We start from the raw sequence: 55,602 nt of genomic DNA on the forward strand, positions 1-55,602 counted from the left end.
GGCAAGCACTCCCTCCGGGGCGACTTCACCGATCAAGCCCCACTCGAGTGCCTCATGGGCATCCACGGTTCTCCCACCCAGCAGAAGCTGTGCCGCCCGCCGCGGTCCCACGGCCCGGGGCAATAGATAGGAGACTCCGCAGTCCGGGCTTAGTCCGACCCCTGCATACGCGCCTACGAAGGATGCCTCCGGGGAAGCAATCACGAAGTCTGCATTGAGCACCAGGCCCAGGCCTGCTCCGGCGGCCGGACCGTGTACAGCCGCGATGCTGATCAGTCGAGACCGTGCCAGCAGGAGCAGGCCCTCGTGCATCGTGCCGGCCAGCAGGGACACGAATTCAGCACGGTCCGGAGCCTGGGCCATCGCGGCGACGTCTCCGCCGGCGCAGAAGAACCGGCCGCGCCCGGCCAGCACCACCACGTTGCAGCTTTGATCGGCTTCCGCCAGTTGCAGCGCCCGGCTGAACTCATCCGCAAGGCGTTGGTTCAGAGCGTTGGCCGCATCCGGCCGGTTCAAGGTGATCCTGGCGATTCCGTCCGCGGCCGCATACTCCAAGGCTTCAAAGCTGGAGGTCATCGCGGGGCCATTCTAATCGCGCCGTCAAGGCGGATTGTTTCGCCGTTGAGCATCGGGTTCTCCACGATGTGTGCCACCAGTGCCGCATACTCCTCAGGAAGACCCAGCCGTGACGGGTGCGGAGTCTGCGCCTCCAGCGAAGAAATTGTCTCCTCCGGCAAAGCCTCGAACATCGGCGTGCGGAAGAGGCCCGGGGCAATGGTCACCACTCGGATCCGGTACTGTGCCAAGTCCCGCGCCACCGGCAGTGTCATTCCGGCCACTCCGGCTTTGGACGCCGAGTAGGCTGCCTGGCCGACCTGCCCGTCAAACGCAGCGACCGACGCGGTGCACACCATCACCCCGCGTTCCTCCCCCGGCTCCGGCTGCCCTGCCATCCGTGCCGCCGCCAGCCTCATGACGTTGAAGGTGCCGATCAGGTTCACCTCTATGGTGCGCCGGAAGTCACTCAGCGGAAACGGGCCGTTCCGTCCGGTCACCCGCGCGCCAATGGAAATGCCCGCACAGTTGACCACAATCCGCAGCGGACCCAACTCCGAAGCGGCGTCGACGGCGGCCTGCACAGAGTCTTCGTCCGTCACGTCGGTGGGCACGAATCGGACCTTGCCACCTAGCCCGGCCGCAACCTGCGCGCCCTGCGAGGACGCCAGGTCCGCGATGACAACGGAAGCCCCGTTTTCCGTCAACCGCCGCACCGTGGCCAAGCCCAGCCCTGACGCACCGCCGGTGACCAGCGCCGCACTCTCGGCAATATTCATTGCAGTATCTTCCTTAATCTCAAGTGAACCAACCAGTGTTCCGCCGCGAGGTTCGACGGCGCTTCTGCGCGGCATCCTTCGGGCCGCCCGACGGCCGCCGACCTGAGGGTCAGCGGGCGGGTGCGGGCTCGGGATGTATCAACGCGGCCAGACGGGTGGTGATGATGTGCTCGGCCTCCGCGACAATCTCGCCTACGACCTCGGCGCAGCTGCCCACGGAGTGGATCAGGCCCTGGGTCTGCCCGGCCCACCACAGCCCGTCTTCCATGTCCCCGTTCTTCAGCACGGCTTCGCGACCGCGGGCGCCGGAGGCCAGGTGGGCGATGTCCTGGAACGTGGTCTCCGGACGGGCGGAAATCTCCAGGATTTCCTCAGATATCGAGTTCCGTGCCACCCGGGCAGAGTTGCGGAACTTGCGGAAAATCATCCGGGTATCACGCTCGGTGTTCGCCACGATCTGATTCTTCACGTTCCGGTGCACCGGCGCCTCGTGCGTGGCCACAAACCGCGTGCCCATGTTCACCGCCACAGCCCCCAGCGACAGCGCCGCCGCGAGTCCGGCTCCGTCGGCGAACCCACCGGAAGCAATAACCGGGATGTCCAGCACGCGCACAGCGGCGGGAATCAGGATCAGGCTCGTGATGTCCTCCTCGCCCGGATGGCCTGCGCACTCGAACCCGTCTATGCTCACAGCGTCCACGCCCAGGGCCTGGGCCTTGAGGGCATGCCGCACGGCCACGGCTTTGTGCACCACTTTCACGCCGGCGGCTTTGAATGCCGGCATGTGCGCTTCCGGGCTGCCGCCGGCGGTTTCGACAACCGGGATCCGGTTCTCGATGATCACTTGGCGATATTCCTCGTACGGCACCGGACGGATCGTTGGCAGGATAGTCAGGTTGACCCCGAACGGCTTATCCGTCAGCTCCCTGCACGCCTTGATCTCCGCATCCAATGCCTCCGGCGTCGGCTGCGTCAGGGCGGAGAGGAACCCGAGGGCCCCGGCATTGGCCACCCCGGCAATCAACGGCGACGTACCGACGCCTGTCATGCCGCCGCACACCACCGGATGCTCAACCCCGAACATCTCCGTAAACACATTCGACAACATCAGAATTCCGCCTTTCGTTTAGACGTCACGGATCAGGTGGGGGAACTTAGCCCCGACGCCGCCGTCGACCACAATGTTCTGCCCTGTCAGGTACGCGCTCGCATCGGAGACCAAGAATGCCAGCACCGCCGCAATTTCCTCCGGTTCTCCGAACCGGCCCAGCGGCACATTTTCCGCCTGCCGGCCCACGAACTCTCCGTCGCTAAACAGCCCGGCTCGAGTGCGCGGCGTCATAATGACCCCCGGAGCCACAGAGTTGACTCGGATGTTGTCCGCGGCCAGCTCTACGGCTGCCGAACGCACGAGTGACATCAGCGCGGCCTTCGCCGCACCGTAGGCCGAATGCCCCTGCGCTCCGGCCACGCCCGACGCTGAAGAAACAAACGCAAATGCGCCTCCGCCCGAAGCCTTCAGCAATGGCGACGCAGCCTCCAGCACGTAGACCGCCTGGCGGTAGTTCAGCGCGAACTGCGTGTCCAAAACGTCGTCCGAGGAATCCAGCACCGGATGCCAGGCCGCCATGCCCACCACATCCACCACAGCGTGCAGTACTTCCAGGTCCGCAAACGCTTGGCGCACTGCGGCCCGGTCAGTTACATCCACCCCGGCCCAGGATCCGCCGACCTCCTTTGCTGCCGCCTCCGCCAATGCCAGATCCCGGTCCAGGCAAAGCACTGTTGCCCCTACCGAGGCCAGCGCCCGCACCGCCTCCAAGCCCATCCCTTGGCCAGCGCCAACAACAGCCACTACATGGCCCGCCAGCGACAGCCTCTCTGCATAACCCGCCATCAGACACCTTTCCCTGCACCTCGGTCATTCCGGATGCCACTTTTCATATGAATGATAACAATAATACGATTACTGTAAAGTAGTACTTGATATGAAGGAGCAGGACGGTCCTTTCGTCCTCGGCGTTTTCCGCTACCAAGCACGAGAGAAACTGGGAACATGAATACACAGGCCCCGGCACACATTCAGCAGGTTCGGGTAGCCGAGACGGTTGCAGCGGAACTTCGAAGCCGCATCCTCCGCGGTGACTTCGCCGATGGAATGCTTCCCAAGCAAGAACAACTCAGGGACGCGTATGGCATCAGCCATCCATCCCTCCGCGAGGCACTGCGCATCCTCGAGACGGAAGGCCTCGTGTCCGTCAAGCGCGGCAACGTTGGGGGCGCAGTGGTTCAACGTCCGAGCGAGGGCCAGTTCGCCTATTCGATGGGCCTCGCCCTTGAGTCGGCGGAGACCAGCATGCAGGCTTTGGCTGCGTCGGTGGCGCTCCTTGAGCCGCTGTGCGTACGAATGTGCGCTGAACATCCCGAGCGGTCCACACTGATCGTACCGAAGCTGCGTGAAGTCCTGGCGACAGCGTCCGAGGCCATCGATGGCCCCTCCTTCACCCGGTTGGCGCGCGGTTTCCACCAGGCCGTCGTCGACCTGTGCGGCAATCGTCCGATCCAACTCATCGTCGGCGGCATGGTCAAGCTTTGGACCGTCCAGGAAGAGAACTGGGCGGACCTGATCAATGCCAAAGGCGCGTACCCGAACGAAGAGATACGCAGAAAGGGCTCAACCGAGGTGCACGAACACCTGATTGACCTGATTGAGGCAGGACTCGCGGACGAAGCAGAACGGACTTTTCGAGAGCATGTCGAGTCAACGCACAAGGTGGTGCTCGCGAAGGTCAAGGGCCGCAGCATTGATGCGTCTTCCCCCCGCGCCAGGCACTCCCTCCTCAACACGTAAGACTCGGACGGTACGTCCGTTACATAATCTGCACACGCAGCTCCAAGGGGTCGAATTCCGCGCCCGCAGGGTATACGTCGTCAAACAGGGCCACTGCCTCCTCGCGGAGCTGGGTGCTCGCGATGGTCCGCAGCGTTCCATCCACCGCTTCGCGCTTCTCGATGCACAAGTCAACAAGGGGGACGCACAAACCGGGGCGGGTTTCCACCGTCAGCAGACCGATTCGGCCGTTGATGGCGATCGCCGGACTTGCGAGGGTCACATCAATTAGTCCGGCGTGTCCAATGAACTGCGCGGAGCCACCGCAAGTGACTCGTCCGTCACCAGCGGGAAGAAAAGCAGCACCGACAATGGGGAAATACAGCCGGCCGTCTGCGAGTTGCCCGGCGCCACCCCTTATCGTTTCCCTTCCCCGTGCGACACGCTGCACATAGCGGCGAAAGCTTCCCCGTATCGCCCACACCAGACCGGTCTGCTCGACCGTGTGCGTTTCACTCATCGCACTTCGACCCGTCCGGGCTTGCACGCATCAACACAGCAGCAGGTACGATCCGCGACATGATTCACTCTTCCAAGGTGAGCGCGCGAACCGGGCATCCGCTCACCGCACTGCGCACCGCTTCCAGGTCGGCCGAGCCGATAGGGGTGTTCTCGTCTAGTTCGAGTTCCCCATCGTCATTAAGGACGAAGTGATTAGGTGCAAGCCCCTCACAGATTCCGAGACTGACGCACTTGTCACGATCGACGATGACCTTCATGGGTGGATCCTTCCTTGTCGAGGTCGCACCGCAGCATTGGCCGGCAAGGCCATCATGGGGTGTGACGAGGATGCTTTTTTGAGGGGCGCGCTATATATAAATAATAAGAATATTTGAATGCAATCACGGATAGCGGGGAGCTGCCCTTCCGTACTGCCCGGTCCCGATCATGGCGTACCCAGCTCCGCGAACGACTTCAACGCAACGGTGCGGTCGGCAAGGCTCGCGCGGTCCGCGGACACCGTCACGCCGATCAGGCGCTTGCCCTGCGCATAGTCACGGGTGTTGTTGATCGCGTCGACGGCGGCGACAGTATCGCCCCGCAGGTAGATGACGCTGAACTTCCCGGAGGCAGGGTCGCCGCGAACCACCGTCGCGTCGTACCCCGCGAGAATGCCTGCGGTCTGCAGCTTGTCGTCGTATTGGTGCGACCAGAACCACGGCACCGCGTTGTACTCCTGGGGCGCGCCCGTGATCACCCCTGCGACCACCTTCGCCTGGTCGTTCGCGTTCTGCACTGACTCGAGCCGCAACCGATCGTCCGGCGTGAAGCGCGACGGGAACGAGGCGCAGTCTCCGATCGCGAATACGTCCGGCAGACTCGTGCGGCACAACCGGTCCACAAGGACCCCGTTGCCGACCTCCGCACCGGCAAGCGCGAGCGCCTCGATGTTCGGGATCAAACCAATCCCCACCAGGACGATGTCCGCCTCGAGCATGAGCCCGGAGGTCAGGACGACGCCGGTAGCGTGCCCGTCCATGCCGACGATCTCGGAGATCCCGTCACAGAGGATGATCTCGACACCCGCACGCTCGTGCTGGGCCCGAACATATTCAGCTACTTCATTGCCGGTCACCCTGGCGAGAAGGCGGTCGAGGGCCTCGACCACGGTCACCTCAAGGCCGAGGGTACGCAGCGATGCGGCGCTCTCCAGGCCGATGTACCCGCCACCGATCACGACTGCCTTGCGTGCGCCGGCCAGAGCGCGCTTGAGCTTGTCGGCGTCGTCGAGTTTGCGCACCACCATAACGCCTTCGAGATCGGCACCGGGCACCCGGAGCCGGCGTGCCTCCCCGCCGGCCGCCCACACCATCATTCGATACCCGATCGTGCGTCCATCATCGAGGCATACGGTGTGCGCGGCGGCATCGACCGACTCCACCCGCCTGCCGAGGATCCGGTGAATCCCCGAACCCGCCCACCAGTCATCCGTGCGGAAGGAGAGGTCCTCGACGGGGATGCCGGACGAAAGGTATCCCTTCGTCAGAGGCGGGCGCTCGTACGGTGCGGCAGATTCGTCGCCGACGAGGCCGACGCTGCCAGCGTATCCGGCGGCGTTCAGCAAAACTGCGGTCTGAACGCCGGCATGGCCGCCGCCCACGATCAATACATCGAAGGAGGTCATTGTTCTCCTGCCCTAGGATCTTGCCGACAGCTGCGTCGGCCATTCACGAGTCTCCATGTCATCACAATCTCTATAATGATGTCAATGAATCGTTCAGTCTGGGCATTGACCGTCTCAGCCGACCCCTGTGACGAGCGAGACTGTCCCTCAGGGAGCCGGCGCGTCATCCGGCTATGCTATAAATGTTTATAAGTTCGGGCCCGCAGCATGCCTGGTTTGTGGCCCTCGACGAAAGGTCGACGATGATGGACGAACACCTACAGCTGTTGCTTGACCGATCGGAGATCGAGCGCGTGGTCTACGACTATGCCACTGGCCTCGACACTAAAGACTGGGCTCTCTGGCGATCGATCTTCACCGACGAGGTGGAGGTGAAGTTCCGCCCCGCGGCCGATGCAGAGTTCACGGGCCTCGGGCAGGAGTGGCTCACAATGACCGCCGAAGAGTGGATCGAAGGCCGACGCATTCTGTTCACAGGTCTCGCGACAACCCAGCATCAGATGTCCAATCCGCGGATCACAATCGAAGGCGATGCTGCGACCTGCACTATGTACATGCAGGCAATCCATTTCATGCCGGGTCGGCCGGATGCTGAATACACCCTCGGCGGCTACTACATAGATGACCTGGTGCGGACCGCCGGAGGCTGGAAGCTCTCACGGGTGAATCTCAACGTCACATGGGAGCGAGGCGACACCACCATGCTCGAACGCGGCCGGTCCTTGGGTCAACAGCTCGCTGCGGTCGGGAGCTGAGCAACCATGACCGAACTTGCAGACTACGACGACAAGATCCTTGATCCGGACTGGTATAAGACGCGCGAAGACCTCGACGTACTCGAGCGGTTCAGCACCGAAGACCCTGTGCACTGGACGCACGCGCCCAGCTACGGGCGCGACTTCTGGTTCATCACCGGCTACGAGAATGTCCGGGACTACCTGCTCGACCACAAGAACTTCAGCTCTCGCTGGGATGGGCGGATCCCGAAGACTCCCAAGCGCTATACCCCCGAGGAGCGCCACGAGATGGGCTTCGACGTCAGTATGGCGCGCAACGATCCGCCCACCCATGATCTTTACCGCAAGCCGGTGAACAAGCACTTCAGCGTTCCGGCGGTCCGCAGGATGAAGGGCGGCATCGACCGCATCGTCGACGAGCTTCTCGACGACGTCGCCGAACGCGGCGAGTGCGATCTGGTTGATGACATCGCCTCGGAGCTGCCGGCACGAGTGATTCTGCGGATGCTCGGCGTGCCCGAAGAGGACTGGGACCACCTGCAGCGGTCGGCCTGGCGCTGGCTGTCACCCGGTGATCCGAGCCTGACGATCGACGGTGACCTGTACGTAACCTCGCGCACGGGCCACAACGAGCTCCTCGACTACTGCGAGCAGCTCGCGATGGAACGCCGCCAGAACCCTCGCGACGACTTCGCGAGCGTACTCACCCAGGTGACGGTCGACGGCGACCCCCTGAGCGTGCACGAGCTGCGCAGCTACTTCACGGTCATGATCGGCGGCGGTCTTGACACCACTCGGAACACGACCGCCGTCGGGATGTACGCCTTCCTGACCAACCCTGAGCAGGCGCAGCTGCTGCGCGAGGACCCCAGCCTCCTGCCGTCCGCAGTGGAAGAGGTCATGCGCTGGGTCACTCCGTCACGCACGCGCTTCCGCGTCGCAGCGCGAGACTTCGAGTTCCGCGGCCGCGACATCCGTGCCGGAGACTGGGTGATCGGCTCGGCGACGTCAGCCAACCGAGACAAGCGGATCTTCACCAACCCTGACCGCTTCGACATCCGCCGGAACCCGAATCCCCATCTCGGCTTCGGCGAAGGAATCCACCAGTGCCTGGGACGAAACCTGGTGCGCCTCGAACTCGCCGCGATCTTCCAGAAAACCGTTGAAAGGTTCCCGGACATGGAACCGGTCGGTCAGCCGGTATGGCTTCCCGATTACAGCTCGGTCGGGTTCTTGCGGATGCCGGTGCGCTACTCGCCCACATTTATCCCCGCCGGCGCACGTTGAGAGGCTGAGAATGTCGCACACACGACTTATGTCGGACGAAGAACTGCCTGCGGTCTTCGAGGCTGTATCAAACTGGGGTCGGTGGGGCGCCGACGACGAGCGCGGCACCGTCAACCTCATCACCCAAGAGGTGACCGCCCGCGCGGCGGCGGAGATCAGGGAAGGCGCCGTCGTCGGCTTCGGGTCGATCGACCTGTCGGGTTCCCTCGCATCCGCCGAACCACAGACGCGGCACGTGATGCTCAAGGACGGCGAGGACGTGGGCGCCGGCTACGCCTCCGCGACCGACTTCGTCGGGATCGACTACCACGGAGTCCACACCAGCCACTTCGACGCGCTGTGCCACGTCTTCTACGATGGGCGCATGTACAACGATCGGCCGGCGGGGCTCGTGCGCTCCACCGGCGCGGAGGCGAACACGATCGAAGCCTTCCGCGACGGCATCGCCACCCGGGGTGTGCTGCTCGACATCCCGTCCCTCCGTGGTACCGCCTTCGTCGAACCGCTCTCCCCCATTGTGCCGGAAGAGCTCGACGCCGCCCTCGCCGCCCAGGGCACCGACATCCGTGAAGGGGACGCCCTGTTCATCTACGTGGGCCGCTCCGCTCACCGCGCAGCGGTCGCCGGCGAATTCGTGGACGGCGCCCTTCAGGTCGCTGGCCTCGACGCTTCCTGCCTGCCGTGGCTGCACGCGAAGGGCATCGCTGTGCTCGGTTCGGACGGCGCGAACGACGCGCTACCGCGCAGGGGCGGAGCGGAACGGGTTCCGGTGCACGTCGGCGCGATCGTCTATATGGGGATGCCGCTGCTCGACAACGCCGCGCTCGATGCACTCGCCGACGCCTGTCGCGAGCGGTCGCGCTGGAACTTCTTCACCGCGATCACGCCGCTGGCCATCAGCGGCGGCACGGGGTCGCCCGTGAACCCGTTGGCGATCTTCTGAACTCGGCTGGCTGAACCTGGCCTCGTGAGGGAGGCGAGGCTGCCGGCTGGAAATGGGCGCAACACCTTTTACAAGGGTCTGCACGACGGAATCGTCGTCGAGTTCATCGAAGGACACTCTCGCACCCGCGCACCGCTGGGTCGCATAGACGGAAACCAGCAGACTCACCAGATGAGATCCGCTTTGACGGGAAGGCAGTCATCGTGACGGGCGCGGGTTGTGGCATGGGCCGCGACCCATGCACTCCTGTTTGCCTCGCGCGGCTGCGCGCTCGCGGCCGCCGGCATCGTGGCACAGCACGGGGAGGCCGTCCAAGCCATCGAAGTCTCCGCTTGTGCTTCCAGCCCGGGCTACTTTAACGGAACACTGTCCGGGATGTTTTCAACGAGGGATTCCTCTGCACGTGTCCGGCTGCGCAGACGATGCGCCAGTACGCTGATCACGACCGTCCCGACCATGCTCGCGACGGCGGCGAGCGGCGCAATCCATTGGGGGCCGAGGGCCTGCAGCACCCCCGCGCTGACCGCGGTGCCGATCGCGCCACCGGCCTGCAGGAGGGCGGCATAGAGCGCGAACGCCGTCGCAGGGTTCGCCGGATGGAGCCGTCCCATCTCGACTTGGGCAGCGGGAAAAGTCGCATTCTGCGCAAGGCTCCACAAAACCACCACGATCGCGGCGATCAGGAACGTCGACGCCAGCGAGAACAGCGGCGTCGTGAGGGTGATCGCAGTGAACCCGCAGATCGCGACGGGGTAACCCCCGAAGCGGTCGATCAGCCTCCCTGCGAACAGGGCGGCGGCTACGCCTGCAAGCCCGTAGATCACAAGCAGGAGGGGAACACCGATATCGGTGATCCCGGCTGAGCCCTTCAAGACGGGCGCGAAGAAGGTGGTGATCGAGTACTGGCACCAGGCGAAGAGCAGTGCGACGAGCCCGAGCGCGAGCACGGCAGGCCGGCGGAATGGCGCGAACTGCTCAGCCAATGTCGCCTTCGCCGACTTCGGCGTTGGCGGGATGAAGAACAGCCCGATGAGGCCGACGATCCCCAGCGAGGCGAGGAACAGGAAGGCGCCCGCGTAGCCGAGCCAGATTCCCAGCAGCGAGCCTAGCGGCACCCCGGTGGCGACGGAAAGGAGAATTCCCGCAGACAACAGTCCCAGGGCCCGTCCCTGATTCCCGGGCGGCGAGATCGCAATGGCGATCGCAGCCGCCTGCGGCGGGATGGCCGCTGCGGCAACCGCGACGATCATCCGTGACACCATGAACGCCGTTACGTCTGGTGCGAGTCCCGACAGGACAGTGCCGCCGATGAAAAGCAAGAGCCCGCCGGCCATGATCGTCCGGCGCCCAAACCGCGACAGGACGATCGGAAGGAGCGGGCCGATCACCGCATACGTGAGGGCGAACACCGTCAGCCCGAGCCCGGCGATCGCCTCGCTCGTGTTCAAGCCCTCGGCGATCGCAGGAACGATCCCGGCCATGATTAGTGCGTTCGTCCCGACCGCAAACACGGCGAGGAGGACGAAGATCATTCGCCAGTTCATGCGGCCACCTCCGTACCGCTCACATCAGGAGAGCAACGAGATCGCCGAGCCTTTAGGTTTCCCCAGCAGATGCCCGCCGCCAACACGGCGGGCGAGGCGAGCGGCCGGAACTGCTCGCGCAGCGAGGGTCGACCCACGGGGACCGCCACACGCACGGTGGTGAGGCCGAGGAGCGTGACCACTGCGGGAACTGATCTCAGCAGGGAAGCGACTCGGCAACCGAAGGCCTCTCTTAGCAGGCCGTCCCTCAGCCGGGAAACCCGGGGTCGTTCCCTGTGCGATTGCTCGGCTGTCGCGGTTTCGGCCGTCATTGATCCAAACTCCTTATCGGGTGCCCTGCGATGGTTCCGACCGACGGCATCATAAGATTCAATGATTATAATCCTAGCACTTTTACCGATGTCGTGAACGGCGTCTACCCGCACCTCCCTGTGCCGATGACGGGGTTCCAGGCAGCACCTCCGGGCGAGGGGCTCCTCGACGGCGGCGTCGGTGTCCCCAGAGCGACGATCATGACCATGATTTTTATTTTTATAAGAATTGACAGTATTGGGTGAGCGCAGCTAACGTGGTGTCCGATTCCGTCGGCTTAAGCCCGGGTCATGCCGTGCTGTACGTGGTCTTGAATGTAGCCAGGCTTGACGGGAGCGGTGCTTCCGCCCAATGGTGGCACCTCGATGCAGTGGTAGGAAATGGAGAAAGAATGCGGCTATTCACAGGATCGGCTGTCGTCACAGGAGCGGGAAGCGGTATCGGGCGCTCAATCGCCCATGCGCTCGCCACCCGCGGCCTTGGCGTCGTAGTGGCTGACGTCGAACTCGCCGCGGCTGAGGCGGTGAGCAGCGAGATCGCTGCAGCCGGAGGCCGTGCTATCCCGAACCAGGTAGACGTGCGCGACTTGGCCGCCATGGAAGCCATGGCAGATCGCGCGGAAGCCGAGTTTGGCCCCACAAGCGTGCTGGTCAACAACGCCGGCGTGACGCTTCGCCCGTTCCGAGCCTCATGGGACACGAACTATGACGACTTTCGCTGGATGTTCGACATCAACTGGTGGGGCGTGGTCCACGGCCACGCCGCATTCGTACCGCGGATGCTCGCCGGCTCTGGTGACCGGCACATCGTGAACACCGCCTCGACAGCCGCAATTCATCCTTTTGCGGGGCACTCCTCATACTCCGCGTCGAAGGCAGCAGTGGATGGATTCACCATTGCGGTGCGCGCAGAACTCGAGGCTGCCGCCGAAGGGTTCGGCGCGAGCGTCTTGTTCCCGGGCCCGATCAAGACTCGGATCACCTCGAGCGCGCGGCTTCGTCCGACGGCCGAGGCGGAGGCGTCGACGTCGGTTAAGCCGTGGTCCGACTACACCGGGGACACACGGCGCAGCCAGCTCGTCGAAACCGCACACGTCGATGGTGAACTCCCCCACCGGGCGAGCAACCCGGCCGAGGTAATCGACGCCGATGCGGTCGGAGGAATCGTCCTCAACGGAATCGACCGCAACCAGCCGTACATTCTGACGCATCCGCCTCACGAGGACCGCATCACGATGCGCCGCGACCAACTGCTCTCCGCAGAACCACGCTGAGGCGGCATCCGGCGCTCTGGTGGGCGCCCCTCCGAAATAAACCGTTCTCGTCTGGCGCTCAGAGGGCCAGGGCGCGGTCCTCCAACAACGGTTCGCGAACGTACGAGCGGCCCTCGCGGTCCATGCTGCCGGCCATAAAGCCGGTGCCCGCATGCTTCTCCTCGTCGTCACCGTCGAGCCGGGTGCGCGTCTGGCCGAACACGTGCTGCGGCACCGCGAACCGCCCGCGGACGAGCAGTATCACCCACGCGATGTACTCTTCCCTGTCGCCGCGGAACACGCCATGCTCGTCCGGGGCATCCTCCAGTCCGCGGCGAATCGAAGGCTCGGGGCGACCGGGAAGGGACGCTTCGGGTCCGCAACAACGGCGGGATGGACATCGCGCCCGCAATCGTGCATTGGTCGATGACCTTCTCACCAGTCAGGACCGGCCGATTGGCGATCACAAGCCCGACCTCAAATGACGTCCCGACCATATCCGTAGCGATGACGTTGGTGTGACCGCTGGCGGCTGCGTTGGATGCTGTCGCCGCGAGGCCGCCAACAAGACCGGATCCGATGGATGGTGGCCAGCGACGACACCCTGCCGGCGGGAACAGCGGCCCGGTCCCGGCCGTATGTCGGGCCCATTGGAGCGATCATGGTCAGCAGACTGCGCCCCGGAGGGACACGAATCCTGGATTCGAACGCGACGCCTCGCGCCGGTCGTACGCCGGCAGGGAGACTTGTTCCCTTTGGCGTCGGCGCAAAAATAACGCGCCCGCGCACGAACGTGTGCGCGGGCGCGCCCGGAGCTCTCAGCGGATCGGCGCCAGTGCCTTTGCCGCCCGCTGCGGATCGGCGTAGAGCCGCAGCCTGCTGATCCGCGTTCCGTCGATGGTGAAGACGCCGACGTAGTCCTGCTCGTAGAGCGCCCCGGTCTCACCGATGATGCTCCGGCCCGAGAACTCGACCACCACCCGGTTCTCCCTCGGGTCAGTGGTCACACTGTGAATCGTGAACTGCAAATCGCGGCGGTTGGAGATCATCTTGCGGTAGTCCGCAGCGATCGCCGCAGCCCCCGCGAATTCCGCCGGACTAACGGGAGAATGGTACGGCAACTCGTACAGGGCGTCCGGGGCGAACAGCGCTTCGAACGCGTCGAAATCACCCGCCTCCAAAGTGCGGTGAAAACCGAGAGCCGCTTCGATCTGTTCGCCCGCCTGGGCCGGTGCGCCGATCACCATGCGACCGGCAGGTCGTATACGCCGAACACGAAACCGTCCCGCTGGAACCCGATATCGCTTTCGCAGCCGGCCAAGCGCAGCGTCGGAATGCGACGCAGGATCGTCTCGAACACGACCTCCAGTTCCGCGCGCGCCAGATTCTGACCCAGGCAGGAGTGGATGCCACCACCAAGCGCCAAGTGCTGGCTGTTGTCGCGGTCGATGTCGAAGACGTCCGGGTTGTCCCATGCGCGCGGGTCACGGTGCGAGGGCGACATGAGCGGGATGATCCCCGCACCAGCAGGGACCTTTACTCCGCCGAGGTCGAGCTCCGTGGTGGTGATCCGGGCCACCGAACCGTCGTTGATGGCCTGGAGGCGGAGCATCTCGGTGATCGCGTCGGGAATCCGATCCGTGTTCTCGCGGAGGAACTCCGCCTGGGCTGGGTCCCGGAACAGCTGCAGGAAGCCGAGCGAGATGGTGTGTGCGGTGGTCTCGTGTCCACCCACGACCAAGACATAGGTGTGGGCGACCGCCTGCTCGCGGTTGATCTCACCAGCCTGCAGCTTGTCGGTCAGCACCTGGAGCACGCCCCCGCCCGGATTCTTGATCGACTCGTCGACGAGGTGCTCACAGACCCCAAAGAGCTCCTTCGTCGCGGCCGCGAAGTCCTCCGCCGACGAACCCGCACGCGTGATGACCGTGGCCAGCCGCTCGAAATCATTGTGAAACGCGTAGTCGATCCCGAGGGTTCGGCAGATCACTGTGGAGGGGATGACCAGGCTGAACTCCTTGTGGAAGTTGACCGGTTTCCCGAACGTCATCAACCGATCGACCGCTTCGTCGACGATCTTCTGGATGTCTTCCCGCTGTTCGTTGATCTTCTTCATCGTGAACCAAGGCGCCAGCATCTTGCGGAACCTGCCGTGCAACGGTGGGTCCATGTGGTTCATGATCAGGTCGTTACGGCGGAAGCTCATGCCGCGGCGGACCTGCGGGAACTCTTCTTGGCTTGGATCCCGTGACACCGTTGGGTTCTCGAAGACCTCTCGGGCCTCCTTCTGGCGCGTCACGACCCACGCGGTCTTGCCGTTCTGGAGCGTGACCTGCTTCGCGGGGGTTTCCTCCCGCCATTGTGCGTAGGCCGGTGGCGGTGCCAGCGGATCATCACGCAGCTGCGGGAATGCAGGAGGGGCTTCGGTTGACTGCTCAGTCGCGATCGTCATTTCTTCACCTTCACCGTTGAACGAGACAAGTGGCGCGGCCTGACGTGCCACTTGTATTGCAATCATTATATAATTGGAATCCAGCAATGATAGCTTGCCGGGTGAAAACCGCAATCGCCCAGCATTCCCAGCAGGGCCCAACCAGCCGTTCCCTTGCTTCAGCGTTTGACGATGGCGATGCAGGTAGTGCAAACTCCAGTGCATGATCCGTCATTGCTCACTCTGGAAATTCACGGACGCCGCGCCTGTGGGCCTCATCGACGAGGTGACAGACGCGTTCTACGCGGCCGCGGACGAGATCCCGTCAATTCGCGCGTGTCAGGTCGGCGGGAACATCGGGTACCTGCCGACGAACTACGACTTCGCGCTCACGATCGACTTTGACGACGTCGACGGCTACCGCGAGTACGTCGCCCACGATCGCCACATGCAGCTCTTCAAGGACTATCTCGAGCCCTATCTGGAGTCCCGCGGGGCGGTTCAGTTCGAACTCCGCGCCTGATCGAGGCGGTCGCGGCTCCGCGCCTGATCGAGGCGGTCGCGGCGCCGCGGGACCCTACGCCGGCTGCGTCGCGTGCCGGTACAGCGCAAAAGTGTTGCTGAGGAACCCGCCGTCGACGACGATGCTCTGCCCGGTGACGTAGCCGGCGTCGCCCGAGGCGAGGAAGCTGACGATGCTTGCAATGTCTGCCGGCCCCGCGAGACGGCCGAGTGGGATGAACGCAGCCTTCTGCGGCTCCTCCCCGTCTTGGATGGGGCGGTTCGTCCCCTCGGTTTGGACACTGCCGGGCGCCACGCCGTTGACGCGGATGCCGTCCGGGGCGAACTCGATCGCCGCCTGCTGGATGAGCATCGCGGCAGCGGCCTTGGATGCCGCGTACGATCCGACCCCCACCGCGGGAACGAGCGCCGACATCGAGGTGATGTTCACGATGGCGCCTGTGCCATCCGCGGCGAGCTGGCGGTGGAACGCCTGCATGCACAGCAGGTTGCCCCGGACATTGATGGCGAACACCCGGTCGAACTCCTCGACCGAGATCTCGAGCAGCGGCGACCAGGGGTAGATGCCCGCACTGTTGACGAGCACGCTGAGCTCGGGCACCTTCCCCGCGGCATCCTTCACGGACTGCGGGTCGCTCACATCCAACCGTAGGGCCGTGCCGCCGAGCTTCGCTGCCGCGGCCTTCGCCAGCCCTTCGTCATAGTCCGTCACGTAGACGTGGTAGCCGTCGTCGGTCAGCCGCTTCGCGATGCCGTAGCCGATCCCCTGCCCGGCGCCGGTGACGAGTGCATAACGTGTCATCTGAAAGTCTCCCTAATCGTTGCGCTGTCTGATCTATCATTTATAGTATTATTAGAATCGAAAGTATAGAGGAATGGGGCGCCAAGCGTCTCCTGCGACAGACTCGATCGCGACCCCGGCACCGACACGAAGGAGTGGATGGAAATGGGCGACGACAGCTCGAACGGCGCCTACCGCGCACTCATCACAGGTGCGAGCCCGGGTGGGATAGGCGCGGCGGTCACGGCAAGGCTCGTCGAAGGCGCGCTGGACCGAGGCCTGGAACCGCGGATCACGATCACCGCAACCAAGCTCGTAGATGAGCTTGATGCGTTCGCCGACTCGCAGCGTGACCGGGGCGCGAGGATCCTGGTGCTCACAGGCGATCTGCAGACCACGACCTTTCCGGTCGAGGTCGCCGAGAAGGCGATCGAGTTCGCCGGCGGCCTCGACACCCTCGTCTCGAACGCCGGCAACACCTACTTGGGGCGCCTCGTCGATCAGACGACCATCGAGGAGTGGGACTCTGTGATGAATGTCCACGCCCGCGCGGCATGGCTGCTGGCATCGACCGCTTATCCGGCGCTACGCGCATCCCGAGGCTCGTTCATCGCGACCACCTCGACGAGCGGGATCAGCCCGCACCCAGGCCTGGGAGCGTACTCGCCCGCGAAAGCCGCGCTCATACGTCTCGTCGAGACGCTCGCACTCGAGTGGGGACCGGTGGGGATCCGCGCGAACGCCGTCGCTCCCGGCCCGATCGTCACCCCCATCAGCCGGAAGTCGCGGCCGGGGGTCAGTGATGCTGAGGTCCGAGAGATGCTCGCCACCCGTGCGCGAGTGATGCCCCTCCGCGCGCTCGGCGAGCCCGAAGACATCGCCGAGGCCGTGGCGTTTCTCGATAGCCCCGCCGCCAGGTTCATTACGGGTCAGAATCTCGCCGTTGACGGCGGGCTGTCCCTGACCGCGAATCTTCGTGTGCCAATGCGCCACCAGCTAACGGTGGAGTGAGACGCACGTCGAGTAAGACCAACCCCAACACCCACAGGAAAGATGAGGATGCACATGACCGATACCGCTGTACTCACCGACACCACTGAACTTGAGGCGATCCGTCATCTCAAGGCCCGCTACTTCCGAACTCTTGACACCAAGGACTGGGACGGTTTCAAGGCCGTCTTCACCGAGGACGCAGCCATCGGACCGCTCGACAACGGCTTCACCCCCGACCTTCTGGCGCTGCGTTCGGCGACCGATCGTCAGCCGCTCGCTGCGTCTGGTCTCGATGCGTTCGTGCAGCGAGTCGCCACGAACATCGGCCCGCTCATCTCGACCCACCACGGCCACCAGCCGGAGATCGAACTCACCGGCGACGGCGAGGCGACCGGCATCTGGGCGATGGAAGACGTACTCGTCTGGCCCGCTGACGGCTATCGTCTGCGCGGCACGGGACATTACTGGGAGACCTACCGCAAGGTCGACGGCGATTGGAAGATCGCGTCGATCAAACTGACGCGGCTCTACGTGTTCGTGGAGCGGATCGATCCGCTGGGCTGACCATCCACTACCAAGACTCACAGTTACGTGGGGCTGATCGCTCGGGTTCTTTGTCGATCCTGGGCGGTCAGCCCCTTTTTATGTCCGCGTCGTGCCGCCGCATGTTTGGGCGGTACCATCGCCCGCCAGCGCCCGACCACCCAATTACCACTCAGTGACGGCGTTGACGGACGCGCAGATCTCGCAATTCCCGGTCTTGGAACTTTTACTTTCAATCCTTATAACTGTAATATAAAAAGAGGAGTGGAAGTCAACGTTTCCCATAGGATCAGGAGCACCTTCAATGAAGCGACAGCTGCACCTCAACACCTTCATTAACGCCGTTGGGCACCATGAGGCCGCGTGGCGCCGCGCCGAGGCGGTGCCCAACTGGAACCTGGATATCGAGCACTACAAGAATCTCGCGCGCATCGCTGAGCGCGGCACGCTCGACTCGATCTTCTTCGCCGACATCCAAGGGCTCATCTCGAGCCCGAGCCGCCGGCCGGGCGAGATGCTCGACCCCGTGGTCAAGCTGACCGCCCTCGCCGAGGCCACCGAACGCATCGGACTGATCGCGACGGCATCCACCACGTTCGATGACCCCTTCAACCTGGCGCGGCGGTTCTCCTCCATCGATATCATCAGCGGCGGCCGAGTCGGCTGGAACGTGGTGACATCAATCGCGAAGGAGATCGGGCCCAACTTCGGCGTCACCGAGTTCCCGACGCCGGAGGAGCGGTATGAGCGCGCCGGCGAGTTCGTCGACGTCGTGCTGAAGCTCTGGGACAGCTGGGAACCGGACGCACTCATCGTGGACAAGGCGCGCGGCATATATGCCGACGAGGACAAGGTGCATCGGATCGGCCACGTCGGCAAGTACTATTCGGTGCAGGGCCCGGCCCTTCTCCCCCCGACGCCGCAGGGCCGTCCGATCATTGTCCAGGCCGGCTCCTCCGGTCCGGGCATCGCCTTCGCGGCGAAGTACGCCGAGGCGGTGTTCACCGCGCAGGGGACCGTCAATGAGGGCCGGGCTTTCTATGCCAACCTAAAGTCGCAGGCGACCGCCCTGGGGCGCAACCCCGAGCACCTGCACGTTCTTCCCGGCATCGTGACGGTCATCGGGGGGACCGAAGCGGAGGCGCAGGCAAAGGCACAGGCGCTCGACGAGCTGATCGTCCTCGACTACGCCCATGTCCACTTGGCCGAGCAGACGGGGGTCCCGGTCGAGGAGCTCGACCTCGACAAGCCGCTTCCGGCCCACATCCGCCGCCCCGAGGAGATCGTCGACGGTCGCAGCCGCTACGAGATCAGCATCGGCATGGCGCGACGGGAGAACCTGACGGTCCGTCAACTTTTGATCCGGCTCAACGGCAGCCGCGGTCACCAGAAGCTCATAGGGACCCCCGAGCAGGTGGCGGACGTCATCGAGATGTGGTTCACGACCGGCGCCTCCGATGGCTTCAACATCATGCCCGCAACTTTCCCCGACGGACTGGAGGACTTCGTCGACCACGTCGTCCCCATCCTGCGGCGCCGTGGTCTGTTCCGCGATGCATACGAGGCCACGACGTTGCGCGGGCACTACGGCCTTCCGCAATCAGCGCCGGCGCTCCAACTCGCCTAGGCTCAGACGGCCCGCACACCGAGCAGACGAAGCCATCGCCGGTAGGTACCGAATGAGGTGCTGAAATTCACGTTTTCCGGGACGACCGCTGCAGCGGATCCATCCAATGATGTAGAGGCAGGGATCAATGAAGATCGAACGGGCAGACCACAACGCGCCCCACACTGAAGGCCCGCGGTTCCCGCAGTTACGAAACGACCCCATGAAGCCGCCGTCCGCTTACGAGCAGTGGCGCGAGCAGGCGGGAGTCGTTCCGGCGGCACTACACAGCAACCAGCGTGCGTGGGTGGTGCTGAGGCACGACGCCGTACGGGAGGCCTTGGAACACCCCGGAATCTCCGTTGACGCACAGCACCCGCACTACCCGAAGGTGCGCAAGGGTGTGACCTCGCGCTCCAATGACACCATGCTGCGCCACATGGACGCTCCGATGCACGGCAAGTTCCGCCGGATGATGGCCGGTCAGTTCACCCTCAAACGCGTCAATGAGCTGCGCCCCGAGCTGCAGCGGATCGTTTCGGAGGCAATCGACGGCATCATGGCCGCCGGCGAACCCGTCGACCTCCACAAGGAGGTCAGCCTCGTGATCCCGACCAAGGTGATCTGCGCGCTCCTCGGAGTCGACTACTCCTACAGCGCCGACATACAGCGCCTATCGGCCGTCACGACGTCGGCATCAGCGAGCGCGGAAGAACTGGCTGCGGCCGCGGGCGAAATGTACACGCTGCTGGACGCCATCATCACCGAACAGGTCAACGAGCCGCGTGACGGCCTGATCGGCAAGCTCATCAGGGACCACATGGGCACGGGCGAGATCGAACACCGGCAGGTCCTCGGACAGTCGTTCATGATCATTGTCGCCGGCCACGAGACAACGGCAAACACCATCTCGATGGGAATGCTCCAACTCTTCGAACAGCCGGACATCCGCAAGCGCGTGACGAAGGACCTGTCCCTTATCCCAGGGATGGTCGAGGACATGATCCGTATGCACTCGCTCGTGGACGGCACTCTCTCCCGCGTCGCGAAGGAGGACATGGTCATCGGCGGGCAGGAGGTCAAGGACGGTGATGGCGTGGTCGTAAACATCAGCGCGCCGAACTTCGACCCACGATACTGGGAGAACCCCTACAAGCTGAATATCGACCGCAACGACCGCAACCATGTCAGCTTTGGCGCAGGGGCACACTCGTGCCTGGGCCAGAACCTCGCGCGTGCCGAGCTCTACTTGGTGTTCGAGCAGCTGTTGACCCGCATCCCCACAATGCGCGTCGCCGACGTGCACGACGCCGTACAGATGCAGAACGACGGCTTCATCTACGGCGTGCGCCGACTCATGGTCGAGTGGTGAGCCCTGCCTTCCGCAAGATTGCGACACACGTCGACACGCCCATCTCAGTGCCTGCGGGGGGGTCTCACGGAGATCCGCAGGCGGCTCGAGAACGTAGGCTGGGCGCCGGACGCGGGAACCGCGACGAGTACTACGACATGAGGACGCGGCGTCTCAAGGGCCTCGTCGATACTGGCTGGACGGCTTCGGCTGGCGGCGGACACTTCATCCCTTGGGAGGTGCCCAATGTCTGGGTCGGCGACCTGCGCACAACCTTCCGCGGGCGGACCTGACAGCGCGCTTCGGGACTATCTCAACAAAATGGCTTCTGCCCGCCGGCAACGTGCCGCCGGGACATGGCAACGCGCAGCAACAGTTCACGGAAAGGTAGAGGCGCATATGGATCGGATGAACGGCAAAGTAGCCATCGTTACGGGAGGTGCCCGCGGTCTCGGCGGCGCGGCGGCATCCGCCTTGGCCGCCGAGGGCGCGCGCGTCGTGGTGGCCGACGTCCTCGACGACGCCGGCCGCGCGAAAGTCGACGAGATCACCGCGATCGGCGGAACGGCGCGCTTCGCCCATCTCGACGTGCGCGACGAGGACGCGTGGAAGCGCATGGTCGAGGACACCGTCGAGGGCTACGGCTGCATCGATGTGCTCGTGAACAACGCGGGGATCACGCTCCCGCGGACGATCGAGGAGGCGACTCTTGAGGAGTTCAGGCACGTGATGGACATCAACCTATATGGCGCGTTCGCCGGCATGCAGGCGGTCCTGCCGGCGCTGATCGCGCGCGGGTCCGGCGCGATCGTCAACGTGTCATCGAACTCGACCGACATGATCGTGCCGACGACCACCTACTACGCGGCGAGCAAGGCCGCGCTGGCTAACCTGACCAAAACTACCGCGGTGCACGTGGGGCTCAAGGGCTACGGCATCCGGGCGAACTCGATCCACCCGGGTCCCCACGCCACCGACATGCTCGCCGACCCCGAGGTCGCGGAACTGCCGCACATCAAGATGATGCGTGACACGGTCCCGCTCGGACGGTTCGGCCGCCCCGACGACTTCGCCCAACTCGTCGTCTTCCTCGCCTCCGACGAGAGCAGCTACATCACGGCATCGGAGTTCTTCATCGACGGGGGCCTGACACGCGTGTCCTATCCGGGCGTGCGCGGGTAGCCCCTAGCGGCAACGCCCCCGTCTTATACAGCAAAGCAGAGAAGGAACCACACAATGACCCGGCACGCGTTCGCCCCCGATCAAACCATCCGCGTCGGAATCATCGGCGCCTCCGGACCGGGGTGGGGACGCATCGCGCACCTTCCCGCGATCGCCACCATCCCCGGCCTGGAGGCGGCCGCGGTCAGCACGACCCGCCTTGAATCCGCACGGGCGACGGCCAAGGAGTTCGGCATTCCCGAGGCGTACGACAACCCGGACGACCTCATCGGCTCGGATTCGGTGGACCTCGTCATCCTCGCCGTGCGCGTCGAGCACCACTACGGGCTGCTGCGGAAGATCCTCCAGGCCGGCAAACCCGTGTACAGCGAATGGCCGTCGGGATCGAACCTGCAGCAGACGCGAGAGCTGCGCGACGGCTTCGCCGCGGCCGGCGTGTACGCGGCGCCGGGCCTCCAGGCCCGTTCCACCCCCGCTATCCGCTATGTCCGTGACCTGGTCCGCGACTGCTACGTCGGCCGCGTGCTCTCCTCCACGCTCGTGGGCACAGGAACGCCCTGGGGCGATGTGGTGGACCCGCGCAACGCCTACCTCCAGGACGACGCGCTCGGCGGGACCATGATGACGATCCCGTTCGGCCACACGATCGACGGGGTGTGCAGCGTCCTCGGGGAGTTCGCCTCCATCGCCGCCATGACCGCGATCCAACAGCCTGCGGTCCGCCTCGATGGCACCGGCGAAACCGTGGAGAAGACGACGCCGGACCAGTTGCTCGTCTCCGGACAGCTCGCGGACGGGGCCATGCTCTCGGCCCACTACCGCGGCGGCAAAACCGCCGGAACGGCGCTGCACTGGGAGATCAACGGCACGGAGGGCACCCTCGTCGTAACCGCCCCGAACGGCAGCATGCAACTGAGCCCACTCACCATCCAGGGTGCCACGGCGGGAGGGAACGGACTGCGGGAGATCGACGTCCCCGCCTCCTACGTCAACGCCGATCCCTCGCTGCCCCACGCGGCCGCCACTGTCGCCGAGACGCTGCTGCTCGTCCAGCACGACCTTCGGCACGGAACGCGCCTCGCCCCCACCTTCGACGACGCGGTCACCCGCAAGGAGATGCTGGACGCGCTGCGGCGCGCGGCGGACACGGGCACCACGCAGCACCTTGCCTGACGCCGGCGTCCCCAGCGGATCGCTCGACGCATGCCTCGCGATCTTCGCCGCGTGCGGGATCACCCGGATGGGCGCGTTCTACCGAGATTCGGACCTGCCGGCCGTGCGGGCTGTTCCGCGACCTCGTCTCGCGCAGCCGGGCCTGCGGCGTCACCCCGTACCTCGAAGCCGTGTCATACTTCGGCCTCGGCTCGATCAGCGCCGGAGCGGAGATCGTCACCGAGGCGAAAGGGGGCGGACTCATCCTCGACAGGATGCAATTCGGGCGGGCCCGGGAGGTGCTCGCAGTGCTGGGTGAAATCGCCGACGGCATCGCCGTCTGGCTGCAGGCCGGCGACGGCCCTCCCCGCGATGAGATCGGCCCCGCCTACGCGACTCCTACCGAGCGCACAGCGGCGGTGCGCCCCGAGCGCATCGCGCGGCGGCTGCCGCCTGGGCGGCCACGTGCCGGGTCGCCGAGATCTTCCGGACCGTTGGCGTGCATGCGCCGGCGTCGGACCCGTTGCCCATGGTGCAGGTCCGCGACCAGGAACGGGTCGCACGGATCGGCATGTCCGCCCATGTCTCCGCGTGCAGCCAGGCGGGGAGAGCGCGTCATGCCCCGGTCTAGCGCGAATTGGCCAAGGCGGCCAACTGTTCCTTCATGACCTTGCCGCTGGCGTTCAGCGGCAAGGAGTCCACGAAGCGGATGCTGCGCGGCCGCTTGAAATTGGCCAGTTGCCCGCGGCACCATTCGTCAAGCTCTGCCTGCGTCACCTCGGCGGCAGGGCGGCGCACCACGCAGGCCAACCCCACCTCTCCGAGGCGTTCGTCCGGCATGCCGGTTACGGCCGCCGCCTGCACTGCGGGGTGGGCCTGCAGCACTGCTTCGACTTCGGCGGGGGAAACATTGAATCCGCCAACGATATACATGTCCTTGATTCGCCCCGTGACCTTCAAGTAGCCCCGTTCGTCCAGGACACCTAGGTCCCCGCTGCGCAGATAGCCGCGGCTATCCAGGAAAGGCTCATCCTTACCCAGGTACCCGGCCATCAGGTTGTACCCACGCAGGGCGATCTCACCGGTCTCGCCGGGGACCGCCGTGGTCCCGTCCCCGCGCAACACTGCAACCTCGATCCCTGGTAGTGCCCTTCCGGCGGTAGTGGCAACCGTATCCCGGTCGTCGCCTTGCCTGGTCAGGGTCGCCACGCCCGTGCCCTCGGTGAATCCATAGGGCGAGAAGACCTCGTCGAATCCGAGCACGTCATACATGTCGTGGATGAGCTGCGGGGGGATGGACGTGGCACCGGTCACCGCGACGCGCAGCGAAGAAATGTCACGGCTTGGCAGGGTGGGGTCTGCGAGCAGGGACTGGAATACAGTCGGCGGTGCAGGGTAGAAGGTAATCCCTTCTTGCTCGATGATGTCCAGCGCGGCCCCGGCGTCGAAGACCGGCATCGGATAGGCGGCCACGCCGTGCACCAGGCTCAGCAGTAGGCCGACTTTCAGTCCGAAGGCGTGGAAGAAAGGGTTGGAGAGCAGGACACGGTCCCCCGGGCGCACCCCGAGCAACCCGCCCCAGGTCCAGTAGGCGCGCAACAGTGCCCCGTGCCGAAGCATGGCTCCCTTCGGCTGGCCTGTAGTCCCCGACGTGAACAGAACCGTTGCGATATCGTCCGGTGTGATCTGGCCGATCCGCTGTTCCAGCTCGCGCTCCGACTCGGACCTGCCCTTGGCCAAAAAGGCCAGGAGGCGCGGGCTGTCCGGTTCGCCGATGTCCACGATCCGTGGCAGGTGCGCCAGGAGTTCGGGGGAATCCCGGTGGAAGACGCGCAGTTCCTCGGCGTAGGAGCGTCCGAGGAACCGTTCGACGGTGAAGACCAGCACCGCCCCGGAGCGGTCCAGGATATCGGCTGCCTCCCGTGCGGTGTACCGGGTGTTCACGGGAACAAGTGCCGCGCCGCTGAGCTGGATCGCGAGCACCGATACCGCGAATTCGATGGAATTGGGCGCCCAGATGGCCACCCGGTCCCCCGGTTTGACCCCCGCCGCCATCAGGCCGCGTGCGGCCGCCTTCGCAGCGGCAAGATAGTCCGTAAAGCTCAGGATCCGACCCGGGGATACCAGTGCCGGATTGCCGCCGTACTGCTGTTCGGCCCAGATGGCAGCTTCGGCAATGGTGCGGACCTCAGTGGACGGATATTCGGTGACTTCGTCATTCATCGTTCATCTTCTCCGCAGGGATGTTCAAGTAGGGCGGGGGAAGCGCTACGCGCCGTCGGCCAGGAACCGTTCAAGCCGGAAGGCCTTGATCGCATTCTCGCCGAGGAACTTTGCCTCGACCTCCTCCGGCAGTCCGAGGGCCCGTGCCGCGGCCAAGGGACGCTGGAAGTCGAGCAGGGGCCAGTCCGAGGCATAGATGCATTTGTCCTGCCCGTACCCGGCCAGGAATTTGCGGAACGGATCTTCGAAGTGCTTGGCCAGCCTGGCCGAAGTGTCGATGTAGACGTTGTCGTGCTTCCATGCAACGTGGATCATCTCCTCGACCCAAGGCGACCCAACATGACCGCAGACGATCGTCAGGTCGGGAAAGTCGAGGGCGACGTCATCGATGTGCAACGGCTGGCCGGATCGGGACGGGAACAGGGGGCCGGTCCCACCCACCTGGGTCTGGACCGCGAGGCCTAGTTCCTCGCACTTGGCATACAGGGGGTAGAACACCCTGTCGGTCGGGTCTCGCCAGTAGTAGAAGGGCTCCAGCTTCATGGCACAGATCGGATAGTTCCGGGCCAGGCTTTCCAGTTCCCGCACAGCACGCATGACACCGTTTGTCGGGTCCACAGCGACAACCCCGACCAGCCGGTCGGGCCACTTGTCCAGTGCGTCCAGGACGAGGTGGCCCGGGACCACCGGTCCCCCCGAGACCAGGGACACGTCGACGTCGGAGTCGTCCATTTCATCGATCATGTCCTCGAGGGAAATACCGTTCTTCATGCGGACGGTTCCGTACTTGCGGAAGACGTGGGCGGTGCGTTCGGGCATCATGTCGACTACTTCGCGGGTCCACGGTTGGATCCACGCGTCAACCACCTTGGGGCGGACCTTCAGGTTTTTCATCGGGGTTGTCATCTCACACCTTTCAGGGTGGGCGGTTCCAAGACGGGGGTCAAGCGGTACCGAAGCCGGAGATCCGCGGCGCAGCGCCGTGGGCCTTGAGCAAGCGAGCGGTTTCCAAGCCGAGTCCGGCGGCGGAACCGAGGAACGGCCCGAAGAACTGGGCCCTGCGCACCAGCGGGGCCAGCGGGAATTCCTCGGTGAAGGCCATCCCGCCGCACACCTGAAGGCTGTGGGTGACTGCCAGCTGCGCGGCCTTCTTCGCGAGCGAAGTGGCAACAAGCACAGCCAACTCCACCTGGTCCGATTCCTCCCAGCTTCCGGCCAGGGCTGACCGGGCCGCGGCGATCCCCACGCGGACGTCAGCCAGACGGTGCTTAACCGCCTGGTAACTGCCGATCGGACGTCCGAACTGGTGGCGGTCGCTTACATGGGCAACGGCCACACGGAGGCATTCCTCGGCGACACCGACCATCTGGTAGGCGAGTGCCCGGCGCGCCGTGCGCCAAGCAAGGCGCGCGTGCTCGGGCGCCAACGCCTCCCGAATGCCGGCCACGCGTGCAGTGTAGCGTCTTGCCCGGACGCGGGCATCCGCGCCCTTGATGTCGATGACCTCGGCAGCTTCCAGTGGATCTAGCCGCACGACGGCGGGTTGGCCGCCGGCGTCGGCAACGAACGCCAGGAGCTCCTCGCTTTCGCCCACCCGGCCCAGGAGCAGCCCGTCGAGCTGGACGGAACCGTCCGCGAACAACCGCCCGGCACCGGAGGAGCCTGGCAATGGATACAACACTGCGCCGGGCCGCTCGGCCGTCACCCCGGCGCCGGCCTGTTCCAGAACATGCACGACGGCGGCATCCAGCGCGCGCGATGCTGCGGCGGCGCGGCCGAGCTCTTCTCCAAGCACGCTGGTGGCCAGCCGTGGGTCCTCCCCGGCCAAGTCGAACCACCCCAGATCGCGGAGGGCCTCCCAATCGACTCCCTCCGGGCTCTGGGCCACCAGGGCGCGCGTGGATTCACCAATCGCCTCGGCCAGGTCTTCCATCTCGTCCACCAATTCAGCCACGGGCTGCCTCCCTCGGAAGGCCGAGGACACGCTCGGCAACGATGTTTTTCTGAACCTCGGCAGCACCACCGTAGACGGTGGCAGCGCGCGAGTAGAACCATTCGGCCCGGGCCGCCGCTGCCTCTGCACTGTCGGTGACAGCGAAGTCCTGCACGCGCACGGCCCGCACTGCGTCATGTATGAGGTGTTCCGTTTGGCCGAGCAGGATCTTGTCGATCGATACCTCCGGCCCCAGCAGGTCCCCGGCCGCGAGCCGTTTGACCGTTTCCCGGCATCGCATCCGCAATGCGGCGAGACTTGTGTACCCCTCTGCCACGGCCGACGCCGCAAGCACGTCCGATTCGTCCAGATCGCGGATAAGTTCCGAGAGGGTGGAATGCATGATGGCCTGACGCTGCCATGCCCACATTCCGCGCTCGTACTGGAGCAGGTCCATCGCAACGCCCCAGCCGCCGTCGACCGGGCCTACCACGTGATCGGCGGGAACGTAGACGCCGTCGAGGAAAACTTCGGAGAATTCTTCTTCGCCGGTGAGCGTGAGCAGCGGGCGCACTTCAACGCCGGGTGCTTTCAAGTCGACCCAGAACAGGGTCAGGCCTCGGTGCCGGGAGTCTGGTGCGCCAGTCCGGGCCAGGACGCCGCACCAGTCCGAGCGATGGCCCAGCGAGGTCCAGACCTTCTGGCCGGTGATCCTCCAGCCGTCGCCGTCGGGCACCGCTTTGGTGCGCAGGCTGGCCAGGTCGCTTCCCGCCTCGGGCTCCGAGAATCCTTGGCACCACAGCGCCCTGCCGGCAAGCAGTTCCGGAAGGTACCGCGAGGCAAGGCCGGGATTGTGGGCCATCAGGGCAGATCCGAGGACCTCGAGGGCGCCGACCTGCTCGGGCATTCCGAATCCGGCGGCGGTGATCGCATCGTACAGCTCGGCACGGTGCTCGGTACTGCCTCCGCGGCCGCCGCTCTCGGCCGGCCAGCCCCAGCCGGTCAATCCGGCGGCGTCGAGCCGGGCGAAGAACTCCAGGCTGCGGCTAATGCGCTCATCCAGGGTATCGGTCCGCCGGGGATTACAGTCTTGCAGGGCATCGGAGTGGGCTATCAGCCACTCCCTAACGTTCGGTGCATCCACGTCCAGGCTCACCACGACCTCCATCCTTTTCCACGTTCCAGTTGTCGAGGCCAGTTCTGCGCCCCGACCGGAAAGCCGTTCTAGTGTGCGGTCCATCCGCCGTCGACTGTCAGGGTCTGGCCGGTGACATAGGCGCTCATGTCGCTGGCCAAATAGAGCAACGCCCCGTCGAAGTCTGCCACCTGACCGTGCCGGGGGATCAGTGTGTTACGGCCGATCCACTGTTGGATGTTTTCCTTGTTGATCACGTCAGCCGTAATGCCTGTCTCGATGAAACCGGGGGCGATCGAATTGATCCGGATGCCGTAGCGGCTCCATTGCGCCGCCCATTCGCGGGTGATGGCTTCGAGCCCGCCCTTCGAGGCCGAATAGGCCGCTTGGGGGAATCTCCCGATGCCAACGCTCGCCACGATGGACGTGACGTTGATGATCGAACCCGATCCGCGCTCCTTCATTGAAGGGAAAAGGGCCTGCGTCAGGCGGATCGGCGAGACCAGATTGACGGTCAACGTGGTGTTGATGATGTCCAGTGTCTCGTCTTCGGCCTTGACTCCGCCGGCGATGTGGGCCGCATTGTTGATCAGGATGTCGACCGGTCCCAGCTCCTGCAGTGCCGCCCGTGCCAGCTCATCGGCCGCTCCCGGTACCGACAAATCGGCAGGGAAGGGTACGCACCGCTCGAACTGGCCGGCGATCTCCTTCAGGGTTTCTTCGCTGCGGGCCACGATACCGACTGTGGCACCCGCTTCGGCCAGCACCTGGGCAAAGCGCCGTCCGATTCCGGAGGAGGCGCCGGTCAGCAGGGCCGTCTTACCTTCGAGGGAGAACTGGGGAGTTGGGATTGGCATCATTGTTCCTCTCCGACGCCGGGAGACGGCGCCATTGGCTTTCTTGGACCCATGCGTAGCCATTTGCTCCGATGGGACCGTGCTGTCATTGGGCGAGCGCACCCTCACGGGGCGCCGGGGACGGCAAGGGCGTAAAGAGGTTGGTGAAGCGGTCCTTCCCCATCAGCTTTACTAGGGCAGCCTCGGTCTGGCTCAGGCCCATCGGAAGCCTCCGTACCGGCTGCGAAAGCCGGGAATACCACGACACGTTGGTTTCGTCGGCGAACCCCATGGCACCGTGCAACTGATGCGCCCTGCGCAGCACCGTGTCAGCGGTTTCAAGGCCGGCCACCCGCAGTCCGACGGCGTCGACCAGCCATGTCCGCTCGCGGTCCTCCTGGGCCAGGGACCACAACGTGTACTTGGCCAGTTCGGCCAGGCCCTGGGTGGCCACGCTGATATCCGTCAGCGTGAACTGGATCGACTGGAACTTAGACAAGGTGCGGCCGAACTGTTCGCGCTCCTTCACGTATGTCAGGGTATCCGTTCCTGCGCGTTCCAAGACCCCGAGAAGCCACCACATCTGCAGCGTGACCAGCAGCGCAGTTTCGCGCTCCAGTGTCCTGCCGGGCTCCCCCAGCCGGACTTCTCCGACAAAGCTGCCAAGCTTAGTACCCAGGGATCTTCCCGTTGACACTACCGGGCGCTGGCGCCCGGTGAGCTCCACCGCGCTCCAGGACAGTGGAAAATCGGCGTGAACGGCTACCGGCCGGCCTGCCGAGGGGACCAGCAGCAGTCCTTCGGAACCTTCCGGGGCAGAAAACCGTTCCGCGATCGGGTAGGGAAGGACATGCCGGCCCGCGGCCTTGCAGGCAGCCGCTGCTACTTCGAGCTGCACCTGGTCCGCCAGCGGTTCAATTTCCCACAGGCCCAGGCCATCAAGGAGGCTGCCAATCAGGGCAACCCGCCCGTGCGGGTCCGCTTCGGCGCGCCGGGCCAGATCCACACCGCCCGCTGATTCCAAGGTGTCCAGCACGGCCTCGCCGAGCGCTATTGCCTCGTCCGACAGCTGATTCCTCATCGTTTCCCCACCAATCTGTTGGCAAGCGCAAGGCGCTGCATTTCCAACGTTCCAGATGCGACGGTCGAGGCCTGCGCATAGCGCCAATGGTCTTCGACCGCCCGCTCAAAAATACGCTCGGGATCCTCGACGCCCAGAGACCAGCCCCCGACGATGTCCATCAGCACCTCGGCGACTTCCTGGTCCAGCAAGGTGACTGCGATCCGGTAGGCCGCAGCATCGGCCGGGTCGAGCTTGCCTTGTTCCTGGGCGGCGACGACCTTGTAGGCAAGGAGCCGGACCGTCCGGCTGTGCACGAGGGCCTTGGCCCAGCGCTGGTGCAGGCCTTCAGGCAGGTCCGCCCAGGCATCGCCGAGCGAGTCCGGAGCCTCGGAGAGCAGCTTGTCGCACCGGGCATACCGTGCAATGCCGATCCGTTCGAACGCGAGCACGTCGGTGACAATAGTCCAGCCGTCGTTGACACCGCCCAGGACGTCCTTGTCCGGTACCCAAGCTCCGGTGAAGTACACCTCGTTGATGTGATGCCGGCCCAGCATCGAGGGAATAGGCCTGACCTCGATCTCAGCCTGCTCCATGTCGACCAGGAACACCGTGATGCCGTCCTTGCGGCTGTCCGGCGTTCCGGTCCTGGCCAACAGGAAGCACCAACGTGCCATCTCCGCGTAGGAGGTCCAGACCTTCTGCCCATGGATCCGCCAGCCGCCTTCTTCACGGACCGCCTTGGTTCGGAGTGCCGGAAGATCAGAGCCGGCTTCAGGCTCACTGAACCCCTGGCACCACAACACGTCACCTGCAGCCATGGGCGGCAGGTGCCGCTGCTGCTGGTCCTCGCTGCCATGCCGCATCAGTACGGGCCCGATCCAGTTCAGGCCCATGTACTGGGCGCCGCGGGGTTCATGCGCGGCCCACATTTCTTCCCGGAGGGCCGTCTGCTCCCAGCTCGTGGCCCCGCCGCCACCAAACGATTCCGGCCAGGTCAGCGCGAAGAGCCGCTGTTCCCCGAGTTTCCGGCTGAAATGCTGAGCGATTTCCAGATCATTCGGGTCGTCGGTGAACGCGCCGAGATAGGACTTGGGAATGTGCTCGTCCACAAGGCCCCGCAACCGGTGGCGCAGAACCTGGACTTCATCCGCTTCGGCGTAGTCAAGCATGGCACTCCTTCATTCTCCGTTGCCGCAACCGCGCCGGCCTTGGCGGGCAGCCCGCCCCGCGGGGCGCTGAGGCTGGCGACCAACCGGCCGTCCTACGCACTCGTCGATTAATTATATCTATCATAACAAGGATTGAAAGATTATGACAGTTTTCTGCGGTTCCTTACGCAGGCTCTCTCGAAATCGCTTCACCAAAACAAAATGCAGTGACGCCGGGCGTCGAAGCACCGGGGCGTCACTGCATTCGTGGACTGTGTTCGGCTGGCTACACGCGGGGGCCGAAAGTCAGACCGGTGAGACACCGGCGTCGACGGCAATGGGGGCCGCGCGCAGCTCTTCGACGGCCGCAGCCAGCCGCTCCTTTGCCACCAGGCGCAGGAAGGAGAGGTCGCCGCCGGCGGCGCCGAAGTCGACCCCCGCAAAACCGAATCCCAACGGGGCACCCAGCCGCACGCCCTCAAGGTCGGCTTGGCCCCTCAGGACCTCCCACTTGGCTACGAGTTGGTCGCAATCCCCCCGCATGTCAATGCCCATTTCCTGGGAAAGGTCCCCCAGCCCGAAGAAGGCGTAGTCGATGCCCGGGACCGCTATGATCTCACCGAAGTTCTCCACGCCGGCGATGGTTTCGATCAGCGGGATCAGGATCACGTTGCCGTTGGAGTTGCCTGCGTGGTCGGACCAGTTCTCCCCCGACCACCCCGCAGCGGGGACCATCGGGCAGAACCCCCGCCCACCGGGCTGGTACCGGGTGGCGGCCAATGCACGTTCAGCTTCGCCCGCGCTACTAACCTTCGGAACAATCACCCCGTCGGCTCCAAGGTCTACTGCACGCTGGATCAGGGCCGCCTCATTGTGGAGCACGCGCACGATCGCTAGACAACCTACAGACCGGGCTGCACGGATATGGTTGAGCACATCCCGGGTGTCGAGGGCACCGTGCTCACCATCAATGATGACGAAGTCGTATCCGACGTCGCCGAAAATCACGCTCGTCGAGGGGTCGCTGGAGGTCAGGAAGGCACCAACGGGCTTCCTGCCTTGGGACATGAGGGATTCAAATCTTGACCGTGCACCTACAACCGCCATTGTTTCCTGCTTTCTTGAAGTCGATCCTGCAGTGCTGTTTGGCGGCCAGCGTCACCAAAGCATCGTGCTGCCGCCGTTGGGGCGAATCACCGAACCTGTGACAAAACGTGCGGCATCGGAGACCAGGTAAAGCACCGCATAGGCCTGGTCATATGCATCCCCCGTGAACCCGAGCGGTATGCGCGAGGCCTGGGTTGCGTGGAAGGCATCCCGCTCCTGCTCGTCGATGGCGGCCCCTTCCGCCGTCAAATGGCGCCGGGTCATCGGTGTCTCCACCCAGCCGGCCGCAAGGCTGTTCACCCGGACACCGCCCGGAGCAAGCTCCAAGGCCAGCGACCGGGTGTATTGGTGAGCAGCGGCCTTCGATCCCGTGTAGGCAGCCACATTACTCATGGGCTTGTCGACGCCGCCGGTGGTCACATTGACGATGCTGCCGAAGCCCTGCTCCATCATGGCCCGCGCGGCAGCCTGGGAACCGAACACCACGCCCTTGAAATTCACCGCCATGACGGAATCGAGTTCGTCCTCGGACACCGTGAACGGCGAGGCGTCGCCGATGATCCCGGCGTTGTTGACGAAGACGTCGAGCCGGCCGCGCCGGCTCTTGATCCCGTCAACAGCAGCATCAACCGCAGCCCGGTCACGGACGTCCAGTTCCAGGGCCTCGGCCGAGTAGCCGGCGGCCTTGATCTCTTCGGCCGTATCCTTGGCCAATCCCGACTGGATATCGACCACCACGACATGCGCGTTGGCTCTGGCGAGCACGTCGGCTATGGCGGCACCGATGCCGCCGCCGGCTCCGGTGACAACCGCGGTGCGGCCGGACAGGTCAAAGGGTGATTCAAGACGAGGCATGGGTTTCCTTAGTATTCAGGTCCGCCCACTCGACGGATGGTGACGGCAGGGATTCAGAACAGGTTGAGGCATTGGCGCACGAAGCGGCCGGTCTTGGCAATGGATTCGTCGGCCTCGGGCGCGGAGCCGGCCATGAACTGGAAGACGTGCTGCATCTCCGGCACGACCTCGAGTTCCACCTCGACCCCCTTCTCTATGGCCATCTTCGCGAACATTTCGACACCCTCGACCAGCACTTCCGCTCCGCCGACCGAAAGCAGCATGGGGGGCAGCCCGGTCGGGTCCGAGCGCAGGGCGTTGATGTACGGACTGCTGGCGTCCCACTCCTCCGTGGTGAAGTTGCTGACGTTGCGCGCGATGCCCTCACGGCCGAGCCGTCCGGCCATCGCGTCTACCGGGGCGTTGGTGTCAAAGGTGCTGCCGACCGTTTCGACGTCGTAGTACGGCGAGTAGGCGACCACGGCGCCGGCCTGCTTCGCCCCGGTATCGCGAAGGTGCAGCGCGACGGCCGTTGCCAGGGCACCGCCGGAAGAATCTCCGGCCAAGACGATGCGCTCCGGCGCATAGCCCAGCTCCACGAGCCAGTCGAATGCGGCCCGGCTGTCCTCCAACTGGGCCGGCATGCGGTGTTCCGGGGCCAAACGGTAGTCGATGACCAACGTCCGAAGGCCGGTGGCCTTGGCCGCATGGGCAGCTAGCTTGCGGTGGCCCGTGCTGCCGCCGCCGAGGTAGGCGCCCCCGTGGATGTAGAGCATGGCGGCGTCGCCGGCCGCCCCTGCGGGAATGGCCCAGATGCCGGGTATCGGCCCGTCTGTCACCGTTGCGTAGCTGACCCCTTCCGCCTCGGTGGCCAACTGGTGGTAGTCGGCATAAAAGTCCCGGATAAGGGGGATTCCCTCGTTGCTGGCCGCGCGCCGGTCACCCCAGTATCGGTACAGTTCTGCCAGCTTTTCTGATTCCTTGCTTGCCATGAATCCTCGTGTCCTTTGTGCGCTTGAGTTCAGGGCCCTCTGCTTAGCGCCAGGTTTCCAGGATCGGGCCCGCGGTGCTGACGTAGGTGATTGGATCCACGAACAGGTGGTTCTTCGCCACGGCGATGTCGCGGGTACAGCGGCCAAGGGCACTCGGGTTGCGCAGGGACTGGGTTCCGCCCCAGAGATGGCAGAAGCTCACCACGTCGTCGGCGACCTTATGGGCCCACGTCGTTGCCTGCCGCATCCGTGCAATGAGAACGGCCGGCACCTCGCCCGTTGCGGCCGCCGTCGCCTCCGCCTCAGCGAAGGCCTCGAGAACGTACCGGCGTGCGGCCTGGTAGGCAGCTTCCTTTTCGGAGAAGCCGTGCAGGAACACAGGGTAGTCACTGACGGCCGCCGGGTAGCCCTGCCGGGACTTGCCATCGGTGATCCGCGCCACTTCTTGTAGCGCCCGCTTCATGATTCCAAGTGCGACGCCGGCATGCCCGGCAGCGCCAAGGGAGGCGCGGTCGATCCGGCTCTCCTGAACGGGCCGGAAGGGATCGAGGTAGGAGACCAGGGGCAGCGTGAACCGCTCGGGAACAAACTGCTCCGGGACCTGGTAGTCGTAGCTTCCTGAAGCCACGAGTCCCATGACGTCCCAGTTGCCGAGGATCGTGAACCGTTCGCGCGGAATATACGTCATCCGCAGCTCCTGCTGGCCATTCTCCCCCAGCGCCGGATTGCCGTTCTCGTCGAACAGGCGCATTCCCGCGGCGATATGGGTGATGTAGGTGGAACCGCTGCCGAAGGGGACCCGCTCGGAGGATCCGCGGTAGCCGCCCTCCACCCTGACAGCCTTACCAACCGGTCCCCCGAATCCACCGCAGATGGCCTTCTCTTCGCCGCCGAAGAGTTCCTTCCGTGCCTCATCGGCAAGGTACAGCGATGCATTACGCGTGCCGATCGAGGTGGCCATGAACATCCAACCGGTGGAACCATCGGCCCGGGCGACCTCTTCCATGACCTCAAGGGCGGTGGTGATGTCCACGTCCCCGCCGCCGAACTCGCGTGGGCTGAACATCCAGAACAAGCCGGCGTCCTTCAACGCCTGCGCGACGACCGCGGTGACATCCGTCTCCTTCTCGGCGGTGTCCGCCTCCGCTTCGATCAACGGCGCCACATCGCGCGCCCGCTGGAGGTAATCGTTCCCAGAAGACCCCAACTGGATCTCGATGGTCGATTCAAGCGTCATTACATCTCCACTTCCGCTGGCAACTCTGCCCGCGTCCCTCGAAGGTGACGGCCGTCACCGGCCCTATTGTTCGTAACCCTAGCAGGAAAGAACGTCTATTAGAATAATCATTACATAGATGGAAAATATTTGGCTGACACAGGCCCTTTCAAGGTCAGCCCTCCTCCAGCTCCCGCAGCTGGTCATGGTAGGCGTTGGTGCCCATCTTGGCGGGAATGAATGGCGCCAGAAAGGTAAGCCGCCCCTTCTCCGAGGCCTCAACCAAGCTTCCTTCTCGACGAAACCAGGACTCCCAGCATTCGCGGGGGTCTTCTCGCAGGAACCACAGGACGGTGAGTCGGCGTCCTCCATTACCGGCCTTGGCCATGGCCTCGATCAAGGCCGGGCGCATGGTCGGTAGCGGCTCTGTCGGCCGGAACACCATGGCACTGGCGACCGGCCCTTCGGCGCCGACCCGGGAGGGCAGGTGCTCCTCCAGCAGCCAGCGTTCCAGCTCGCCCGCGGCCGCGGGGTCGGGGGCATCCACGAATTCCAGCACAAGACCCGCGGCCGGATCGGCCAGCGAGAATACGTCCCTGGGTACGGTGTCATCGCGGTATGCGGTACCGGCTTTGTCCTGGAAAGCGGTGAACACCAGATCCCGGTCGTAGTACATCCGCTGATCGGCGTCCAACCGTGCGCCGGTGCCTGCGGTCCACTGCAGATACTCCCCGAGCCTGCCAGGGGCTATCCAGTAGGTACCCAAGAAACAGCCCGCAGTGACAGGGTCAACTGCCCCGCCGGCTGCCGGGTAGCGCAATTTCTGCAGGTCCCGTGTCGCAATCCAGCGTCGGCCGGCAAACAGCCAGGGTGCCGTCATCGCCCCGCTGAAATAGTGGTCATCCTCGTACCACCGACTGTATTCGCGTTCCTTGCCCGGCCACGGCTCGGACAGGTTGATCAGCGCGGAGCCGACGCCGACTTCGTGGCTGGCATTGCGTGCCAGTGTCTCGTAGGGTTTCCCGGCGACTTCCGTCATTGAGAGTCCTTTCCTGGTGCTTGCGGGTTATTTGCCGCTGGTCGGAACGAGGCCGAGCTGCTCGTCGGTCCAGGCGGACTTGACGCGGCCGGCACCAGCGGGCCGTGTTGCGCCTTCGACGAAGTTATTCATGTAGGCGGCAAGGTACTCGATGAAGGGCTCCCCGACCGCCTGGCCGCGGAGGTAGTCCCGGCTGGCAGGGATCCACCGGGGCGTGAAATCCGGGTTGCCCGCGAGCAGATCGGGGTAGTTCCCGTGCAGGATCGCAACCTTACCCAGCGCCACATAGTCGGCGCCTGCCTCCAAGCAGGACCGTGCAGTGTCCGGGTCGACAATCCGCCCTGCAACGCCGACCCTCACGGCTCCGCGGTCCAGTTCCATGAAGTGCGCCATGATGCTCTTTCCGCGGGCGCGTTTGTCGTCGGGCTCCTTGAACACGTTCCAAAGGGAGAGGTCAAGGTAGTCGATGCGGGCCTCATCGAGCAGCCGTTGTGCCGTCTCCCGGACCTCAAAGAAATCCTGGCCGTACCGCTCCGGGGAGAGCCTGAGGCCCAGCTGGAATTCCTCACCGCAGCGGCGGCGAACGGTATCGACAATCCGGAACAGCAGCCTGCTGCGGTTCTCCAGGCTGCCGCCGTAGTCGTCCGTCCGTTGGTTGATGGTCCGGCTGAGGAACTGGGCAATCAGGTAACCGTGCGCACCATGGAGCTGCGCGCCGGTGAAGCCGGCAGCCTGGGCCCGGACAGCTGCGGCAGCAAAGCTCTCGACGACGTCGTCGATCTCCTCCACAGCAAGGGCGCGCGCGCCGGTTTCGGCATCGTCGGAAGGGCCGACCCGCTCCCTGCTGTCGGCCCGAATGCCCGCGTGGTTGAGCTGCACGCTGACGGGGCTGCCTGCGCCTTTGATGGCCGTGGCGAGCTTCCGCAGCCCGGGCAGATGCGCATCGCTGTAGACGCCGATCTCGCCGCTGAACCCACGACCACGGGGCTGAACCGTGCTGGCGCACGTGACGATGTGCGCAAATCCGCCCTGGGCACGGCGGAGCAGCCAATCAATCTCCTGTTCGGTGACAGTACCGTCGGGGTTGCTTTGCTTATTGGTCATGGGTGCCAGCATGAAGCGGTTCTTCATGGACGGACCACGGGTGAAATCCAAAGTTCTAAAGAGCGGATCCATGAGGGGCCTTTCTGCGGTTGCCGGGCGGGTGAGAAGTCCGGCGGTCAAGCCCGTAGCTAGCCTGGCTCGCCGGCATATGACCGGCAGAAGAGGGCGATCGCCATTGCCAACACGATTGGCCTTGGTCCGACCCGTCCCGGGCGGGCACCACGCTAGCAGGAGCAGCTATTCATTGCAATGATTACAAATCATCCATCCGCAGGCAGTGGATCATGGGTCCCAAAGGTGCGGCGGTGGTATGCCAGGGGGGCACCGTCTGCGCTACCGGCGTCCAGCACCAGCCCGAGCACAATGTCATGGTCACCTCCGGGCACCAGCTGTGTAGCAGCACAGGCCACCCACCCGGGCGCTCCGGTAAGCCGCGGAACGCCATGCTCCAAAGTCCATTCGACGCCAGCAAAGCGGTCGATTCCCTTGCGCGCGAAGCCCGCGGCCAAAGAAGCTTGACCGGATCCCATCACGTTTAGTCCGAAGCGCCCCGTGGACCGGACAATGTCAAGCAAATCGGACCCGCGATCCAAGCACACCAGCACCATCGGCGGGCTCATTGACAGGGATGAAAATGCGCTGACCGTGGTGCCATGCGGTCCCCCCGCACCCAGGGCCGTCACAATGGACACTGGGGTAACCACATTTCCCATCACTTCCCTGAACCGCGAAGGCAATTCCATCGCTTCTGCCGCGGCCGCAACCGCTTCCCATGCCACTTCGGTCTGAATTGCCGTCATCGCCAACCTCCCTCATCGGCCTGCAGAAGCAGGCTCCTAATGTCTATTCCGTGTGATACATCACAGCCCAGGGCCGCCATCCGTGTCTAATGCATAAGCTGGCGCTTCCCATGCTCCGCCTGCATGAGCCTGCGCAATAGCCGAGGTCGCCGAAGCCTAAAAATTAAAATAGATGTTATCTTTATAAGAATAAACAGAACACTGTCCAATAACCAAAGATCTTGGACATGCAGACAATCGCAGACCACCACCACCCTTGAGGAGGCCGGAAACATGAGTAACCAGGAAAAGATTGTCCTTCTCGATGGCGCAAGGACGCCCATCGGGAAGTTCGGCGGAGCATTCAGGGATGTCCCTGGATACGAGCTGGGCGCTGCCGCAGCCAAGACCGCACTGGAACGGTCGGCGGTGAACCCAGCCGAAATCGGCGAAGTGGTCATGGGCTGCATTGGGCAGGTCGGCCCGGACGCCTATAACGCCCGCCGGGTCGCCGTTGCTGCCGGGCTTCCCACCAACGTCCCCGCCTATACCGTGAATCGCCTGTGTGGTAGCGGCCTCCAAGCCATATGGAGCGCGGCCATGCAGATGCGGTGGGGCGAAGTGGACTTTGCCCTGGCCGGCGGAAACGAATCCATGACGCGGATGCCTTTCTACGATTTCAACGCCCGCAACGGCTACAGACTCGGCGACCGGAGGCTGATTGACGGCACTGTTTCCATCCTGACCGATCCGTTCCACGGCATTCACATGGGGGTGACGGCCGAGAACGTTGCCCGCACCTACAACATCTCCCGCCAAGCCCAGGATGAATTTGCCGTTGAGTCGCAGCGGCGAGCCGCAAGCGAGGCGGCACGCGCCGCATTCGCCGAGGAGATCACCCCGGTCCACGTGGGCGGACGGAAACCGTTTACCGTTGAGGTCGATGAGCATCCGCAGCCCGATACATCGCTGGACGGGTTGGCGAAACTCCGGCCCGCGTTCGAGGAGGGCGGCACCGTCACCGCAGGCAACTCCTCAGGTATCAACGACGGCGGCGCCGCCGTCGTACTGGCACGCGAATCGCTCGCACGCGAGCGGGGCCTCAGAGGGTTGGCCACGCTGGAAGCCGTGGCGACAGCAGCCATGGAACCGGAATTGATGGGCTACGCGCCCGTTCTTGCATTGCGGAAGCTGTTCGATCAAACCGGGACCACGCCGGCCGATATTGACGTTATTGAATTGAATGAGGCCTTCGCCTCCCAAGCCGTTGCCGTCGTCAGGGATGCCAAGCTTGACCCTGCAAAGACCAACCCGTACGGCGGGGCGATCGCCCTGGGCCATCCAGTTGGCGCCACGGGCACCATCCTGTCCCTGCGCCTGGCCAAGGATCTGGTGCGCCGGGATCTCGAACTAGGGATCGTGACCATGTGCATCGGCGGCGGACAGGCTTTGGCGGCCCTTTTTCGGCGCCACCAATAGCCAAGAGACTGTCAAGAACCGAACCAGCGTCCAGTATGTGATGTAATCTTAATAAAGATATAAATATAAACACAATAATATTAACAGGTTCTGCTGGCACTCTGACAAAGAAGACTACCGGCCCTGTTGCCGACAACTTTGGAGGTAGCGTGAGCGAACTCTTGGACACCCCGAAGCCCGCAGTGCCGCAGATCCAGCAAGTGCGGGTCGCCGAGACGGTCGCCAGCGCGCTGAGGGCAAGAATCCTCCGTGGGGAGTTCTCCAGCCACATGCTTCCCAAGCAAGAGGAAATCCGCGACGAGTACGGCATCAGCCACCCCTCCCTCCGGGAAGCATTGCGCATCCTCGAAACCGAGGGGCTGGTCACGGTGCGGCGCGGCAACATCGGCGGCGCATTGGTTCACCGCCCCGGAGCAGGCCGTTTCGGCTACTCGCTGGGAATCGCCCTGCAGTCAACTGGCACCCGGATTGATGAACTGGCCGCCTCACTCGCCAGGCTGGAACCGCTGTGCGCGCGCCTTTGCGCCGAGAACCCCCAGCGAGGGACGCAGGTCGTGCCCCAGTTGCGTGCCGTCTTGGAACAGTCAACCGACGACGACGAGGGAGCCTCCTTCACCCGTTCCGCCCGTGAATTTCACTCAGCAATCGTGGACCTCTGCGGAGATTCTCCGATAAAGCTCATCGTCGGTGGCCTTGTGCGTCTCTGGACTGCGCAGGAGGAAGCCTGGGCGCAGACACTTAGTTCGGAAGGGGGCTACCCCGCACACGAAGCACGGGGGCACACACTCAAGGCTCATGCGCGTCTGATCGATATTATCGAGGCAGGCAAGGCGGATGAAGCCGAATCCTACTCACACAAGCACATTGTCGCGACGCAGGGCCTAGTGCTGGCGAAGGTCGATGGCCGCGTCGTCGATGCATCCTCCAACCTAGCTAGGCGGCATCTGTTAAGGAATTAAGGAATGAAAGAACCCCGCTGACTGGCAGGTAAGCACCCGAAGCCTGCCGTGCTGCGAACAGGTCCCCCCATGAGTCCGTGGCCGTTCGGCACCTCGGTGCCGACTGGCCTTGGGCGGCCGGTCCACCGCCCGACGGTTCGCATCAACTAGCTCAACGAAGGCATCAGGGCGGGTGGCCCCAGCCGATTAGCGCAACAAACCGTTGGCAATAAAGCGGCGCTGCTTCTCGCTGCCCGCAACCGCTTCAGTTTTGTCCCGGATCGAATGGAACTTTGGGATGTCGACGGCGGTTGCCTGCCGGATTCGATTGCTAAGTTCGGTTGCTGTCAGATCGGCGCAGTATGCAGGAGAACCCGGCTGCTGGCGCCAGGAATCCTTTAGCTCGCCTCCGTCAACCGGGTCGAAGCCCAGTTGGTCGACGAGGATCATCATCTGCTGCTTCTCCGGGCCGGCCGGCCCCGCGACTGACAGTGCAATGCGGCCTTCCGCCCCGGCGGCCTCGCTCCTGGAAAGCAGGCTCATGGCGCCTATGTTGTTGAATGCTTTAAACACCGAACGCCCGATTTGAGCGGACACCCATTCACTGTCCGTGAGTCCGTTCTCGATCTCCTCAATTCGGCCATCGCGGTCGGGGTAATAGTTCCCCGTTTCAACCACGATAGGAACACGACTCAAGGCATAAAGCACGTTTTCGGACAAACTCCCAACGGCTGACTGCGGAAGGCTCAAGATGGCCACGTCCGCGTCAACGAGAGCCTCCGCTGCCCACGCAGGCGTGACCCCTTTGGCGTCGAAGTCCATCAACGTTGAGGGGTCCTTCGAGTTTGCGATCTTAACCGAGTGCCCCTGCGCTGCAAGCTTGCGTGCCAAGATCCCTCCGATGGTTCCGGCACCAATCACCGCGAATTTGCTCATCTGCTCATTTCCATTCTGCTTGTCCATCCTGTCCCGAGTTGCGTTTTCGCACTGGGTCGCCGTCGTATGCCGGCTGGGGCGTCGTTGCCTCACAGCATGGAGGTGTGAACTTAGCGAGGCATGACAAATCCGCCGTTGGGCCTGAATGTCTGCCCCGTGGTGAATTTGCTCATGTCCGTGGCCAGAAACAGCGCGGTCCAGGCGACATCCACGGGCTCCCCGACCATTCCCAGGGGCGAAAACCTCCGATAGCGCTCCAAAGTCTCGTTCCAACGCCCCTCATCCAACTGTCCGCTCCCACTAACGTAACCGCGCCTGATCATCGGCGTATCAATGTAGCCGGCGGCAATGGCGTTGACCCGGATATTTGCTGCGCCCACTTCGAGTGCAAGGCAACGCGTCAACTCTGTCACGGCTGCCTTCGAAGCAACGTAGGCAAATTGCTCGGGCTTGGGGCTATCCAGACCACCGGATGAGAGATTAATAATCGAACCGGCGCGTGCAGGAAGCATGTGCCGGACTGCAGCCTGCGCCGCATAAAGAGAGCCCATGTAATTGACCTGCATGACCCGATTGAGATCGGCATCTGCTGCCAGCGAAGGTAGGACGTCGATGAAGATCCCCGCGGCGTTGCACAAGACGTCCAGCCGGCCCCAACGGGCTGCGGCGTCGTCGAGTGCCTGATCCACCTCGACGCGGCTGGACACGTCGAGGCGCACCGCCTCGGCCGTCCCTCCGGCAGCCTCGATTTCTTCGACTGTTGATTGGGCGCCCGACTCATCCAGATCGGCGCAGGTTACCTTTGCGCCGAAGGCTGCAAACGTGGTGGCCACGGCGCGGCCAATCCCGCTAGCCGCTCCCGTGACGAACGCCGTCTTCCCGACCAGATCCGTAATCTTCATGCTCCGCTTTCCTTCCCCGTCAGGTATAGATGGTCATTACAGCCTGGAGGCATGCAGTTCTACAAACGCTCCGAGCCGCGTCTTTCAGCTTGAGTTAGGGCCCAGTCCTGCAAGCGCTGCGCGGCAGCTTCGGACCGTTCGTCGTCGTCCTTGACGGCAGCCCGATGTGCGAGCGTTCCGAGCAGCCCCAGTTCAGTCTTGTCGGTTTCGAAGAAGTCGTCATACTCGTGGACGTCCTTGGCCAGGAAAGGCCGGATGGCGCTTGCGAACATGGACGGGTCCTCATCGAAGCTGAGGGCCTGTTCCAAGATGCCGCTCGTGGCACCCGTACGCGTGACCGCCCGCAGCGCCTTAGCGGGTTCCAGCCCCAAATGCACGGCCAGTGATGCCGCTTCCTCGGCCAGCCGGGTGTGAGCGGCCATCAGGAGGCAGTTAAGGATTTTCGTTCGGTGCCCGTCTCCCGCCTTCCCGACGTGAATGACGGGGTTGGCGTAGGTTCGGACGACGGGACGCAGCCTTTCGAAGGACGTCTCGCTGGCGCCAAGAAGTACGGTAACCGTGCCAGCGGCGACGTCACTGGGAAGACCAGCGAGGGGACCGTCTGCCACTTCCACACCGCGTTCCGCCCCTGCCAGTATCAGATCCCCCCCGGTGGTAGGGCTGCACGAGGTGTGTACGAGGAGAATGCTCCCGGGCTTCATCGCCGAGATGACACCGCCCGGACCCAGGGCCAGTTCCCGGACCTGCGGGTCGGCATAGGCGCAGAGAATCATGATGTCGACCTCCCGGGCGACCTCGGCCGGGGAGCCGGCCAAGGTGGCGCCAAGGGAATGCGCTTCGTCCGCCTGACCGGGACGCCGCGCGAAAGCATGGACCGAATAGTCGGCGTCCCGGAGCCGGCGAACCATGGGCATCCCCATCCTGCCCAACCCGATCAGACCGACCCGTGGCCTGCGTTCGTCGGACGGGGCCGGACCGCCGGCGGCGTCATGCAACGGTGTTTTTGTGGTTTGGACAGACATAGTTCCTCCTAGGACGGACGAAATCAGTTGAATTGGGATGAGGTCGCCGCTAAGTCCACATCGGAGAGGCGCGGCAGCCAGTCGGCCGAAGTCCTGCCAGATCCGTCAGTTCATGGTGGGTATCACGAAGCTGGCGCCTTCCTTGATGCCGGAGGGCCAGCGCGAGGTGACGGTCTTGGTCTTGGTGTAGAAACGGAAGGCATCCGGGCCGTGCTGGTTGAGGTCCCCGAATCCCGAGCGCTTCCAGCCGCCGAAGGTGTGGTAGGCGATGGGTACCGGGATGGGCACGTTCACGCCGACCATTCCGGTGTTGACGCGGGTCGCAAAGTCCCGGGCGGCGCCGCCGTCGCGGGTATAGATGGACACCCCGTTGCCGTATTCGTGGTCGCTGGGCAGGCGCAGTGCTTCCTCATAGTTTTCCGCCCGGGTGATGATCAGGACGGGTCCGAAGACCTCCTCCCGGTAGATGCGCATGTCTGGCGTGACATTGTCGAAGAGGGTCGGGCCGAGGAAGAACCCGCCTTCATGGCCCTCAAGGCTAAATCCGCGGCCGTCTGCCAGCAGCTCGGCGCCTTCGTCGACCCCGATCTGGATGTAGTCACTGACCCGCGCTGCGGCTTCGGCCGTAATCAGTGGGCCGTAGTCGGCCTTCTCGTCCAGGGAATGGCCCACTCGCAGGGACCTCACCCGTTCTGTGAGCTTGGCGGCGAGGGCGTCGGCAGTTTCCTCCCCGACCGGCACGGCCACGGAAATAGCCATGCAGCGTTCCCCTGCTGAGCCGTAGCCCGCCCCGATCAGGGCATCGGCGACCAGATCCAGGTCCGCGTCCGGCATGATGATCATGTGGTTCTTGGCCCCGCCGAAGCATTGGGCACGCTTGCCGTGGGCCGCGGCCTGCGTATAGATGTACTGGGCGATCGGCGTCGAGCCGACGAAACCGATGGCTTTGACGCGCGGATCCTCCAGCAGCGTATCCACGGCTTCCTTGCCGCCGTTGACAACGTTGAGTACTCCCTCGGGTAGGCCCGCTTCCAGGAAGAGCTCGGCGATGCGCAGCGGTACGGAGGGGTCACGCTCGGAGGGCTTGAGGATGAAGGCGTTGCCGGCCGCGAGCGCTGGGCCGATCTTCCAGAGGGGAATCATGGCGGGGAAGTTGAAGGGCGTGATTCCGGCGACGACGCCGAGCGGCTGGCGCATCGAGTACACGTCAATGCCGGTGCCGGCCCCCGTGCTGTATTCGCCCTTGAGCAGGTGCGGCCCGCCGGCGGCGAATTCGATGACTTCCAGACCTCGCTGGATGTCGCCCTTGGCGTCGGCAACAGTCTTGCCATGCTCCGACGAGAGAAGCCGTGCCAGTGGGTCCATGTCCTTATTGATCAACTCAAGGAACTTCAGCAGGACACGTGCTCGGCGCTGCGGGTTCCAGGCTCCCCATTCCAGCTGGGCTTTTTCCGCATTGGCTATGGCCGATTCCATCTCGGACCGGTCGGCCAGCGGGACCCGGGCCTGGATCTGTCCGGTGTTGGGGTCGAAGACATCCGCAAAGTTTCCGGAGACACCGGGGACGTGCTGCCCGCCGATGAAGTGGGTCAGTTCGCGAACCATGTAATTACCTGCTTTCTGCTGCATTAGATTTGTGGTCTCTGTTACCGGTGACTGAAGACCGCTGGCCGCTTCTGGACGAAGGCGGCCATGCCTTCCTTCTGGTCATCGGTGGCCCAGCAAGAGTGGTTCAGGCGGCGCTCGAAATGCACGCCTTCGGCCAGTGACATCTCGTGGGCGGCGTTGACGGCTTCCTTTGCCAGCAGGGAGATCGGTTTGGACATGCCCGCGATCGTCGCTGCCGCGGCCAGCGCGTCCTCCATCAGCCCGGCGGCGGGGACGACCCGGGCGACTAGGCCGGCGCGTTCAGCTTCCTCCGCGCCCATGGTCCGGCCCGTGAGCACCATTTCCATGGCCTTGGATTTTCCGATCGCCCGGGTCAGCCGCTGTGATCCGCCCATGCCCGGGATCACGCCAAGTTTGATCTCGGGCTGCCCGAACTTGGCATTGTCCGCGGCGATGATGAAGTCACAGATCATGGCCAGCTCGCAGCCTCCGCCGAGGGCATGGCCGGCGACGGCTGCGATCATTGGAGTCCGGACCCTGGCCAGCTCATCCCAGCCTGCAAACCAGTTCTGCGTGTACATCTCCATGTAGGACCGGGGCGCCATCTCCTTGATATCGGCGCCGGCGGCGAAGGCCCGCTCCGAGCCGGCGATGATGATGGCTCCGATCCCCGCATCCGCATCGAATTCTTCGGCGGCGGCGAGCACTTCGCTGCCTAGCTGGGCGTTGAGGGCGTTCAGCGCTTCCGGGCGGTTGAGCGTGATGACGCCGACGCGGCCGTCCTGCTTGACCAGGATGGTCTGGTACTCCCTCATACTGTTTCCTTCGTCTTGGAGTTGGCCCGAATCTCGTTGATGATGCCGGAAAAGTCCCGGCCCGCGCCCTCGCCCACGGCGAATTGCCGGTAGACCTCCTCGGCCAGGGAAACGAGCCGTGCCTGGACTCCGGTGGATTCGAGGGCCTGGACCGCTAGACCGAGGTCCTTGGCCATCAGCGCGCCGGCGAAACCGGGCTCGTAGCCGCGGTTCGCGGGGCTGGCCGGAACAGGTCCGGGCACCGGGCAGTTGGTGGTCAAAGCCCAGCACTGGCCGGACGCGGCTGAGGCGACATCGAACAACGCCTCGTTCGACAGGCCCAGCTTCTCGCCCAGGACAAAGGCCTCGGACACGGCGATCATGGACACGCCCAGGATCATGTTGTTGCAGACCTTCGCGGCCTGCCCGGCGCCCGGGCCGCCGCAGTGCACGATCCGGGTGCCCATGGCGGCCAGGATCGGTTCGGCGTCGGCGAAGTTTTCGGCGGTGCCGCCTGCCATGAAGGTCAGGGTGCCGTTCGCGGCCCCGCCCACGCCGCCGGAGACGGGGGCGTCCAGGCCCCGGTGCCCGGCCGCCGCGACCAGCTCATGGGCGGCGCGTGCGTCCTCGACGGCGATCGTGGAGCATTCCAGAAAGAGCGTTCCCGGGCCAGCAACGGCCAACAGCCCGTTCTCGCCTTGGTAGGCGCCGAGTACGTGGCGCCCTGCCGGGAGCATGGTGATGACGACGTCGGCGCCGGCTCCGGCCGCGGCAGCGGACGCAGCGATCTCGATGCCCTGCGTGCGGGCCGTCTCCAGTGCCTCCGGCGCGAGGTCGAAACCGGACACGCGGTGGCCGGCCTTGACAAGGTTCGCGGCCATCGGACCGCCCATGTGGCCCAGGCCGATGAAAGCTATCTTCTTAACCATCAAAAACTCCTTCTCCTCGCAAAGTAGTGGTGCGCAATGGTGCCGTGCAGCGGAGATGCACAGTTGTGACGGCGGTAGTGTGTGGCGTTCAGGCGGTCGCCCGGGAAACCGCAGTGGCCAGGCGAAGTTCGCGGGGCCCCAGGTGCGCGAAGTACTGGGCGACGTCGGGAGCCAAGACCACTTCCATGGTGGCCGCGCTCCATGTCTAGGCCTCCGCCACGATGCGCCCGACAACCATGCGCATGATCTCGTTGCTGCCCTCGAGGATTTGGTGGACCCGCAGGTCCCGGGCGATCTTCTCCAGCCCATACTCAGACAGGTAGCCGTAACCGCCGTGGAGCTGGATAGCTTTGTTGGCAACGTTGAACCCCGCGTCCGTGGCAACCTGCTTGGCCATGGCACAGAGCTTCACGGCGTCCGGCGCTCCGCGGTCCAGCGCGTCCGCTGCCCGCCACAGCAGCGTCCGCGCCGTGACCAGCCCGGTTTCCATGTCGGCGAGGTCGAAGAGCAGTGATTGCTGGTTGATCAGCGGCCCGCCGAACGCCTGGCGTTCCTTGAGGTACGCCACCGATTTGTCCAAGGCAGTCTGCCCGCCGCCCACGGAGCAGGCGCCCATGTTGATCCGGCCACCGTTCAGCCCCTTCATCGCGATGCCAAATCCGCTGCCTTCCTCCCCAAGCCGGTTGGCGACCGGAACCCTCACATTCTCAAGAACCACCTGGCGAGTTGGCTGCGCGTTCCATCCCATCTTCTTCTCGTTCGCACCGAACGAGAGGCCCGGCGTATCGGCCGGGACCACGATCGCGGTGATGCCGCGATTCCCGGTATCGGCGGTACGCGCCATCACAATGTAATAGCTGGAGGACCCTGCGCCGGAGATGAACTGCTTGACGCCGTTCAGGACGTAGTCGTCTCCGTCGCGCACGGCCTTGGTGCTCAGCGCGGCGGCGTCGGAGCCGGCGCCGGGTTCGGTGAGGCAGTAGCTGCCCAGCGCCTCCATGGAAGCCAGCTGCGGAACCCACCCTGCGCGCTGCTCATCGTTGCCGAACGAGTCGATCATCCATACCACCATGTTGTGGATGGAAATGTAGGCGGCGATCGTGGGATCGGCCTTGGCCAGTTCCTCGAAGATCAGCACCGCATCGCTGCGCGTAAGCCCGGAACCGCCAAACTCCTCCCGGACGTAGATGCCGCCCATGCCCAGCCCGCCCGCTTCGGCCAGCACGTCCACCGGGAAATGCTTCACCTCATCCCATTTCGCGGCGTTGGGTGCGAGGGCCTCGTTGGCGAAGTCCCGCACCATCGCAACCAGCGACTGCTGGTCCTCATTGAGTTCAAACATGGTGTTCCTTTCCTCCCTAGCGGGAGACCTTGCCCATCAGCGATGCGATGGGCCGCAGGAAAAGCGGGCGGGCCAGGAACCAGGCGGCAGAGATCGCGGCGAGCGAGCCCGCGAAAATCCAGAAGCCGATCCAGCTGGCGTCGTCCCTCGAGGCGTACATGTGGTTCAGGTTCCGTTGCGCTCCGGTGAGCAGCACTAGGGAGACATGGATGATGATGAAAATGACGAAGCACACCATGACCGGCACGTGGACTGCGCGGGCGACCTCGACGGGGTAGATCCGGTTCAGCGCTTGGGCATCCTGTGGCCAGGCCCCGGACATCCGCAGCCCGGTGATCATGGACAGCGGTGCGGCGATGAACACCGTAGTGAAGTAGGCCAGGACCTGCAGGCTGTTGTAGTTCACCCAGCCGTCCTCCAGAGGCCAGTCAAAGGACCCATATTGCAGCGCGGTGGACAAGGCGTTGGGCACCACGTCCCAGCCGGTGGGCACAATCCGCATCCACTGCCCGGTGCTGAACAGCAGCACGATGAACACCAGGCCGTTGATCACCCACAGCGCGTCAAGGCACTGATGGAGCCACAGATCCAGGCTGATCTTCTTGGGCGCATTCTTCGTCCGGAACAGGCCCTTGTTGTTGCGGGTCCAGTACGCCTTGGGCCGAGCCGTGGTGCGCACCTGCCAGCCGGTCCGGATGATTAGCACCATGAAGAAGACGTTCAGGAAGTGCTGCCAGCCCAGCCACGCCGGGAGGCCCGTCGGGGCGGTGTCCGGCAGCTCGGTGTGGCCCGGATACTGCAGGAGGAATGATTCCACAGCCGGCAGGGTCCGCAGCCACCTGGCCAACAGGAACACTGCCAGCAGCAGCACCACCACGGCCGCTACGGCAGCCGCAGCCTTCGCCCAGGGCGGGGCGGGCATGCGCCTGGTCTTCGGCCGTGATGTCGGCTCTTTGGTTGGGGTCGCCATGACTCCGCGCTCCTTTCCGCGGTCCCGGGCTACTGTGCCGCCGCCAGCTGGCGAGCCTTGATGGCCTCGATCAGCTGAGGAACCACCGTGAAGACATCGCCGACGATCCCGAAGTCGGCGACCTCGAAGATCGGCGAATCTTCGTCCTTGTTGATGGCCACAATGGTCTTGGATGTCTGCATGCCAGCACGGTGTTGGATGGCCCCGGAAATGCCCAGGGCGACGTAGAGCTGCGGGGAAACCGCCACACCAGTCTGGCCCACCTGGTGGGATTGCGGGACGTACCCGGCGTCGACGGCGGCGCGGGATGCACCCACTGCGGCCCCCAGCGCGTCCGCCAGCTGCTCGACCAGCACGAAGTTGTCTTTCGAGCCCAGTCCCCGCCCGCCGGAGACCACCGTCGCGGCCCCTCGTAGCGGCGGGCGGCCCGAATCGGCCGCGGCGGGGTGGACCTGCTCGATCACAGCGGCATTGGGTGCTCCGACCTCCAACGACACGGTGGTGACCTCCGGGACGGCGGCCGGTGCCCGCGCCTCCAGTGCGCCCTGGCGCAGCGTAATGACCACTGCCCTGCCCTGCACTGCGGATTCCACCTTGTAGGAGCCACCGAAGACTGAGTGGGATGCGACCGGTGTGCCTTCGGGCGAGAGCGCGACGTCGACGGCGTCCGCCAGCAGCCCGGCCCCGGTCCGAACGGCGAAGCGTGCAGCGGTTTCGCGGCTCTCAACCGAGTTCGCGGCAACGACAGCGATCGGGGCCAGTGCCTCGGCCGCCGCGCAGAGGGCAGCAAGCTGGGCCGCTGCGAGCACTTCTCCGGTCCTCTCGCTTTCTGCCAGGTAAACCTGCTGGGCGCCGAATCCCCCGAGCTGCTGCACGAGGCCTGCTCCCTCGCCGGGCCTGACGGCCAGGACGGCGACCGGAGTGCCGAGCTTGGCGGCCGCAGCGATGACAGCCGGTGCGGTGTTGGAGGTGGCGCCGATGGATGAGATTTCGATGAGTGCCAGTACGTTTGCCATGTCGGTCTCCTTGTTCAGATCAGGCGGCCGGCGGCGAGGAAGTCTGCCAGCTCGTTGCCGGCGTTGCCGTCGTCGTAGATTTTCTTGCCGGCGGTACGGGCCGGACGTTCGGACGTGGAGAGCACGACGGCGGCCGGCGCGACGGGTTCGAGGCCCAAGTCCGCGAGTGAAAGGGTGGCCACAGGCTTGCGCTTGGCCGTCATGATGCCCTTGAAGTTGGGGAAACGGGCTTCGGCGGCGCGTTCGGTCACGGAGAGAACGGCCGGCAGGGACGCACTCACCGCCAGGGATCCGTTCTCGAGGGCGACCTCGCCGCTCACCGATGCCTCACTGATGTCGACCGATTTGAGCGAGGGTAGAAGCGGCAGCCCAAGATGCTCGGCGACCATCGCCGGCACCACACCTCCGCGGCCGTCGGTGGACTCGTTGCCGGCGACCAGCAGGTCGAAGCCTGTATGTTTGATGGCGGCCGCCAGCACCGCTGCGGTACGGGCAATGTCGGCGCCATCCAGCGCATCGTCAAGGACGTGCACGGCCGAATCCGCGCCCATGGACAAGGCCTTGCGCAATGCGTCCCGAGCTCCTTCCGGACCCATGGTCAGCGCGATGACCTCGGTGCCCTTCTTATCGCCGTCCTTGTAACGAAGCGCCACTTCCAGGGCACGCTCGTTGATCTCGTCGGCGACGCTTTCTCCGGCCGCCCGGTCCAGACGTCCGGTCTCAAGGTTGAGCCTGCGCTCCTCCTCGGTATCCGGCACCTGCTTCACCAACACCACAATCTTCACCACGCAGCTCCTTTGTTTACTCTCGCAATGACTTTAATATAGCTAACATTAATATGATAGAAAAGACAAGGAGGGAGTCCAACTTGCGGGAAGAACGTAAGAGCAGCGAATCGCCGCAACTGGAGACGATGGCTACGGCCGAAGGTTTGCCTTCAATACCCTCGGCTCGCACAGTAGTTGCAGTCGTCATCGAATGGAGGGGGAAAATTGCGCTCTTCAAGCGAAGCCCGCATTCAGACCACGATCGGGGCCTGTGGGGTTTTATATCCGGATACATAGAACCGGGGGTCTCACCACGTCAGCAGGCGCTGCACGAACTCCTGAACGAAGCAGGCTTGGACGCTGCGACTCTTCTTGATCTCCGAACCTCAATCGCCCAAGTTATAAGCGACGATGACGGGGCGCCGTGGCTCGTTCACCCTTATAAGGCAGTCACCACACAACGGCGGCTCAGAATCGGCAAGATGCATGAATCCTACCGCTGGACGGATTCGCACAAGGTGAGACGGTTCGGCAACCGGGTGCGCTGGCTGGAACCCGTGCTTCGCGCAACAGATGCCGCCGAGCTTGGGGAGCCGCCCAGGGACCCGGAAAGGTCACCGGCCCCTCCGCTCGCGCCACGGTTATCAGGCAGGGAAAGCCCGCTCCATCTGGCCAAGCACAGCAATGCCCCGCCCGCTGGGTAACAGCTCGGTGATCGCTTCCACGTCCAGAGCATCGGTCTTGACCCGCCGGCGTCCTTGGGCCCTGCGCTGTTCAGCCACATGTGCCGGATTGAGCTCCAGCAGCTGCCAGCCGGCCGGCCACACCAAGGGCACAGGCCAGCGCTAATGCCCCGCGGCCTCGATCCCAACTTTCACCGGAACTTCCACCCCGGCCAACCCGGCTCTGATGAGGGACGGAACACCGCCCAAGTCCCCTGCTGTCATCTCGAAATCCACCGGACCAACACACGGTTCCGGCCGGCGTCGGTCACCGACAACGCGGCCATTGTCCTGTCAACATCGGCCGCCGCCACAACAGGAAAACCCATCCCCGGGGCAGCATGAACAGGCATAACCCCCACCTCCGAAAGGCCTCAGGGAATCCCTCGGAATCAAACCAGATCCACTGAAGAATCTGAAACATCCCGTCCTGACACGACCGGCGGCATTTTTGACGGACTGGGGACCCTTTGCTGCAGCCGGCCCTCGTACGGGCGGCCGTTCCACGCTCCTCTTCCCCGAGTCAGCCGCCGCCATGGCCGCAACAACTTGTCGGCTGATTCGACCTGACTCAGCATCCATATCCAAGAACCAGCGACATGCCTCGGCAACCCCTAAAACAGGCCAGGGCCCGAGACGAACTCCCCTCGGCAAGGTTCTCCTCGCTCCTCCCCATCCCGCAACTCCACAGACCCGTGAATAACCTGAGCAGGGCGTGGGTGACCCGCCGGAGGTGTCGCTCCGGGCAATAGGTGGGTCTGGGAATCAGGCGGCCGGGTCGATGACCACGGTGTGACCAAGTCGTTCGAGTTGGGCGACCAGCTGTCGGGTCCGGGCCTGCTCGTGCCGGCGCTGCAGCCACTCCGGTCCGAGATCGTGGTACGGCTCGTTGCGTTCAATCATGTAGTAGGCGCTGTCCAGGATTGAATGCGCGGCCGCGACCTGTGCCGAGGTGAGCCACTTGTTTCCGTGCCTCGCACCAGCCGGAGTCCTGCGCCCAGCCGACTCGTGGATCGCCGGCGCGACACCTGCCCACGCCGCCAAGTGCGCCGCCGACGGGAACCGCGACATGTCACCGCCGGTTTCGGCGATGATGACCTGCGCGACTTTCAGCCCCACCCCCGGAATCGTCTGCAGCAACTCAACCTGATCGGCCCACGGACGTGAAGCGTCCGCAATGGCCGCATCAAGTGTCGCCAACGCGGCCTCGACCCGGTCAAGGCGACCCAGCATCGCCGCAGCCAGCCGGGCATGATCGGCATCGAAGTGGCCCGTCAACGCCTCGATCAGGTCAAGGGATCTTGGACCGCATCTTTCCCTTCGCCAGTTGCGCCAAAACCTCCGGATCAGCTTCCCCGGCGATCAGCCCCGCGAGCATGGCGCGTGCGGAGACGGTGGTCACGGATGAGGCCACCGAGGAGATCTTGATGCTGGCATCTTCGAGCATCTTCTCCAACCGGCCGGCGTCCCTGGTCCGGTCTCCCATCAACTGCACCCGGTAACGCGTCAGCAGGCGCAGATGGCGGATCGGCGGAGGCGGCACGAACGAAGGCCGGAGCAGGCCATGCTCCAGCAGCTGGGCAATCCACTCCGCGTCCTTGACGTCGGTCTTGCGGCCCGGAACGGCCTTCATATGGGCGGCGTTGAGCAGCCAGCACTCCATCCGCTCCTCCAAGGCGTAGAACACCGGCTTCCAATACGTGCTGGTCGACTCCATTGCCGCCAGCGTCACGCCCTGCCCGACCAGCCAATCCCTCATCAGCTCTAGCGAGCGCGTCATGGTCCGAAACGTGCGCGTCTCGCCGTGACGACCACCGCCCGACCCCGGGGTGCGCACGCCCACGGTCACCGATTTCTTCCCGATGTCCAGCCCGGCAACGCGTTCGAACATCACGTCCATCAGAATCACCCATCCTTTGAAGCGAGAATCCATATCAGCGCCGCTTGGAGGATCCTCTGATCAGGAAACAGACCCACGGTTGGGTCGGACCGCAGCGCCCTGCCGGGATTGCTCCCGGTGGGTTTCTGCGGCCCGCCCGCCGAACCCGGCGTGCGCCTCTCAGCGCACCGGGCTCTCCACGTGTCTTGACCGCTGGTCAGCCGCTACTGGCGGCTGCCGGTTTGGTTGTCCAGGGGTCGCGATGGTGCTCCCGCGGTAGCGGTAGCGGGTCACTGCGACGCTGGATGCGCCGGTGAATACAACCCCCTCATGGGCGATCCGCCATCCCTGGTCACAGAAACGACGGCGTACCTCGTTCATGCTGACCCGGCTCTTGCCCTTGTATTTCGTGCGTATCCAACGAACGATCCGCCACCAAGCGTGGCTGTCGAGTTGCTGGAATACCCGCGAGGACACACCGTGCCGGAAGTATGTCGCCCATCCCCGCAACGTCCGGTTGAGACTGATAATCAGCTCTCCCAGACTCATGTGCAGGGTTGACCTGCGCGTCTTGTGCCGCACCTTGTCCTTGGCCGACTGGACGGCCTTCTTCGAAGGTGTGGTGTAAACACAGCGTCTCTGTGTTCCTCGTTTCCGTCGGCGATGGATGTGAAAACCGAGGAAGTCGAAACCCTCGTCAATGTGGACCACACGGGTCTTCTCCGGAGACAGCCGCAACCCCATCGGGGCGAGCACCTCGGCCACCTCCTCCCGCAACCCCTCGGCGTGCCTGCGTTCTCCAGACACCATCACCACGAAGTCGTCCGCATAGCGGACGATCTTCCAGTTGCCGAGGCCATCGCGCTTGCGTTTGGCCCGCTGCTGGTCGGTTCCCATCTGTTCTCGCCGTTGCTCATCAAAGTGCTCATCCAACGTCGATAACGCGATGTTCGCCAGCAGCGGGGAGAGTATCCCGCCTTGTGGGGTGCCGCTCAGCGTTTCCTCTCGATGCCCGGTGGTCGTCATGACTCCGGCCTTCAAGAACGCTTGACCAGCGCCAGAACCCGCTTGTCCTTGACCCGATGCCGTATCCGTGCCATCAACGGCGTGTGCCCGATTTCATCGAAACACGCCTGGATGTCGGCCTCCAGCACCCACTCATGCCAGTGACTGGCCAGAAAATGGATCTCGGCGATTGCGTCCTGGGCCCGGCGGTTAGGTCGAAACCCATACGAGCACGGTTTGAAGTCCGCCTCGAAAATGGGTTCCAACACCGCCTTCAGGCTCGCCTGGACCACCCGGTCCGCGACTGTGGGGATACCCAGCTTGCGGAGTTTCCCGCCCGCCTTCGGTATCTGCACCTGCCGCACTTCGACCGGCTCGAACTCGCCTGACTTCAGCAAGTCGCGAACGCGGCCCAGGAAGACCTCTACCCCAATCCGGGACTCGACCCAGGCCACCGTGGCCCGGTCCACCCCCGGCGTCCGTGCCCCGGCGTTGGAGGACACGCGTTTCCACGCGTGCACCAGAAACGCCGGGTCATAGACAAGGTTAAACAGGTCACCAAACTGACGAAAGGAATTCTCCTTCGCCCAACGATGCAACTTGATCTGCATGCTTCGTACCGTCCAGAAAGCCGAATCAGCATCCGGCCACTGCACGGCGCCGGTATTCACCGGCGCTTCTTCGAACATTGCAACCTTTCGTTAACTGACACGCTGCCGCCCTTCCCCATGTGCGCGGGCTTTCCCCGGCTCGGAGTACTACGGCGGCTCCGCCCCACCCGTAACCATCGGCCGGCATCAGGCCCATCCATCTCCCCACCTCCCTGGCCGGGAGCAGGTGATGGAACGGTTACAGACGGTTCCCACGTTCACTGTCGTCCGATTAACGGGTTAGGCACC

At 64.4% G+C, this 55,602-nt stretch carries 58 protein-coding genes (1 of these 58 cut by a window edge); 15 read left to right on the top strand and 43 right to left on the bottom strand.

The features are described 5' to 3' along the window. The 4 genes from ACSVHC_RS07150 to ACSVHC_RS07165 form a co-directional block, all read right to left on the bottom strand. Positions 1-576: the 5' portion of an enoyl-CoA hydratase/isomerase family protein gene (locus tag ACSVHC_RS07150; protein WP_439180711.1), read on the bottom strand. It extends 222 nt beyond the left edge of the window; the window shows 576 of its 798 coding nt (coding positions 1-576); it begins with the start codon at positions 574-576; the stop codon falls past the left edge of the window. After that, positions 573-1,334 carry a 3-hydroxyacyl-CoA dehydrogenase gene (locus ACSVHC_RS07155; protein WP_439180712.1) on the bottom strand — a complete coding sequence of 254 codons (762 nt, stop codon included), beginning with the start codon at positions 1,332-1,334 and terminating at the stop codon, positions 573-575. Before ACSVHC_RS07155 ends, ACSVHC_RS07150 begins: the two co-directional genes overlap by 4 nt. Before the next feature lie 109 nt (positions 1,335-1,443). Then, positions 1,444-2,442: an NAD(P)H-dependent flavin oxidoreductase gene (locus ACSVHC_RS07160; RefSeq protein ID WP_439180713.1), complete on the bottom strand. Its 999-nt coding sequence runs from the start codon at positions 2,440-2,442 to the stop codon at positions 1,444-1,446. Positions 2,443-2,460: 18 nt separating this feature from the next. Then, positions 2,461-3,231, bottom strand: a complete 771-nt coding sequence (locus ACSVHC_RS07165) for an SDR family NAD(P)-dependent oxidoreductase (protein ID WP_439180714.1) — start codon at positions 3,229-3,231, stop codon at positions 2,461-2,463. A gap of 159 nt (positions 3,232-3,390) precedes the next feature. Here ACSVHC_RS07165 and ACSVHC_RS07170 point away from each other — a divergent pair, with 159 nt between their 5' ends. Next, a complete protein-coding gene (locus ACSVHC_RS07170) occupies positions 3,391-4,185 on the top strand; it encodes a FadR/GntR family transcriptional regulator (RefSeq protein ID WP_439180715.1) in 795 nt (264 codons plus the stop codon). 19 nt (positions 4,186-4,204) lie between these two features. On the opposite strand, the gene ACSVHC_RS07175 is transcribed toward ACSVHC_RS07170, so the two are convergent. The 3 genes from ACSVHC_RS07175 to ACSVHC_RS07185 form a co-directional block, all read right to left on the bottom strand. Continuing rightward, a complete protein-coding gene (locus ACSVHC_RS07175) occupies positions 4,205-4,684 on the bottom strand; it encodes an HtaA domain-containing protein (protein WP_439180716.1) in 480 nt (159 codons plus the stop codon). A 64-nt stretch (positions 4,685-4,748) separates the two neighbouring features. After that, a complete protein-coding gene (locus ACSVHC_RS07180; RefSeq protein ID WP_439180717.1) occupies positions 4,749-4,943 on the bottom strand; it encodes a ferredoxin in 195 nt (64 codons plus the stop codon). Between the two features lie 167 nt (positions 4,944-5,110). Next, positions 5,111-6,349, bottom strand: a complete 1,239-nt coding sequence (locus tag ACSVHC_RS07185) for an NAD(P)/FAD-dependent oxidoreductase (RefSeq protein WP_439180719.1) — start codon at positions 6,347-6,349, stop codon at positions 5,111-5,113. Between the two features lie 182 nt (positions 6,350-6,531). Here ACSVHC_RS07185 and ACSVHC_RS07190 point away from each other — a divergent pair, with 182 nt between their 5' ends. Genes ACSVHC_RS07190 through ACSVHC_RS07200 form a run of 3 tightly spaced genes read left to right on the top strand, consistent with a single transcriptional unit; the run spans position 6,532 to position 9,316 of the window. Beyond that, complete coding sequence (locus ACSVHC_RS07190; RefSeq protein ID WP_439180720.1) at positions 6,532-7,104, top strand: nuclear transport factor 2 family protein; 573 nt, start codon at positions 6,532-6,534, stop codon at positions 7,102-7,104. A gap of 6 nt (positions 7,105-7,110) precedes the next feature. Continuing rightward, complete coding sequence (locus ACSVHC_RS07195; RefSeq protein ID WP_439180721.1) at positions 7,111-8,373, top strand: cytochrome P450; 1,263 nt, start codon at positions 7,111-7,113, stop codon at positions 8,371-8,373. A gap of 28 nt (positions 8,374-8,401) precedes the next feature. After that, positions 8,402-9,316, top strand: a complete 915-nt coding sequence (locus ACSVHC_RS07200; protein WP_439180722.1) for a cyclase family protein — start codon at positions 8,402-8,404, stop codon at positions 9,314-9,316. Positions 9,317-9,666: 350 nt separating this feature from the next. Here ACSVHC_RS07200 and ACSVHC_RS07205 read toward each other — a convergent pair whose 3' ends face one another. After that, complete coding sequence (locus tag ACSVHC_RS07205; protein ID WP_439180723.1) at positions 9,667-10,860, bottom strand: MFS transporter; 1,194 nt, start codon at positions 10,858-10,860, stop codon at positions 9,667-9,669. Then, positions 10,857-11,171, bottom strand: a complete 315-nt coding sequence (locus ACSVHC_RS07210; RefSeq protein ID WP_439180724.1) for a hypothetical protein — start codon at positions 11,169-11,171, stop codon at positions 10,857-10,859. Before ACSVHC_RS07210 ends, ACSVHC_RS07205 begins: the two co-directional genes overlap by 4 nt. 392 nt (positions 11,172-11,563) lie before the next feature. Between ACSVHC_RS07210 and ACSVHC_RS07215 the strand changes: the two genes are divergently transcribed. Beyond that, positions 11,564-12,445 carry an SDR family NAD(P)-dependent oxidoreductase gene (locus ACSVHC_RS07215; protein WP_439180725.1) on the top strand — a complete coding sequence of 294 codons (882 nt, stop codon included), beginning with the start codon at positions 11,564-11,566 and terminating at the stop codon, positions 12,443-12,445. Positions 12,446-12,503: 58 nt separating this feature from the next. Here the strand turns inward: ACSVHC_RS07215 and ACSVHC_RS07220 are convergent, their stop codons facing one another. From ACSVHC_RS07220 to ACSVHC_RS07230, 3 genes are all read right to left on the bottom strand, one after another. Beyond that, positions 12,504-12,836: a hypothetical protein gene (locus ACSVHC_RS07220; protein ID WP_439180726.1), complete on the bottom strand. Its 333-nt coding sequence runs from the start codon at positions 12,834-12,836 to the stop codon at positions 12,504-12,506. 406 nt (positions 12,837-13,242) lie between these two features. Then, positions 13,243-13,671, bottom strand: a complete 429-nt coding sequence (locus ACSVHC_RS07225) for a nuclear transport factor 2 family protein (protein ID WP_439180727.1) — start codon at positions 13,669-13,671, stop codon at positions 13,243-13,245. Continuing rightward, positions 13,665-14,876: a cytochrome P450 gene (locus tag ACSVHC_RS07230; RefSeq protein WP_439180728.1), complete on the bottom strand. Its 1,212-nt coding sequence runs from the start codon at positions 14,874-14,876 to the stop codon at positions 13,665-13,667. The genes ACSVHC_RS07225 and ACSVHC_RS07230 overlap by 7 nt, the downstream gene beginning before the upstream one ends. 202 nt (positions 14,877-15,078) lie before the next feature. On the opposite strand from ACSVHC_RS07230, the gene ACSVHC_RS07235 reads away from it, so the two are divergent. Further along, entirely contained in the window at positions 15,079-15,378 is a 300-nt protein-coding gene (locus ACSVHC_RS07235) for a Dabb family protein (protein WP_439180729.1), read from the top strand. A gap of 54 nt (positions 15,379-15,432) precedes the next feature. Here ACSVHC_RS07235 and ACSVHC_RS07240 read toward each other — a convergent pair whose 3' ends face one another. Continuing rightward, positions 15,433-16,179, bottom strand: a complete 747-nt coding sequence (locus ACSVHC_RS07240) for an SDR family NAD(P)-dependent oxidoreductase (RefSeq protein WP_439180730.1) — start codon at positions 16,177-16,179, stop codon at positions 15,433-15,435. Positions 16,180-16,323: 144 nt separating this feature from the next. Between ACSVHC_RS07240 and ACSVHC_RS07245 the strand changes: the two genes are divergently transcribed. The 6 genes from ACSVHC_RS07245 to ACSVHC_RS07270 all read left to right on the top strand — a co-directional run bounded on the left by ACSVHC_RS07245 (position 16,324) and on the right by ACSVHC_RS07270 (position 23,006). Further along, positions 16,324-17,169 (top strand): SDR family NAD(P)-dependent oxidoreductase, encoded by an 846-nt coding sequence (locus tag ACSVHC_RS07245; RefSeq protein ID WP_439180731.1) that lies wholly within the window; start codon positions 16,324-16,326, stop codon positions 17,167-17,169. A 54-nt stretch (positions 17,170-17,223) separates the two neighbouring features. Beyond that, positions 17,224-17,715: a nuclear transport factor 2 family protein gene (locus ACSVHC_RS07250; RefSeq protein WP_439180732.1), complete on the top strand. Its 492-nt coding sequence runs from the start codon at positions 17,224-17,226 to the stop codon at positions 17,713-17,715. 283 nt (positions 17,716-17,998) lie between these two features. Beyond that, positions 17,999-19,321, top strand: coding sequence for an LLM class flavin-dependent oxidoreductase (locus ACSVHC_RS07255; protein ID WP_439180733.1), 1,323 nt, complete (start codon positions 17,999-18,001; stop codon positions 19,319-19,321). A gap of 127 nt (positions 19,322-19,448) precedes the next feature. Then, positions 19,449-20,672 carry a cytochrome P450 gene (locus ACSVHC_RS07260; RefSeq protein ID WP_439180734.1) on the top strand — a complete coding sequence of 408 codons (1,224 nt, stop codon included), beginning with the start codon at positions 19,449-19,451 and terminating at the stop codon, positions 20,670-20,672. Positions 20,673-21,050: 378 nt separating this feature from the next. Then, positions 21,051-21,833: an SDR family NAD(P)-dependent oxidoreductase gene (locus ACSVHC_RS07265; protein ID WP_439180735.1), complete on the top strand. Its 783-nt coding sequence runs from the start codon at positions 21,051-21,053 to the stop codon at positions 21,831-21,833. A gap of 54 nt (positions 21,834-21,887) precedes the next feature. Further along, on the top strand, positions 21,888-23,006 hold the full coding sequence (locus ACSVHC_RS07270; protein ID WP_439180736.1) for a Gfo/Idh/MocA family oxidoreductase: 1,119 nt from the start codon (positions 21,888-21,890) through the stop codon (positions 23,004-23,006). A gap of 367 nt (positions 23,007-23,373) precedes the next feature. On the opposite strand, the gene ACSVHC_RS07275 is transcribed toward ACSVHC_RS07270, so the two are convergent. The 15 genes from ACSVHC_RS07275 to ACSVHC_RS07345 all read right to left on the bottom strand — a co-directional run bounded on the left by ACSVHC_RS07275 (position 23,374) and on the right by ACSVHC_RS07345 (position 38,415). Next, the gene (locus ACSVHC_RS07275) at positions 23,374-23,604 is read right to left on the bottom strand and encodes a hypothetical protein (RefSeq protein ID WP_439180737.1); all 231 of its coding nucleotides are present in this window, start codon (positions 23,602-23,604) and stop codon (positions 23,374-23,376) included. A gap of 8 nt (positions 23,605-23,612) precedes the next feature. Further along, the gene (locus ACSVHC_RS07280; protein ID WP_439180738.1) at positions 23,613-25,208 is read right to left on the bottom strand and encodes an AMP-binding protein; all 1,596 of its coding nucleotides are present in this window, start codon (positions 25,206-25,208) and stop codon (positions 23,613-23,615) included. A 45-nt stretch (positions 25,209-25,253) separates the two neighbouring features. Then, a complete protein-coding gene (locus ACSVHC_RS07285) occupies positions 25,254-26,114 on the bottom strand; it encodes an amidohydrolase family protein (protein WP_439180739.1) in 861 nt (286 codons plus the stop codon). 37 nt (positions 26,115-26,151) lie between these two features. Beyond that, positions 26,152-27,162, bottom strand: a complete 1,011-nt coding sequence (locus ACSVHC_RS07290; protein ID WP_439180740.1) for an acyl-CoA dehydrogenase family protein — start codon at positions 27,160-27,162, stop codon at positions 26,152-26,154. After that, positions 27,155-28,300 (bottom strand): acyl-CoA dehydrogenase family protein, encoded by a 1,146-nt coding sequence (locus ACSVHC_RS07295; RefSeq protein ID WP_439180741.1) that lies wholly within the window; start codon positions 28,298-28,300, stop codon positions 27,155-27,157. Before ACSVHC_RS07295 ends, ACSVHC_RS07290 begins: the two co-directional genes overlap by 8 nt. 65 nt (positions 28,301-28,365) lie before the next feature. After that, positions 28,366-29,133, bottom strand: a complete 768-nt coding sequence (locus ACSVHC_RS07300) for an SDR family NAD(P)-dependent oxidoreductase (RefSeq protein ID WP_439180742.1) — start codon at positions 29,131-29,133, stop codon at positions 28,366-28,368. Between the two features lie 85 nt (positions 29,134-29,218). Continuing rightward, complete coding sequence (locus ACSVHC_RS07305) at positions 29,219-30,193, bottom strand: acyl-CoA dehydrogenase family protein (RefSeq protein ID WP_439180743.1); 975 nt, start codon at positions 30,191-30,193, stop codon at positions 29,219-29,221. Continuing rightward, positions 30,190-31,344 carry an acyl-CoA dehydrogenase family protein gene (locus ACSVHC_RS07310; protein WP_439180744.1) on the bottom strand — a complete coding sequence of 385 codons (1,155 nt, stop codon included), beginning with the start codon at positions 31,342-31,344 and terminating at the stop codon, positions 30,190-30,192. Before ACSVHC_RS07310 ends, ACSVHC_RS07305 begins: the two co-directional genes overlap by 4 nt. A 285-nt stretch (positions 31,345-31,629) precedes the next feature. Further along, complete coding sequence (locus ACSVHC_RS07315) at positions 31,630-32,391, bottom strand: HpcH/HpaI aldolase family protein (RefSeq protein ID WP_439180745.1); 762 nt, start codon at positions 32,389-32,391, stop codon at positions 31,630-31,632. A 90-nt stretch (positions 32,392-32,481) separates the two neighbouring features. Next, positions 32,482-33,285 (bottom strand): SDR family NAD(P)-dependent oxidoreductase, encoded by an 804-nt coding sequence (locus tag ACSVHC_RS07320; RefSeq protein ID WP_439180746.1) that lies wholly within the window; start codon positions 33,283-33,285, stop codon positions 32,482-32,484. Positions 33,286-33,338: 53 nt separating this feature from the next. After that, the gene (locus ACSVHC_RS07325; protein WP_439180747.1) at positions 33,339-34,256 is read right to left on the bottom strand and encodes an alpha/beta hydrolase; all 918 of its coding nucleotides are present in this window, start codon (positions 34,254-34,256) and stop codon (positions 33,339-33,341) included. A gap of 43 nt (positions 34,257-34,299) precedes the next feature. After that, on the bottom strand, positions 34,300-35,493 hold the full coding sequence (locus ACSVHC_RS07330) for an acyl-CoA dehydrogenase family protein (protein ID WP_439180748.1): 1,194 nt from the start codon (positions 35,491-35,493) through the stop codon (positions 34,300-34,302). Positions 35,494-35,647: 154 nt separating this feature from the next. After that, positions 35,648-36,511 (bottom strand): hypothetical protein, encoded by an 864-nt coding sequence (locus ACSVHC_RS07335; RefSeq protein ID WP_439180749.1) that lies wholly within the window; start codon positions 36,509-36,511, stop codon positions 35,648-35,650. Positions 36,512-36,538: 27 nt separating this feature from the next. Beyond that, positions 36,539-37,687, bottom strand: coding sequence for an NADH:flavin oxidoreductase (locus ACSVHC_RS07340; RefSeq protein WP_439180750.1), 1,149 nt, complete (start codon positions 37,685-37,687; stop codon positions 36,539-36,541). Between the two features lie 188 nt (positions 37,688-37,875). Beyond that, positions 37,876-38,415 carry a flavin reductase family protein gene (locus tag ACSVHC_RS07345; RefSeq protein ID WP_439180751.1) on the bottom strand — a complete coding sequence of 180 codons (540 nt, stop codon included), beginning with the start codon at positions 38,413-38,415 and terminating at the stop codon, positions 37,876-37,878. 273 nt (positions 38,416-38,688) lie between these two features. Here ACSVHC_RS07345 and ACSVHC_RS07350 point away from each other — a divergent pair, with 273 nt between their 5' ends. Further along, complete coding sequence (locus ACSVHC_RS07350; RefSeq protein WP_439180752.1) at positions 38,689-39,873, top strand: thiolase family protein; 1,185 nt, start codon at positions 38,689-38,691, stop codon at positions 39,871-39,873. 149 nt (positions 39,874-40,022) lie between these two features. Next, positions 40,023-40,832 (top strand): FadR/GntR family transcriptional regulator, encoded by an 810-nt coding sequence (locus ACSVHC_RS07355; RefSeq protein WP_439180753.1) that lies wholly within the window; start codon positions 40,023-40,025, stop codon positions 40,830-40,832. Between the two features lie 186 nt (positions 40,833-41,018). On the opposite strand, the gene ACSVHC_RS07360 is transcribed toward ACSVHC_RS07355, so the two are convergent. From ACSVHC_RS07360 to ACSVHC_RS07405, 10 genes are all read right to left on the bottom strand, one after another. Beyond that, a complete protein-coding gene (locus tag ACSVHC_RS07360) occupies positions 41,019-41,774 on the bottom strand; it encodes an NADPH-dependent F420 reductase (protein WP_439180755.1) in 756 nt (251 codons plus the stop codon). Positions 41,775-41,857: 83 nt separating this feature from the next. Continuing rightward, positions 41,858-42,649: an SDR family NAD(P)-dependent oxidoreductase gene (locus tag ACSVHC_RS07365; RefSeq protein WP_439180756.1), complete on the bottom strand. Its 792-nt coding sequence runs from the start codon at positions 42,647-42,649 to the stop codon at positions 41,858-41,860. Positions 42,650-42,708: 59 nt separating this feature from the next. Next, positions 42,709-43,671, bottom strand: coding sequence for an NAD(P)-dependent oxidoreductase (locus tag ACSVHC_RS07370; RefSeq protein ID WP_439180757.1), 963 nt, complete (start codon positions 43,669-43,671; stop codon positions 42,709-42,711). A 105-nt stretch (positions 43,672-43,776) separates the two neighbouring features. Next, positions 43,777-45,276 carry a CoA-acylating methylmalonate-semialdehyde dehydrogenase gene (locus ACSVHC_RS07375; RefSeq protein WP_439181375.1) on the bottom strand — a complete coding sequence of 500 codons (1,500 nt, stop codon included), beginning with the start codon at positions 45,274-45,276 and terminating at the stop codon, positions 43,777-43,779. 41 nt (positions 45,277-45,317) lie between these two features. Beyond that, positions 45,318-46,094: an enoyl-CoA hydratase gene (locus ACSVHC_RS07380; RefSeq protein ID WP_439180758.1), complete on the bottom strand. Its 777-nt coding sequence runs from the start codon at positions 46,092-46,094 to the stop codon at positions 45,318-45,320. Continuing rightward, positions 46,091-47,002, bottom strand: coding sequence for a 3-hydroxyisobutyrate dehydrogenase (mmsB, locus tag ACSVHC_RS07385; RefSeq protein WP_439180759.1), 912 nt, complete (start codon positions 47,000-47,002; stop codon positions 46,091-46,093). The genes ACSVHC_RS07380 and mmsB overlap by 4 nt, the downstream gene beginning before the upstream one ends. A 205-nt stretch (positions 47,003-47,207) precedes the next feature. Further along, positions 47,208-48,344, bottom strand: a complete 1,137-nt coding sequence (locus tag ACSVHC_RS07390; protein WP_439180760.1) for an acyl-CoA dehydrogenase family protein — start codon at positions 48,342-48,344, stop codon at positions 47,208-47,210. 16 nt (positions 48,345-48,360) lie between these two features. Beyond that, positions 48,361-49,314 carry a cytochrome b/b6 domain-containing protein gene (locus ACSVHC_RS07395; RefSeq protein ID WP_439180761.1) on the bottom strand — a complete coding sequence of 318 codons (954 nt, stop codon included), beginning with the start codon at positions 49,312-49,314 and terminating at the stop codon, positions 48,361-48,363. A 29-nt stretch (positions 49,315-49,343) separates the two neighbouring features. Next, a complete protein-coding gene (locus ACSVHC_RS07400) occupies positions 49,344-50,330 on the bottom strand; it encodes an electron transfer flavoprotein subunit alpha/FixB family protein (RefSeq protein WP_439180762.1) in 987 nt (328 codons plus the stop codon). A 14-nt stretch (positions 50,331-50,344) separates the two neighbouring features. After that, the gene (locus ACSVHC_RS07405; RefSeq protein ID WP_439181376.1) at positions 50,345-51,115 is read right to left on the bottom strand and encodes an electron transfer flavoprotein subunit beta/FixA family protein; all 771 of its coding nucleotides are present in this window, start codon (positions 51,113-51,115) and stop codon (positions 50,345-50,347) included. A gap of 128 nt (positions 51,116-51,243) precedes the next feature. Between ACSVHC_RS07405 and ACSVHC_RS07410 the strand changes: the two genes are divergently transcribed. After that, positions 51,244-51,801, top strand: coding sequence for an NUDIX domain-containing protein (locus ACSVHC_RS07410; protein WP_439181377.1), 558 nt, complete (start codon positions 51,244-51,246; stop codon positions 51,799-51,801). Here ACSVHC_RS07410 and ACSVHC_RS07415 read toward each other — a convergent pair. From ACSVHC_RS07415 to ACSVHC_RS07435, 5 genes are all read right to left on the bottom strand, one after another. Then, a complete protein-coding gene (locus tag ACSVHC_RS07415; protein ID WP_439181414.1) occupies positions 51,742-51,933 on the bottom strand; it encodes a hypothetical protein in 192 nt (63 codons plus the stop codon). The genes ACSVHC_RS07410 and ACSVHC_RS07415 overlap by 60 nt on opposite strands. 651 nt (positions 51,934-52,584) lie before the next feature. Then, positions 52,585-53,097 (bottom strand): transposase, encoded by a 513-nt coding sequence (locus ACSVHC_RS07420; protein WP_439180763.1) that lies wholly within the window; start codon positions 53,095-53,097, stop codon positions 52,585-52,587. A gap of 13 nt (positions 53,098-53,110) precedes the next feature. Next, entirely contained in the window at positions 53,111-53,719 is a 609-nt protein-coding gene (locus ACSVHC_RS07425) for an IS110 family transposase (RefSeq protein ID WP_439181378.1), read from the bottom strand. 159 nt (positions 53,720-53,878) lie between these two features. Then, complete coding sequence (locus tag ACSVHC_RS07430) at positions 53,879-54,724, bottom strand: group II intron maturase-specific domain-containing protein (protein WP_439180764.1); 846 nt, start codon at positions 54,722-54,724, stop codon at positions 53,879-53,881. A gap of 11 nt (positions 54,725-54,735) precedes the next feature. Then, the gene (locus tag ACSVHC_RS07435) at positions 54,736-55,392 is read right to left on the bottom strand and encodes a reverse transcriptase domain-containing protein (RefSeq protein ID WP_439180765.1); all 657 of its coding nucleotides are present in this window, start codon (positions 55,390-55,392) and stop codon (positions 54,736-54,738) included. Positions 55,393-55,602: the final 210 nt, after the last annotated feature.

This window comes from Arthrobacter sp. KNU-44 (genome assembly GCF_051843155.1).
In the GTDB taxonomy this organism is placed as follows: domain Bacteria; phylum Actinomycetota; class Actinomycetes; order Actinomycetales; family Micrococcaceae; genus Arthrobacter.

Bases quoted from the DNA above. Each gene is read 5' to 3' on its own strand.
- ACSVHC_RS07155 (WP_439180712.1), bottom strand. From the start codon at position 1,334: ATGAATATTGCCGAGAGTGCGGCGCTGGTCACCGGCGGTGCGTCAGGG.
- ACSVHC_RS07160 (WP_439180713.1), bottom strand. From the start codon at position 2,442: ATGTTGTCGAATGTGTTTACGGAGATGTTCGGGGTTGAGCATCCGGTG.
- ACSVHC_RS07165 (WP_439180714.1), bottom strand. From the start codon at position 3,231: ATGGCGGGTTATGCAGAGAGGCTGTCGCTGGCGGGCCATGTAGTGGCT.
- ACSVHC_RS07170 (WP_439180715.1), top strand. From the start codon at position 3,391: ATGAATACACAGGCCCCGGCACACATTCAGCAGGTTCGGGTAGCCGAG.
- ACSVHC_RS07175 (WP_439180716.1), bottom strand. From the start codon at position 4,684: ATGAGTGAAACGCACACGGTCGAGCAGACCGGTCTGGTGTGGGCGATA.
- ACSVHC_RS07180 (WP_439180717.1), bottom strand. From the start codon at position 4,943: ATGAAGGTCATCGTCGATCGTGACAAGTGCGTCAGTCTCGGAATCTGT.
- ACSVHC_RS07185 (WP_439180719.1), bottom strand. From the start codon at position 6,349: ATGACCTCCTTCGATGTATTGATCGTGGGCGGCGGCCATGCCGGCGTT.
- ACSVHC_RS07190 (WP_439180720.1), top strand. From the start codon at position 6,532: ATGTTTATAAGTTCGGGCCCGCAGCATGCCTGGTTTGTGGCCCTCGAC.
- ACSVHC_RS07195 (WP_439180721.1), top strand. From the start codon at position 7,111: ATGACCGAACTTGCAGACTACGACGACAAGATCCTTGATCCGGACTGG.
- ACSVHC_RS07200 (WP_439180722.1), top strand. From the start codon at position 8,402: ATGTCGGACGAAGAACTGCCTGCGGTCTTCGAGGCTGTATCAAACTGG.
- ACSVHC_RS07205 (WP_439180723.1), bottom strand. From the start codon at position 10,860: ATGAACTGGCGAATGATCTTCGTCCTCCTCGCCGTGTTTGCGGTCGGG.
- ACSVHC_RS07210 (WP_439180724.1), bottom strand. From the start codon at position 11,171: ATGACGGCCGAAACCGCGACAGCCGAGCAATCGCACAGGGAACGACCC.
- ACSVHC_RS07215 (WP_439180725.1), top strand. From the start codon at position 11,564: ATGCGGCTATTCACAGGATCGGCTGTCGTCACAGGAGCGGGAAGCGGT.
- ACSVHC_RS07225 (WP_439180727.1), bottom strand. From the start codon at position 13,671: ATGGTGATCGGCGCACCGGCCCAGGCGGGCGAACAGATCGAAGCGGCT.
- ACSVHC_RS07230 (WP_439180728.1), bottom strand. From the start codon at position 14,876: ATGACGATCGCGACTGAGCAGTCAACCGAAGCCCCTCCTGCATTCCCG.
- ACSVHC_RS07235 (WP_439180729.1), top strand. From the start codon at position 15,079: ATGATCCGTCATTGCTCACTCTGGAAATTCACGGACGCCGCGCCTGTG.
- ACSVHC_RS07240 (WP_439180730.1), bottom strand. From the start codon at position 16,179: ATGACACGTTATGCACTCGTCACCGGCGCCGGGCAGGGGATCGGCTAC.
- ACSVHC_RS07245 (WP_439180731.1), top strand. From the start codon at position 16,324: ATGGGCGACGACAGCTCGAACGGCGCCTACCGCGCACTCATCACAGGT.
- ACSVHC_RS07250 (WP_439180732.1), top strand. From the start codon at position 17,224: ATGACCGATACCGCTGTACTCACCGACACCACTGAACTTGAGGCGATC.
- ACSVHC_RS07255 (WP_439180733.1), top strand. From the start codon at position 17,999: ATGAAGCGACAGCTGCACCTCAACACCTTCATTAACGCCGTTGGGCAC.
- ACSVHC_RS07260 (WP_439180734.1), top strand. From the start codon at position 19,449: ATGAAGATCGAACGGGCAGACCACAACGCGCCCCACACTGAAGGCCCG.
- ACSVHC_RS07265 (WP_439180735.1), top strand. From the start codon at position 21,051: ATGGATCGGATGAACGGCAAAGTAGCCATCGTTACGGGAGGTGCCCGC.
- ACSVHC_RS07270 (WP_439180736.1), top strand. From the start codon at position 21,888: ATGACCCGGCACGCGTTCGCCCCCGATCAAACCATCCGCGTCGGAATC.
- ACSVHC_RS07275 (WP_439180737.1), bottom strand. From the start codon at position 23,604: ATGACGCGCTCTCCCCGCCTGGCTGCACGCGGAGACATGGGCGGACAT.
- ACSVHC_RS07280 (WP_439180738.1), bottom strand. From the start codon at position 25,208: ATGAATGACGAAGTCACCGAATATCCGTCCACTGAGGTCCGCACCATT.
- ACSVHC_RS07285 (WP_439180739.1), bottom strand. From the start codon at position 26,114: ATGACAACCCCGATGAAAAACCTGAAGGTCCGCCCCAAGGTGGTTGAC.
- ACSVHC_RS07300 (WP_439180742.1), bottom strand. From the start codon at position 29,133: ATGCCAATCCCAACTCCCCAGTTCTCCCTCGAAGGTAAGACGGCCCTG.
- ACSVHC_RS07305 (WP_439180743.1), bottom strand. From the start codon at position 30,193: ATGAGGAATCAGCTGTCGGACGAGGCAATAGCGCTCGGCGAGGCCGTG.
- ACSVHC_RS07310 (WP_439180744.1), bottom strand. From the start codon at position 31,344: ATGCTTGACTACGCCGAAGCGGATGAAGTCCAGGTTCTGCGCCACCGG.
- ACSVHC_RS07315 (WP_439180745.1), bottom strand. From the start codon at position 32,391: ATGTCCCAAGGCAGGAAGCCCGTTGGTGCCTTCCTGACCTCCAGCGAC.
- ACSVHC_RS07320 (WP_439180746.1), bottom strand. From the start codon at position 33,285: ATGCCTCGTCTTGAATCACCCTTTGACCTGTCCGGCCGCACCGCGGTT.
- ACSVHC_RS07325 (WP_439180747.1), bottom strand. From the start codon at position 34,256: ATGGCAAGCAAGGAATCAGAAAAGCTGGCAGAACTGTACCGATACTGG.
- ACSVHC_RS07330 (WP_439180748.1), bottom strand. From the start codon at position 35,493: ATGACGCTTGAATCGACCATCGAGATCCAGTTGGGGTCTTCTGGGAAC.
- ACSVHC_RS07335 (WP_439180749.1), bottom strand. From the start codon at position 36,511: ATGACGGAAGTCGCCGGGAAACCCTACGAGACACTGGCACGCAATGCC.
- ACSVHC_RS07340 (WP_439180750.1), bottom strand. From the start codon at position 37,687: ATGGATCCGCTCTTTAGAACTTTGGATTTCACCCGTGGTCCGTCCATG.
- ACSVHC_RS07345 (WP_439180751.1), bottom strand. From the start codon at position 38,415: ATGACGGCAATTCAGACCGAAGTGGCATGGGAAGCGGTTGCGGCCGCG.
- ACSVHC_RS07350 (WP_439180752.1), top strand. From the start codon at position 38,689: ATGAGTAACCAGGAAAAGATTGTCCTTCTCGATGGCGCAAGGACGCCC.
- ACSVHC_RS07360 (WP_439180755.1), bottom strand. From the start codon at position 41,774: ATGGACAAGCAGAATGGAAATGAGCAGATGAGCAAATTCGCGGTGATT.
- ACSVHC_RS07365 (WP_439180756.1), bottom strand. From the start codon at position 42,649: ATGAAGATTACGGATCTGGTCGGGAAGACGGCGTTCGTCACGGGAGCG.
- ACSVHC_RS07370 (WP_439180757.1), bottom strand. From the start codon at position 43,671: ATGTCTGTCCAAACCACAAAAACACCGTTGCATGACGCCGCCGGCGGT.
- ACSVHC_RS07375 (WP_439181375.1), bottom strand. From the start codon at position 45,276: ATGGTTCGCGAACTGACCCACTTCATCGGCGGGCAGCACGTCCCCGGT.
- ACSVHC_RS07380 (WP_439180758.1), bottom strand. From the start codon at position 46,094: ATGAGGGAGTACCAGACCATCCTGGTCAAGCAGGACGGCCGCGTCGGC.
- mmsB (WP_439180759.1), bottom strand. From the start codon at position 47,002: ATGGTTAAGAAGATAGCTTTCATCGGCCTGGGCCACATGGGCGGTCCG.
- ACSVHC_RS07390 (WP_439180760.1), bottom strand. From the start codon at position 48,344: ATGTTTGAACTCAATGAGGACCAGCAGTCGCTGGTTGCGATGGTGCGG.
- ACSVHC_RS07395 (WP_439180761.1), bottom strand. From the start codon at position 49,314: ATGGCGACCCCAACCAAAGAGCCGACATCACGGCCGAAGACCAGGCGC.
- ACSVHC_RS07400 (WP_439180762.1), bottom strand. From the start codon at position 50,330: ATGGCAAACGTACTGGCACTCATCGAAATCTCATCCATCGGCGCCACC.
- ACSVHC_RS07410 (WP_439181377.1), top strand. From the start codon at position 51,244: ATGGCTACGGCCGAAGGTTTGCCTTCAATACCCTCGGCTCGCACAGTA.
- ACSVHC_RS07425 (WP_439181378.1), bottom strand. From the start codon at position 53,719: ATGGACGTGATGTTCGAACGCGTTGCCGGGCTGGACATCGGGAAGAAA.
- ACSVHC_RS07430 (WP_439180764.1), bottom strand. From the start codon at position 54,724: ATGACGACCACCGGGCATCGAGAGGAAACGCTGAGCGGCACCCCACAA.
- ACSVHC_RS07435 (WP_439180765.1), bottom strand. From the start codon at position 55,392: ATGTTCGAAGAAGCGCCGGTGAATACCGGCGCCGTGCAGTGGCCGGAT.